Origin of the sequence: Streptomyces sp. NBC_00466 (assembly GCF_041433995.1) — a bacterium.
Classification (GTDB): Bacteria; Actinomycetota; Actinomycetes; order Streptomycetales; family Streptomycetaceae; genus Streptomyces.
Map to the genome: position 1 here is coordinate 5,527,469 of NZ_CP107896.1, position 57,671 is coordinate 5,585,139.

The 57,671-nt window shown below is 70.9% G+C and carries 45 protein-coding genes, 1 tRNA gene and 1 pseudogene (2 of these 47 running past the window's edge); 30 read left to right on the forward strand and 17 right to left on the reverse strand.

Annotation, left to right across the window (positions count from 1 at the left end; genetic code table 11):
* Both OG210_RS24850 and OG210_RS24855 read left to right on the forward strand, forming a co-directional pair.
* Positions 1-16, forward strand: partial view of a cold-shock protein gene (locus tag OG210_RS24850; protein WP_015607926.1) — the 3' end only. Its footprint begins 188 nt before the window's first position; only the last 16 of its 204 coding nucleotides appear in the window; its start codon lies off the left edge, out of view; the stop codon is at positions 14-16.
* 95 nt (positions 17-111) lie between these two features.
* A complete protein-coding gene (locus tag OG210_RS24855; RefSeq protein WP_328325542.1) occupies positions 112-1,686 on the forward strand; it encodes a DEAD/DEAH box helicase in 1,575 nt (524 codons plus the stop codon).
* A gap of 68 nt (positions 1,687-1,754) precedes the next feature.
* Here the strand turns inward: OG210_RS24855 and OG210_RS24860 are convergent, their stop codons facing one another.
* The gene (locus tag OG210_RS24860) at positions 1,755-2,198 is read right to left on the reverse strand and encodes a nitroreductase/quinone reductase family protein (protein WP_371538745.1); all 444 of its coding nucleotides are present in this window, start codon (positions 2,196-2,198) and stop codon (positions 1,755-1,757) included.
* A gap of 77 nt (positions 2,199-2,275) precedes the next feature.
* Positions 2,276-3,166, reverse strand: a complete 891-nt coding sequence (locus OG210_RS24865) for a hypothetical protein (RefSeq protein WP_328325540.1) — start codon at positions 3,164-3,166, stop codon at positions 2,276-2,278.
* A 142-nt stretch (positions 3,167-3,308) separates the two neighbouring features.
* On the opposite strand from OG210_RS24865, the gene OG210_RS24870 reads away from it, so the two are divergent.
* Together OG210_RS24870 and OG210_RS24875 are read left to right on the forward strand one after the other, a co-directional pair.
* Positions 3,309-4,091, forward strand: coding sequence for a serine protease (locus tag OG210_RS24870; protein WP_328325539.1), 783 nt, complete (start codon positions 3,309-3,311; stop codon positions 4,089-4,091).
* A 194-nt stretch (positions 4,092-4,285) separates the two neighbouring features.
* The gene (locus OG210_RS24875; protein ID WP_371538749.1) at positions 4,286-7,393 is read left to right on the forward strand and encodes an endo-alpha-N-acetylgalactosaminidase family protein; all 3,108 of its coding nucleotides are present in this window, start codon (positions 4,286-4,288) and stop codon (positions 7,391-7,393) included.
* A gap of 81 nt (positions 7,394-7,474) precedes the next feature.
* Here the strand turns inward: OG210_RS24875 and OG210_RS24880 are convergent, their stop codons facing one another.
* Entirely contained in the window at positions 7,475-9,223 is a 1,749-nt protein-coding gene (locus OG210_RS24880; protein WP_371538752.1) for a beta-galactosidase family protein, read from the reverse strand.
* A 148-nt stretch (positions 9,224-9,371) separates the two neighbouring features.
* Here OG210_RS24880 and OG210_RS24885 point away from each other — a divergent pair, with 148 nt between their 5' ends.
* From OG210_RS24885 to OG210_RS24910, 6 genes are all read left to right on the forward strand, one after another.
* The gene (locus OG210_RS24885; protein ID WP_328325536.1) at positions 9,372-10,250 is read left to right on the forward strand and encodes an AraC family transcriptional regulator; all 879 of its coding nucleotides are present in this window, start codon (positions 9,372-9,374) and stop codon (positions 10,248-10,250) included.
* An 11-nt stretch (positions 10,251-10,261) separates the two neighbouring features.
* On the forward strand, positions 10,262-10,576 hold the full coding sequence (locus OG210_RS24890) for a chorismate mutase (protein WP_328325535.1): 315 nt from the start codon (positions 10,262-10,264) through the stop codon (positions 10,574-10,576).
* Between the two features lie 58 nt (positions 10,577-10,634).
* Positions 10,635-11,486 carry a phosphotransferase gene (locus OG210_RS24895; RefSeq protein WP_328325534.1) on the forward strand — a complete coding sequence of 284 codons (852 nt, stop codon included), beginning with the start codon at positions 10,635-10,637 and terminating at the stop codon, positions 11,484-11,486.
* Between the two features lie 188 nt (positions 11,487-11,674).
* On the forward strand, positions 11,675-14,176 hold the full coding sequence (pepN, locus tag OG210_RS24900) for an aminopeptidase N (RefSeq protein ID WP_328325533.1): 2,502 nt from the start codon (positions 11,675-11,677) through the stop codon (positions 14,174-14,176).
* 166 nt (positions 14,177-14,342) lie between these two features.
* Positions 14,343-15,707: an aminotransferase class V-fold PLP-dependent enzyme gene (locus OG210_RS24905; protein WP_328325532.1), complete on the forward strand. Its 1,365-nt coding sequence runs from the start codon at positions 14,343-14,345 to the stop codon at positions 15,705-15,707.
* Positions 15,704-17,107 (forward strand): SidA/IucD/PvdA family monooxygenase, encoded by a 1,404-nt coding sequence (locus tag OG210_RS24910; protein WP_328325531.1) that lies wholly within the window; start codon positions 15,704-15,706, stop codon positions 17,105-17,107. Before OG210_RS24905 ends, OG210_RS24910 begins: the two co-directional genes overlap by 4 nt.
* Before the next feature lie 91 nt (positions 17,108-17,198).
* On the opposite strand, the gene OG210_RS24915 is transcribed toward OG210_RS24910, so the two are convergent.
* Entirely contained in the window at positions 17,199-19,004 is a 1,806-nt protein-coding gene (locus OG210_RS24915) for a 5'-nucleotidase C-terminal domain-containing protein (RefSeq protein ID WP_328325530.1), read from the reverse strand.
* A gap of 161 nt (positions 19,005-19,165) precedes the next feature.
* Between OG210_RS24915 and OG210_RS24920 the strand changes: the two genes are divergently transcribed.
* Both OG210_RS24920 and pyk read left to right on the forward strand, forming a co-directional pair.
* Positions 19,166-19,945, forward strand: coding sequence for an SIMPL domain-containing protein (locus OG210_RS24920; RefSeq protein ID WP_371538758.1), 780 nt, complete (start codon positions 19,166-19,168; stop codon positions 19,943-19,945).
* Positions 19,946-20,125: 180 nt separating this feature from the next.
* Positions 20,126-21,562, forward strand: a complete 1,437-nt coding sequence (gene pyk / locus OG210_RS24925; protein WP_328325528.1) for a pyruvate kinase — start codon at positions 20,126-20,128, stop codon at positions 21,560-21,562.
* A gap of 121 nt (positions 21,563-21,683) precedes the next feature.
* On the opposite strand, the gene OG210_RS24930 is transcribed toward pyk, so the two are convergent.
* Positions 21,684-21,758: transfer RNA gene (locus tag OG210_RS24930), tRNA-Leu, on the reverse strand.
* 100 nt (positions 21,759-21,858) lie between these two features.
* On the opposite strand from OG210_RS24930, the gene OG210_RS24935 reads away from it, so the two are divergent.
* On the forward strand, positions 21,859-22,512 hold the full coding sequence (locus tag OG210_RS24935) for an ANTAR domain-containing response regulator (RefSeq protein ID WP_266858039.1): 654 nt from the start codon (positions 21,859-21,861) through the stop codon (positions 22,510-22,512).
* Positions 22,513-22,618: 106 nt separating this feature from the next.
* On the opposite strand, the gene OG210_RS24940 is transcribed toward OG210_RS24935, so the two are convergent.
* The 7 genes from OG210_RS24940 to OG210_RS24970 all read right to left on the reverse strand — a co-directional run bounded on the left by OG210_RS24940 (position 22,619) and on the right by OG210_RS24970 (position 31,781).
* Positions 22,619-23,335: an ABC transporter ATP-binding protein gene (locus OG210_RS24940; protein ID WP_328325527.1), complete on the reverse strand. Its 717-nt coding sequence runs from the start codon at positions 23,333-23,335 to the stop codon at positions 22,619-22,621.
* Positions 23,332-24,252 carry an ABC transporter ATP-binding protein gene (locus OG210_RS24945; protein WP_328325526.1) on the reverse strand — a complete coding sequence of 307 codons (921 nt, stop codon included), beginning with the start codon at positions 24,250-24,252 and terminating at the stop codon, positions 23,332-23,334. The genes OG210_RS24940 and OG210_RS24945 overlap by 4 nt, the downstream gene beginning before the upstream one ends.
* 8 nt (positions 24,253-24,260) lie before the next feature.
* A complete protein-coding gene (locus OG210_RS24950; RefSeq protein WP_328325525.1) occupies positions 24,261-26,102 on the reverse strand; it encodes a branched-chain amino acid ABC transporter permease in 1,842 nt (613 codons plus the stop codon).
* A 5-nt stretch (positions 26,103-26,107) separates the two neighbouring features.
* Positions 26,108-27,040: a branched-chain amino acid ABC transporter permease gene (locus tag OG210_RS24955; RefSeq protein WP_266858047.1), complete on the reverse strand. Its 933-nt coding sequence runs from the start codon at positions 27,038-27,040 to the stop codon at positions 26,108-26,110.
* 103 nt (positions 27,041-27,143) lie between these two features.
* Entirely contained in the window at positions 27,144-28,373 is a 1,230-nt protein-coding gene (locus OG210_RS24960; RefSeq protein ID WP_328325524.1) for a branched-chain amino acid ABC transporter substrate-binding protein, read from the reverse strand.
* A 561-nt stretch (positions 28,374-28,934) separates the two neighbouring features.
* On the reverse strand, positions 28,935-29,408 hold the full coding sequence (locus tag OG210_RS24965; protein WP_328325523.1) for a hotdog fold thioesterase: 474 nt from the start codon (positions 29,406-29,408) through the stop codon (positions 28,935-28,937).
* A gap of 93 nt (positions 29,409-29,501) precedes the next feature.
* A complete protein-coding gene (locus OG210_RS24970) occupies positions 29,502-31,781 on the reverse strand; it encodes an FdhF/YdeP family oxidoreductase (RefSeq protein ID WP_328325522.1) in 2,280 nt (759 codons plus the stop codon).
* A gap of 123 nt (positions 31,782-31,904) precedes the next feature.
* Here OG210_RS24970 and polA point away from each other — a divergent pair, with 123 nt between their 5' ends.
* Complete coding sequence (polA, locus tag OG210_RS24975) at positions 31,905-34,616, forward strand: DNA polymerase I (protein ID WP_328325521.1); 2,712 nt, start codon at positions 31,905-31,907, stop codon at positions 34,614-34,616.
* 202 nt (positions 34,617-34,818) lie between these two features.
* Here polA and OG210_RS24980 read toward each other — a convergent pair whose 3' ends face one another.
* Positions 34,819-35,529, reverse strand: a complete 711-nt coding sequence (locus OG210_RS24980; RefSeq protein ID WP_328325520.1) for a TetR/AcrR family transcriptional regulator — start codon at positions 35,527-35,529, stop codon at positions 34,819-34,821.
* Positions 35,530-35,675: 146 nt separating this feature from the next.
* Between OG210_RS24980 and OG210_RS24985 the strand changes: the two genes are divergently transcribed.
* From OG210_RS24985 to OG210_RS25025, 9 genes and pseudogenes are all read left to right on the forward strand, one after another.
* A complete protein-coding gene (locus OG210_RS24985) occupies positions 35,676-37,343 on the forward strand; it encodes an amidohydrolase family protein (RefSeq protein ID WP_328325519.1) in 1,668 nt (555 codons plus the stop codon).
* An 86-nt stretch (positions 37,344-37,429) separates the two neighbouring features.
* Positions 37,430-39,109, forward strand: coding sequence for an ABC transporter substrate-binding protein (locus OG210_RS24990; RefSeq protein WP_328325518.1), 1,680 nt, complete (start codon positions 37,430-37,432; stop codon positions 39,107-39,109).
* The gene (locus OG210_RS24995) at positions 39,109-40,056 is read left to right on the forward strand and encodes an ABC transporter permease (RefSeq protein WP_328325517.1); all 948 of its coding nucleotides are present in this window, start codon (positions 39,109-39,111) and stop codon (positions 40,054-40,056) included. The genes OG210_RS24990 and OG210_RS24995 overlap by 1 nt, the downstream gene beginning before the upstream one ends.
* Positions 40,053-41,012 carry an ABC transporter permease gene (locus OG210_RS25000; RefSeq protein WP_328325516.1) on the forward strand — a complete coding sequence of 320 codons (960 nt, stop codon included), beginning with the start codon at positions 40,053-40,055 and terminating at the stop codon, positions 41,010-41,012. The genes OG210_RS24995 and OG210_RS25000 overlap by 4 nt, the downstream gene beginning before the upstream one ends.
* Entirely contained in the window at positions 41,009-42,010 is a 1,002-nt protein-coding gene (locus OG210_RS25005) for an ABC transporter ATP-binding protein (protein WP_371538768.1), read from the forward strand. The genes OG210_RS25000 and OG210_RS25005 overlap by 4 nt, the downstream gene beginning before the upstream one ends.
* Positions 42,007-42,876, forward strand: a complete 870-nt coding sequence (locus OG210_RS25010) for an ATP-binding cassette domain-containing protein (RefSeq protein ID WP_328325514.1) — start codon at positions 42,007-42,009, stop codon at positions 42,874-42,876. The genes OG210_RS25005 and OG210_RS25010 overlap by 4 nt, the downstream gene beginning before the upstream one ends.
* A gap of 230 nt (positions 42,877-43,106) precedes the next feature.
* A pseudogene (locus OG210_RS25015) lies at positions 43,107-44,270 on the forward strand (lytic transglycosylase domain-containing protein); the annotation flags it as partial.
* A 311-nt stretch (positions 44,271-44,581) separates the two neighbouring features.
* On the forward strand, positions 44,582-44,722 hold the full coding sequence (locus tag OG210_RS25020; RefSeq protein WP_328325513.1) for an SPW_0924 family protein: 141 nt from the start codon (positions 44,582-44,584) through the stop codon (positions 44,720-44,722).
* Between the two features lie 10 nt (positions 44,723-44,732).
* The gene (locus OG210_RS25025; protein ID WP_328325512.1) at positions 44,733-45,731 is read left to right on the forward strand and encodes a DUF3068 domain-containing protein; all 999 of its coding nucleotides are present in this window, start codon (positions 44,733-44,735) and stop codon (positions 45,729-45,731) included.
* Between the two features lie 71 nt (positions 45,732-45,802).
* On the opposite strand, the gene hrpB is transcribed toward OG210_RS25025, so the two are convergent.
* Both hrpB and OG210_RS25035 read right to left on the reverse strand, forming a co-directional pair.
* The gene (hrpB, locus tag OG210_RS25030; protein WP_328325511.1) at positions 45,803-48,385 is read right to left on the reverse strand and encodes an ATP-dependent helicase HrpB; all 2,583 of its coding nucleotides are present in this window, start codon (positions 48,383-48,385) and stop codon (positions 45,803-45,805) included.
* Between the two features lie 4 nt (positions 48,386-48,389).
* Positions 48,390-49,229: a class I SAM-dependent methyltransferase gene (locus OG210_RS25035; protein ID WP_328325510.1), complete on the reverse strand. Its 840-nt coding sequence runs from the start codon at positions 49,227-49,229 to the stop codon at positions 48,390-48,392.
* 408 nt (positions 49,230-49,637) lie between these two features.
* Here OG210_RS25035 and rpsA point away from each other — a divergent pair, with 408 nt between their 5' ends.
* The 5 genes from rpsA to OG210_RS25060 all read left to right on the forward strand — a co-directional run bounded on the left by rpsA (position 49,638) and on the right by OG210_RS25060 (position 54,308).
* The gene (rpsA, locus tag OG210_RS25040; protein ID WP_266858061.1) at positions 49,638-51,152 is read left to right on the forward strand and encodes a 30S ribosomal protein S1; all 1,515 of its coding nucleotides are present in this window, start codon (positions 49,638-49,640) and stop codon (positions 51,150-51,152) included.
* A gap of 286 nt (positions 51,153-51,438) precedes the next feature.
* Entirely contained in the window at positions 51,439-52,377 is a 939-nt protein-coding gene (locus tag OG210_RS25045) for a PAC2 family protein (RefSeq protein ID WP_328325509.1), read from the forward strand.
* A 58-nt stretch (positions 52,378-52,435) separates the two neighbouring features.
* Positions 52,436-53,035, forward strand: a complete 600-nt coding sequence (gene coaE / locus OG210_RS25050) for a dephospho-CoA kinase (protein ID WP_328325508.1) — start codon at positions 52,436-52,438, stop codon at positions 53,033-53,035.
* A 144-nt stretch (positions 53,036-53,179) separates the two neighbouring features.
* Entirely contained in the window at positions 53,180-53,548 is a 369-nt protein-coding gene (locus OG210_RS25055; protein ID WP_328325507.1) for a tetratricopeptide repeat protein, read from the forward strand.
* Between the two features lie 58 nt (positions 53,549-53,606).
* The gene (locus tag OG210_RS25060) at positions 53,607-54,308 is read left to right on the forward strand and encodes a class I SAM-dependent methyltransferase (protein ID WP_328325506.1); all 702 of its coding nucleotides are present in this window, start codon (positions 53,607-53,609) and stop codon (positions 54,306-54,308) included.
* Between the two features lie 62 nt (positions 54,309-54,370).
* On the opposite strand, the gene OG210_RS25065 is transcribed toward OG210_RS25060, so the two are convergent.
* Both OG210_RS25065 and OG210_RS25070 read right to left on the reverse strand, forming a co-directional pair.
* Positions 54,371-54,706, reverse strand: a complete 336-nt coding sequence (locus tag OG210_RS25065) for a hypothetical protein (protein WP_328325505.1) — start codon at positions 54,704-54,706, stop codon at positions 54,371-54,373.
* A 187-nt stretch (positions 54,707-54,893) separates the two neighbouring features.
* A complete protein-coding gene (locus OG210_RS25070; RefSeq protein ID WP_328325504.1) occupies positions 54,894-55,292 on the reverse strand; it encodes a RidA family protein in 399 nt (132 codons plus the stop codon).
* A 306-nt stretch (positions 55,293-55,598) separates the two neighbouring features.
* Between OG210_RS25070 and OG210_RS25075 the strand changes: the two genes are divergently transcribed.
* Together OG210_RS25075 and OG210_RS25080 are read left to right on the forward strand one after the other, a co-directional pair.
* Positions 55,599-57,011: a carboxylesterase/lipase family protein gene (locus OG210_RS25075; protein WP_371538779.1), complete on the forward strand. Its 1,413-nt coding sequence runs from the start codon at positions 55,599-55,601 to the stop codon at positions 57,009-57,011.
* A 180-nt stretch (positions 57,012-57,191) separates the two neighbouring features.
* Positions 57,192-57,671 carry the 5' end (the start) of a DEAD/DEAH box helicase gene (locus OG210_RS25080; protein WP_328325502.1) on the forward strand. Its footprint extends 2,454 nt past the window's final position, so the window shows 480 of its 2,934 coding nt (coding positions 1-480); it begins with the start codon at positions 57,192-57,194; its stop codon lies off the right edge, out of view.

Genomic DNA, 57,671 nt, shown 5'->3' on the forward strand with positions numbered 1-57,671 from the left:
CATCGTCCCGGCCTAATTGTCGGACGCGTACCTCGCTGACCGGGGCCCGCACCTCCAAGGTGCGGGTCCCGGTTTGTGCTGTCCTACATCCGGCAGGAAGGCTTGAACCGCATGACCCGCTCCGCTGAACGCCCGGCACGCCCCGCACGCACCAGTCCGCCGAGGGGCCGAGGCAAGGCCCCCGCAAAGTCTCCGGCCCGCAAGGCAGCTCCCAGGCCTGCCGAGTTCACGCTGCCGGACACCATCACCCCCGCGCTGCCCGCCGTCGAGGCCTTCGCCGAGCTGGACATGCCCGCCGCACTCCTGAAGACCCTCGCGGCCCAGGGTGTGACCGACCCCTTCCCGATCCAGGCAGCCACCCTGCCGAACTCCCTCGCGGGCCGCGACCTGCTGGGCCGCGGACGGACCGGCTCCGGCAAGACCCTCGCGTTCGGGCTCGCGATGCTGGCCCGGGTCGCGGGCCGCCGCGCCGAGCCGAAGGCGCCGCTGGCCCTCGTGCTGGTGCCCACCCGCGAGCTCGCGCAGCAGGTCACCGACGCGCTGACGCCGTACGCCACCTCGGTCCAGCTGCGGCTGACCACCGTCGTCGGCGGCATGTCGATCTCCAAGCAGTCCGGCGCGCTGCGGCGCGGCGCCGAGATCCTGGTCGCCACCCCGGGGCGGCTCAAGGACCTCATCGAGCGCGGCGACTGCCGCCTCGACCAGGTCGGCATCACCGTGCTCGACGAGGCCGACCAGATGGCCGACATGGGCTTCATGCCGCAGGTCACCGCACTGCTCAAGCAGGTCGAGCCGGGCGGTCAGCGGATGCTGTTCTCGGCGACCCTGGACAAGAACATCGACCGGCTGGTCAAGATGTTCCTGACCGACCCGGTCGTGCACTCGGTCGACCCGTCGGCGGGCGCGGTGACCACGATGGACCACCACGTGCTCTACGTCGCCGACGAGACCGACAAGAAGGCCGTCACCACGCGCATCGCGGCCCGTGACGGCCGGGTGATCCTCTTCCTGGACACCAAGCGGTCCGTCGACCGCCTGGTGAAGCGGCTGCTGGCCAGCGGTGTACGGGCGGGCGGGCTGCACGGCGGCCGCTCCCAGCCGCAGCGCAATCGCACCCTTGACCAGTTCAAGAACGGCCAGGTCACCGCGTTGGTCGCGACCAACGTCGCGGCGCGCGGCATCCACATCGACGACCTCGACCTGGTCGTGAACGTGGACCCGCCCACCGACCACAAGGACTACGTCCACCGCGGCGGGCGCACCGCCAGGGCGGGCGAGTCGGGCAGTGTCGTCACGCTCGTACTCCCGGAGCAGAAGCGCGAGATGACCCGGCTGATGTCGGACGCGGGCATCACGCCCAGGACCGCCCGGGTCAGGTCCAGCGACGAGGAGCTCACCCGGATCACCGGGGCGCAGGAGCCCTCGGGTGTGGCGATCGTCATCGACGTACCGCAGCAGGCCACCGCGCCGCAGCGGCGCTCCCGGCCCAGCAGGCCCGCGTCCGGGGCTGCCGCTCCGGCCGGTCAGGGCCGTGGTGGCCGCGGCCGTCGTGGCGGTCAGGGCCGTGGCGGCCAGGGCCAGAGCGGTGGCCAGGGCGCCGGTCAGGGCGGTCAGAGCCGTGGCGGCGCCGGCCGTGGCAGCGGTCAGGGCCGTGGTGGCCAGGGCGGCCGCAGGGCCGCCGCCTGACGGCCGCAGCACTGGAGACCCGGGCCCCTTCCGCTCCGCGGAGCGGGCCCGGCGTCAGTTCGGGGGCGTCAGTGCGGGGGGTGCAGGTCGATACGGACCGTCAGCAGTTCCGTCCCCATCGCCCGGACGACCGCCGCGTTCAGCGCGCGCAGCGGATGCCCCCTGGCGAGGGTGCGCTGCCGTGCGTACGGGTCGTCGTCGGGGAGCAGCTGGGCTGTCCCCGGCACCCAGACGGAGCGCCTCCCCGTGCGGAGAAGGACCCGCACGTCCGGGCAGTTCCGGATGTTGCGGACGTAACCGGCGTGCGTGCCGTGTTCCGCGACGATCCAGAACACCGCCCCGTCCCTGCCCTCGCCGACCGGGGTGGTGCGGATCTGCCCGGTGACCCGCCCGCGCGTTTCCAGCAGCGCGTAGCCGGGCGCGGCCCCGAACCGCAGCAGCAGCCGGACCGGCGGGTTGATCAGATACCGCTGGAGCGGCCTGACCAGTGCGTGCTTGGTCTCTGCGCGCATGAAGATGGCTCCTCTGGTGTCACGAACCGGATGCCGGGCCCCGCGAGCCCGGCCTGACCCATCCGCACGGCCCATAGCTAGGTGTCGCAGTTCAGGACCGTGCGGCAGAGCCCGCAGCGGGCCCGCACCCGGCCCCGGACCGGCACCCGGATCCGCTGATGGCAGGTCGGGCAGGCGAAACTGACGCGCAGTCCGTCCGCCGCCTCCTCGAAGGCGTACGGCAGGCCAGGGGCGGAGCGGCCGCCGTGCTCCTGCGCGTACCTGCGGTGCTTGGCATAGGCGCGGCGCCCGGCCCACCCCGCGGCGGTCAGCGGCGGGCGGCTGCTGTCCTGGCCGGCCCGGGCCCGCCCCTTCGTGTACGCCGTGTACGCCTGCGGGCTGGTGAACCAGACCGACGGGTCCTCGTCGAAGAGCACCGCCCGCTTGGCCAGGACGTACCCGAACTCCTCAGGGGTGAGATAGCCGAGCTTCTGGCTGGACAGCTCGTCCTCGCGGAACGCGTCGAGCAGCAGCCAGCCCGCCCCGAGGTAGGTCGTCGCGGTGTCGGTGAGGATCTCGTTGTCCCGGGTCCCCGCGAAGCCGAGGCCGAGCCGGTGCAGCAGCACATGCGTGACCTCATGGGCGAGAGCCGCCCCGATGTCGCCCCGGTGGGTACGGAAACGGTTGTTGAGCTCGATGAAGTACTCCGGTCCCGCGGCCAGTTCGACCGCGGCCGCGTGCTGCATCTCGCGGAAGCTCACTATCATCCGGGCGTCCGGCAGCCGCAGCTGGTGGACCAGCGCACGGGCCACCCGCTGCGCGCCCAGATGCAGATCGTCCAGGTCGGAGAAGGCGACATCGGCGGGGGCGACGCTCGGCGCGTAGCTCAGGACGCCGTCGTACGAGAGGCGCCTGTGCAGTGCCGTGATCGCCGCCTGCACGGTCTCCAGATGCGGAAATCCGTGTACGACCTCGCTGTCGTCCGTCACGCATCCACTCTACGGCCGGGCGGAAACCCCGGACAGCGTCCATTGTCGTGGGAACAGCCCATTCCGGACGAGGGGACCAGATCCTGCTGATCCTGTCCGGACCGGGCTTGAGGATCCCTCAGCTCCCACGAGAGGAAGCCCGTTGAACCAGCCAGTGCGCACCTTCGGACGATGCGCGGCCATCGGCGCCGCCGCACTCGCCGTCCTCAGCCTCCAGCCCGCCCCGGCCTCGGCCACCGCCCCCGAACCCGTCGTCGGAGGCACCCGGGTGGCGGAGGGCCAGTACCCCTTTATGGTGCATCTCTCCCAGGGATGCGGCGGCGCCCTCTACGCCAAGGACATCGTCCTCACCGCGGCCCACTGCGTATCGGGCTCCGGGCCCAACACCTCGATCACCGCCACCGCGGGCTCGGTCGACCTCAAGGGCCCGAAAGCCGTCCACATCAAGTCCACCCAGGTCGTCCGGGCCCCCGGCTACGCGGGCAAGGGCAAGGACTGGGCGCTGGTCAAACTGGCCGCGCCCTTCGACCTGCCGACCCTGCCCACCGTCACCAGTACGGAGTACGACGAGGGAACATTCACCATCGCGGGCTGGGGCTCCATGAGTGAGAACGGTGGCCAGCAGCGCTATCTGCGGCAGGCGACCGTCCCGTACGTCTCCGACGAGAAGTGCGGAGAGGCGTACGGCGCGCAGTTCAACCCCGGCGACGAGATCTGCGCCGGAGACGTCGAGAAGGGCGGAGTCGACACCTGCCAGGGCGACTCCGGCGGCCCGATGTTCCGCAAGGACGACAACGGCGACTGGATCCAGGTCGGGATCGTGAGCTTCGGCCAGGGCTGCGCCGAGCGGGGCTACCCGGGGGTGTACGCCCAGGTGTCCGCCCTCTCGGCGGACATCAAGTCGGCCGCGGACGCGCTGCACTGAGGCCGCGGCGGGCGCCCGGCGCACCAGCCGGGTAAAAGAACGGCCAAACCGGCCGGAGGAATGGACGGGAGGCCCGGGGCAAAGCGCCGGATAACGCTTTAGTCCAAGACCTGTCCCTCCTTTGTCCATAGGCTCACACGCCCCGCCCCTCCATCGTGACGTGCACGGATGATCGTCGCGATGGAGGAGCGAGCGTGCACGAAGAAGACCGAGGGCCCAGCCGCAGGACCGTGGTGGCCGCCACCGCGCTGGCCGGTGTCGGTGCGGCATTCGCCACCCCGTCCGCCTTCGCGGCCGACGCGGCGGCCACGGGCTCCGGGACCGCGGGCGGAGCCGAGGCCGTCCTGCGTTCCGAAGCCCTCGATGTACGCGTCGACCGCGGCTTCCCGCGCATCGTGTCGTACACCGACCGCGGGACGGGCGCGTTGCTGCACGGGCAGGAGGACCCCGTCACCTCGGTGCTCATCGACGGGGCCCCGCACACCCCGAAGGTGACGTCCGGGCCCGGCCGGGACCGGATCGCGTACACCCTCGCCTTCGACGGCGGGACCGAGATCGGTGTCGAGATCCGGGTCGACGGATGGCGGACCGACTGGCGGGTCACCCGTATCGCGGACACCGCCGCGCTGCGCGTCGGGACGCTGGAGATCCCCGCCCTCGCCTTCCTCTCCGTACGCAGCGACCAGCCCGGCGCCACCCTGCTGGCCGCCAAGCTCGACCTGGACAAGGCCAAGAGCGGCGACACCCTGGTGAAGGTCGCACCGGACAGCGCCGCGGACGCGGCGCCCGTCGGCTGCGCGTACGCCGTGGTGGCGCACGACGGGCTCGGCGGGGCCGTCGAGACCAACACGGTCTACGACAAGCCCGCCGACACCCCGGGCGCCACCTGGGAGAACGGCCGGATGTGGCGGCAGACCGTCAAGCGGGACGGCTATGTCAAGGCGCAGCTGGCGTGCGGCCAGTGGACCCACCGCGCGGACACCTCGCCGGTGGACGCCACCGAGCCGCTGCCGTACGCGACCGTCATCCTCACCCGGGACCGCAACGGCGACGGCGTGGTCGACTGGCAGGACGCGGCCATCGCCTTCCGCGACATCATGGTGACCCCGCTCGGCGCGGACGACACCCATCTGCGGGTCGTCCCGCACATCCCGTTCAACTTCGCCTCGCAGGCCACCAACCCGTTCCTCGCGACGCTCGACAACGTCAAGCGGATCTCGCTCGCCACGGACGGGCTGCGCCAGTACACGCTGCTCAAGGGGTACCAGTCGGAGGGCCACGACTCCGCCCACCCCGACTACGCGGGCAACTACAACGAGCGGGCCGGCGGCCTCGCCGACATGAACACCCTCGTCAAGGAGGGCAGCAAGTGGAACAGCGACTTCAGTGTGCACGTCAACGCCACCGAGTCGTACCCCGTCGCCCACGCCTTCTCCGAGAAGCTCGTCGACAAGACCAACAAGCAGTGGGACTGGCTCGATCAGTCCTACCGCATCGACTCCCGGCGTGACCTGGTCTCGGGCGACATCATCAAGCGGCTGCAGGACCTGCGCGACGACGCACACCCGGCGCTCAACGCCATCTACTTCGACGTCTTCCGGGAGTCCGGCTGGAACGGCGACCGGCTCCAGCGCGCCCTGCGCGAGCAGGGCTGGACGGTCAGCAGCGAGTGGGGCCACGGCCTGGAGCGCTCCTCGGTCTGGTCGCACTGGGCGAACGAGACCGACTACGGCGGCGACACCTCGCGCGGCATCAACTCCCAGCTGATCCGCTTCATCCGCAACCACCAGAAGGACGTCTTCTCCAACAAGTGGCCCACGCTGCTGGGCGCCGGGCGGATGGGCAACTTCGAGGGCTGGGTCAACAAGACCGACTGGAACGCCTTCTACGACATCATCTGGACCGAGGCGCTGCCCGCGAAGTACCTCCAGGCCTACCCGGTCAAGCGGTGGACCGAGCACGAGATCACCTTCTTCGGCCCCACCGGGACCGTCGTCGGAGACACGGACGGCAACCGCCGCATCACCACCGACGGGCGCGTCGTCTACACCGGCGGCAGCTATCTGCTGCCCTGGGAGCCCCGCAGGGCGACCGACCCGGAGAAGCTCTACCACTACAACCCGAAGGGCGGCAGCACCACCTGGCAGCTGCCGCGCGGCTGGTCGGGCTCCTCGCGCGTCGCGCTGTACCGGCTCACCGACCAGGGCCGGGTGCACGCCGGTGACCTGGCGGTCCGCTCGGGCAAGGTCACCGTGGAAGCCACCGCGGGACAGCCCTATGTGCTGTACCGCTCCCGCGCGAAGGCAGTCGCCGAACCGCAGTGGGGACAGGGCACCCCGGTCTACGACCCCGGCTTCAACTCCGGATCCCTGAAGGGCTGGCAGGTCGCGCCGGCCGAGGGGACGGCCTCCGTCGTACGCAACTCCATCGGCGACTACGAGCTGGTGATCGGCGCCGGAGCGGCCACCACCGTGGGCCAGCGCCTGGGACGGCTGCCCGCCGGCACCTACGTCGCATCGGTGCAGGTCGAGGTCGGCAAGAAGGCGGGGGAGCGGCGCAGGGCCGCCCTGGAGATCCGTACCGCCGACGGCGTGACCGCCGCCAACTGGACCGACACGTCGTGCGCGGGCAACTACGTGGCGGCCGACCGCAAGCACGACTCCCGCTTCCAGCGGATGTTCACGTACTTCACCGTGCCGGAGAGCGGCGGCCGGGTCGACCTCACGCTGCGGGCCGCTGCGGGCGACGCGCAGGTGCGGTTCGACAACCTGCGGATCGCCGGGGCGAAGCCCGCCCGGAAGGCGGGCGCCCTGGCCTTCGAGGACTTCGAGAACGTCCCGCAGGGCTGGGGTGTCTTCGTCAAGGGCGACGCGGGCGGCTCGACCGACCCGCGGACCCACATCGGGCAGCGGCACGCGCCGTTCACCCAGCGGGGCTGGAACGGCAAGGCCATCGACGACGTCATCGACGGCGGCCAGTCGCTCAAGTCACGCGGCGAGAACGACGGCCTGGTCTACCGGACCGTCCAGCACACCGTCCGCTTCGAGCCGTCCAAGCGGTACCGGGTCTCCTTCCGGTACGAGAACGACACGGCCGGCCAGTACGCCTGGATCACCGGCGTCGACGAGCCCGCGGCGCGTGAGCTGGACCGCAAGGCGCTGCCCGTCGCGACCGAACCGACGGAGCTCAGCTACGAGTTCACCGCGCCGGCCGGGGGCGACGCCTGGGTCGGGCTGCGCAAGGTCGGCGACGACGGGGTGGCCGAGTTCGCGCTCGACGCCTTCGAGGTCCGCGAGGTGTAGCGGAGCGGTGTGCCCACGGCGGGAAGGCCCGGTCCTCGGAGGACCGGGCCTTTCCGGGGCGAGGCGTGGGGGCAGGCCGGCTCAGCGGAGCGCCAGCCCCGGCTCACCCGCGTCCGCCGCTGCGCCCGCGAGCTCCAGCACCCACACCTCGTTCTCGCCCTCGCGCAGCACCGGGCCCGGTACGAACAGCGAACTCTGCGGCCCCGCCGACCAGTAGCGGCCCAGGCCGAAGCCGTTCACCCAGACGAACCCCCGTACCCAGCCGGTCAGTTCCAGCGTCGCGTCCCCGGCCCCGCTCACCTCGAACGTCCCCCGGTGCAGCCCCCGGGCCCCGGCATCCGGCCCACCAGGCGGCACCGCACGGAACGGCAGCTTCGCGACCGCCGACGCGTCGTCGAACGCGTCGAGCCGCAGCCCCCGCGCCCGCACCCCGTGCAGATACTGCCGCTCGTGCAGCACCCCGCCCGTCAGGCCCTTCGGTTCACCGAGCCGGGGGCCGTAGTTGACCCGGCCCAGCGACTCCACCCACAGCTCCACCGACGCGGGCCCCGCCACCTGGGCGCCCAGCTCCGTACGGACTCCGTCGACATACAGCTGCGCCACATCGCGCAGTCCGGGCGCGGTCAGCGGATACGGCTGGCGCGGGCCCGGCACCGTCAGACGGTAGCGGACCAGACCCCGGTCGACATCCAGCTCCTCGAACGACGGCGGAGCCCCCGTGACCTGCTCGGGCCCGCCCAGCGCGTCCACCACCCCGCCGAGCGGCACCCACTCCGGGAGCGTGGCCCGTACGGGCGCCGCCAGCACGGCGGGAGCCGGCGGCAGTTCCGGCAGCGGACCGTCGGCGTACTCCGCCAGCACCTCGCGGAACAGCCAGAACTTCGGGGTCGGCCGCCCGTACTCGTCGATGGGCGCGCCGTAGTCGTACGAGGTCACGGTCGGCTGCAGCTCGCCGTCGTGCAGCTCACCCGCGCGGTTGGCGCCCGCCCAGCCGGCGAAGTTCGTCCCGCCGTGCGCCATGTACAGATTCACCGAGGCCCCGCACTCCAGGATCTCCCGCAGCGCCCGCGCGGCGTCCGCCGGATCCCGTACGACGGGCTCGGCGCCCCAGTGGTCGAACCAGCCGCACCAGAACTCCATGCACATCAGCGGCCCCTTCGGCCGGTGCCTGCGCAGCACGTCGAAGCCCTCGCGCGCGCCCGCGCCGAAGTTGGCCGTGGCCAGCACCCCGGGGACCGAACCGCCGGTCAGCATGTGGTCCTCGGGCCCGTCCGACGTGAACAGCGGCACGCTCACCCCGAGCGTGCGGAGCAGCCCCGCCATATGGCGCAGATAGGCCTGGTCGGATCCGTAACTGCCGTACTCGTTCTCGACCTGCACCATGATCACCGGGCCGCCCCTGTCGATCTGCCGGGGGACGACCTCACGCAGCAGCCGGTGGAACCAGCGGTCCACCTGGCGCAGGTACTCAGCGTCACGCGTACGCACCCGTGACCCCAGCGCTCCGGTCAGCCAGTGCGGCAGCCCGCCGTTCTCCCACTCGGCGCAGATATACGGTCCCGGGCGGACGACCGCCCACAGGCCGGCCTCGTGCGCCGCGTCCAGGAACCGGCCGAGCGCCCGCACATCATGGAAGCGTCCCTGCTGGGGCTCGTGCAGATTCCACGGGACGTATGTCTCCACGGAGTTGAGCCCCATGGCCCGGAGCATGGCCAGCCGGTGGCCCCACTGGTCCTCGTGCACCCGGAAGTAGTGCAGTGCCCCCGACAGCAGCCGGACCGGCCGCCCGTCGATCAGGAAATCCTCGTCACCCACAGTGAAATCAGCCACGTCGACACTCTCACCCCTGGCGGCGGCCCGGTCCATGGACAAAGATCAACGCTCATTGGACGCAACGGAGCACATCCGCCGGGACGCAGGCGCAGCGTCACGGAACGCGACAGAGGGCGACAGGCCGCACAGGGAGGACGGAAAAGGGATGTACCACACCTGGATGCGCTATTTCACTCCGAGCTCCGTCCACCACAAGCTCGGCCTGGTCTGCCTCGGGGTGGGCCTCCAGCACGGCACCCTGCCCGCGGTCGGCCCGCGGACGCTCGACCACCATGTCGCCGTCGTCGTCGGCGCGGGCAGCGGCTGGTACCGCGGCGCCGACGGACGCCGTACGACCGTCACCGCACCCGCACTCATCTGGATCACCCCCGGCGTCACCCACCACTACGGAGCAGATCCGGCCACCGGCTGGGACGAGTCCTTCGTCGACTTCACCGGGCCCGCCACCGCCACCTACACCGAACTCGGCTACATCGAACCCGACCGGCCCGTCGTCCCGCTCACCGACGTCGCGGGCGCACGCGCCGCCGTGGGGCGCATCGTCCGCGCCGCGCGCCGCGGAAACCCGCTGCTCGAAGTGGAGAGCGGGGCCGCGGTCCACGAACTGCTCGTCGCGCTGCGCCGGGCCCGCGCCGACACCGACGCCGAAGGCGCCCCCGTCCTCCAGGCGCTCGCCCGCGACGCCTTCCAGCCGCTGACCGTCGCCGAACACGCGGCCCGGCACGGCATGACCCCGGCCGAACTGCGCAACGCGGTACGGCAGGGCGCGGGCTGCAGCCCCAAGGACTACCTCCTGGGCATCCGCCTCGGCCGCGCCAAGGAACTGCTCGCCGCCACCGATCTGCCGGTCGCCGCCGTCGCCCGCAGAGTGGGCTACGACGACCCCGCGTACTTCTCCCGGCTCTTCACCCGCCGGGTCGGAAAGGCCCCCGTCGTCTTCCGCCAGCAGCAGGGACACACCGTGCCCGGCGGCTGGAGTGACCAGATACCGGACCCCGACAACCCGCCGACGATCACGACGTAAGCTCGACGACCATGACCGAGACACCCCCGTCCGTACAGGCCGAACTGGAGCGCCTGCGCGGGTCCATCGACAACATCGACGCCGCCGTCGTCCACATGCTCGCCGAGCGCTTCAAAGCCACCCAGCAGGTCGGCCTCCTCAAGGCGCAGAACCAGCTCCCGCCCGCCGACCCGGCCCGCGAGGCCCGCCAGATCGCCCGGCTGCGCAGCCTCGCCGAGAGCGCCAGGCTCGACCCGGCCTTCGCCGAGAAGCTGCTCAACTTCATCGTCGCCGAAGTGATCAGACACCACGAGCGCATCGCGGACGGCTCCGCCCCCGAGAGCTGACCGCCGCCTGCCGCGACTGGCCGCCTGCCGCGACTGAGGGGAGCGGGGAGCCCACCGGATGACCGACCTGACGACGACCCACACGGTCGGCATCGGCCCCACCACGGTCGTCAAGCGGTTCCGCTCCTGGGACCGCGGCGAGCCGGAACGTGAGTGGCGGACCCTCACGCTCCTCGCTCGGTACGCGCCCCGGCTCGCCCCCGTGCCTCTGGAGCGGACGGCGGCCCCGCCCACCGTGACGATGACGCGCATCCCCGGCGCACCACTGCGCGGCACGACGGTCGGCTCCGCGCGGCTCACCTCGCTGGCCGGCGCCCTCACCCGCTTCCAGGAGGCGGTGCCGCGCGCCGAAATCGCCGCCCTGCCACCGAGGCTCTGGGTACCGGGCGAGATCCTCAGGGCGATACGCGCCCAGTGCGCCGCGGGCCCGCCCGGCCCCGGCCGGGGCGCCACCGGTCCGCTCGGCCCCGGCCCGTCCGACAGCCTGGCCGCCGCCCTGGCCGCCGGTGCGCGCTGGGTCCGTGCGGCCGCCCTGGACAGCCTGGCGGCAGCAGAACCGGCCGCACCGGTACTCGGGTACGCCGACGGCAATCTCGCCAACTGCCTCTGGGACGGCAGCCGTGTCCGGCTCGTCGACTTCGAGAGCGCCGGCCGCGCCGACCGCCTCCAGGAACTCGCCGAGACCGTCGAGCACGTATCGGTCTGGGCCGACAGCAGGCTCGACGCCGATGCGCTCCTGGATCACTTCCCCCTCACCCGCCCCGAGCGCGCCCGGCTCCGCGACCTCCGCCGCCTCACCTCCCTGATGTGGCTCCTCATGCTCGACGCCGACAGCCGCACCGCCCACCCACGCAACCCACAGGGGACCCCGGACCGCCAGGCGCATCGCCTCCTCGGGCTGCTGGGCTGACCGGGATACGGAGCACCGGTGCGGGCAACGCCTTTGGTCGTCAGCTCCTTTGGCTGTCTGCGAACGACGAGTTCGATCCTGTCCAAAGCGCGCGCGCCGACCGCCCCCCGCCGCATCCCCTTGCCGATCGGCCACCGGTCCCCATTACCCCGTGCGCAGGGCCGGTGGCGTACGGCACGATGGGGTTCATGTCCGTACTGACGCGCGATGAAGCGCAGCTCCGAGCCCAGCTCCTCGATGTCCAGCGGTACACGATCGACCTCGATCTGACGCAGGGCGATGACACCTTCGACTCCCGCACCGCCATCCGCTTCACCGCGCGCGCGGGCGGAGACACCTTCGTCGAGGTCAAGCCCGCCGAGCTGCGCTCCGTGACCCTCGACGGACAGCCCATCGACCCCGGGACGCTCTCCGGGAACCGGCTCCCGCTCACCGGGATCGCGCCCGGCGAGCACGAGCTGCTGATCGACGCCGTGATGCGCTACTCGCACACCGGCGAGGGCATGCACCGGTTCACCGACCCCACCGACGGCGAGACATACGTCTACACCCAGCTGTTCATGGAGGACGTCCAGCGGGTGTTCGCCGCGTTCGACCAGCCCGACCTCAAAGCCGTCTTCCAGCTCGGTATCACCGCACCCGAGGACTGGACCGTCCTCGCCAACGCCGTCACCCGGCGCACCGACGGCGGCCGCTGGCAGGCCGCCCCGACCCCGCTGATCTCCACCTACCTCGTCGCCGTCGCCGTCGGCCCCTGGCACTCCGTGACCACCGAGCACGCCGGGCTCCCCTTCGGCCTGCACTGCCGCCGCTCGCTCGCGCCCCACCTCGACGCGGACGCCGACGAGATCTTCGAGATCACCCGCGCCTGCTACGACCGGTACCACGAGAAGTTCGACGAGCCGTACCCCTTCGACTCGTACGACCAGGCCTTCGTCCCGGAGTTCAACGCCGGCGCCATGGAGAACCCGGGCCTGGTCACCTTCCGCGACGAGTTCATCTACCGCTCCGCCGTGACCGACACCGAGCGGCAGACCCGCGGCATGGTCATCGCCCACGAAATGGCCCACATGTGGTTCGGCGACCTCGTCACCCTCCAGTGGTGGGACGACATCTGGCTGAATGAGTCCTTCGCCGAGTACATGGGCTACCAGACCCTCGCCGAAGCCACCCGCTTCACCGGCACCTGGGTCGACTTCGCCATCGCCCGCAAGAGCTGGGGGTACGACGCGGACCAGCGCCCCTCCACCCACCCGGTCGCCCCCGACCCGGCCCTCGTTCCCGACACCGCGTCCGCGATGCTCAACTTCGATGGGATCTCGTACGCCAAGGGCGCATCCGCCCTGCGCCAACTCGTCGCCTGGCTCGGCGAGAAGGACTTCCTCGCCGGGATCAACGCCCACTTCGCCCGGCACCGCTTCGGCAACGCCACCCTCGCCGACTTCATCGACAACCTGGCGTCCGCCACCGACCGCGACGTCCACGGCTGGGCCGCGCAGTGGCTGGGCACCACCGGAGTCGACACCCTCACCCCCACCGTCACCGAGACCGACAACAACTGGTCGTTCAGCATCGCCCGCAATGGCAGCCGCCCCCACCGCATCGCCGTCGGCGCCTACGACCACGACCCGGTCGACCCCGCCCACCTCGTACTGCGCGAACGCTTCGAACCCGACGTCCCCGCCGAGCACGGCGCCGGCACCGCGACGCCCCTCCAGGGCCGCCGCCCCGACCTGCTCCTCCTCAACGACGGCGACCTCACCTACGCCAAGGTCCGCCTCGACGCCACCTCCTGGCAGACCGCCGTACGCGCGCTCTCCGGCCTCCCCGACCCGCTGACCCGCGCCGTCGTCTGGAACGCCGCACGCGACATGGTCCGCGACGGCGAACTGCCGCCCGCCGCCTACCTGGACGCCGCGCTCGCCCACCTCCCGCACGAGTCGGACCTCGCCGTCGTCCAGGGCGTCCTCGCCTTCGCCGCCACCCAGATCGCCGACCGCTACCTGCCGCCCGCCGAACGGCCCGCCGCACTCGCCACCCTCAGCACGATCTGCCGCGCACTCATCCGCCGCACCGAGGACGGGAACCACGCCGGACTCCGCCTCATCGCCGTCCGCCACTTCATCGACGCGGCCACCCAGCCCGACGGCATCCAGGCCTGGCTCGACGACGGCGGAGTCCCCGGCGGCCCCGAACTCGACCCGGAACTGCGCTGGCGCATCCTCCAGCGCCTCGCCGCCCTCGGCGCCGTCGACGAGAGCGCCATCGACGCCGAACTCGACCGGGACATCAGCGCCACCGGACAGGAGGGCGCCGCCCGCTGCCGGGCCGCGCTGCCCGCACCGGAGGCCAAGGCCGCGGCCTGGCAGCGGATGTTCAGCTCCGACGACCTCTCCAACTACCTGTTCATCGCCACCGCCCGCGGCTTCTGGCAGCCCGAACAGAGCGCACTCGTCGCCGAGTACGCCGAGCGCTACTACGCGGACGCGGTCGCACTCGCCGACCGCCGCGGCCCGGCCATCGCCGACGCCGCCGGACGGTACGCGTTCCCCGCGTACGAGATCACCGCCGAAGCCCTCGCACGCGGCGAAGCCTGCCTGCGCGACACCGACATGATCCCCGCCCTGCGCCGCAAACTCACCGACCAGCTCGACGACCTGCGGCGCGCCCTGGAGGTCCGCGGGGCCTGACCGCAGGTGCGGGTCGGCAGCCCCTTGTACACCACAGGAGGCTCCAACTTCCCCCCGCACCAGGGCAATACCACTTTCGGGTTGAGCTCGTTGTGCTCTTCGGGCGCGCCGCCTGTCCCCCGTACAGGCTGGGGTGACAGCCCCCAGCGCACCGAAGGACACCCGTATGAGTACGCCGCCACTCGCCGGAGGGGCCGCAGGGCCGAACGCCCTGCGGCCCCTCGTCGGTACCGTCCTCGACGCGCTGCACGACGGAGCCGCCGACCGGATCGGCCCGCTGCCGCCCGGGGGCCCGGAAGCCGTCGCCGCACGGGTACGGGCCACCGCCCACCCCGTACTGCCCGACACCGGAACCGGCGCCGAAGAAGCCCTGCGCACCCTGGTCCACGCCCTCACCGAAGGCGCGGCCGACCCCGCAGATCCCCGCTGCGCGGCCCATCTGCACTGCCCGCCGCTCGCCGTCGCAGCAGCCGCCGACCTCGCCGCCTCCGCCCTCAACCCCTCGATGGACTCCTGGGACCAGGCCCCCGCGGCCTCCGAACTCGAATCCCTCGTCACCCGCGCCATCGCCGCCGAGATCTACCCGGCGGGCGACGCACTCATCACCACCGGCGGCAGCGAGTCCAACCAGCTCGCACTGCTCCTCGCCCGCGAACGCCACGGCGCCGTCCGGATCGTCTGCGGCGCCAACGCCCACCACTCCCTGCACCGCGCCGCCTGGCTGCTCGGCCTCCCCGAACCCCTCACCGTCCCGTCGCCCTCCGGGGTCATCGACCTCGCCGCGCTCGACGAAGCACTCACCGCGACCCACGGCCCGGTCCTGGTCGCGGCCACCGCGGGCACCACCGACGCCGGACTCATCGACCCGCTCCCCGAGATCGCCGACCTCTGCGACCGGCACGGCGCGGAACTCCACATCGACGCCGCATACGGCGGCCCGCTCCTCTTCAGCGAACTCCACCGGCCGCTGCTCGCCGGCCTCGAACGCGCCCACTCGGTAACCCTCGACCTGCACAAACTCGGCTGGCAGCCGGTCGCGGCAGGCCTGCTCGCCGTCCCCGGCCCCGCCACCCTGGACGCCCTCACTCACCAGGCCGACTACCTCAACGCCGACGACGACACCGAAGCCGGCCTCCCCGACCTCCTCGGCCGCTCCCTGCGGACCACCCGGCGCCCCGACGTGTTCAAGATCGCCGTCACACTCCGCGCCCTCGGCAGGACAGGCCTCGCCGCCCTCGTCGACCGCACCTGCGCCGTCGCCGCGGAACTCGCCGACCTCATCGAGAGCCGGCCCGGCCTGGACCTCTACGACCGGCCCACCATCTCCACCGTGCTCTTCCGCCCCACCGGAGCGGACGACGCGACCGTCGCCGCCATCCGCCGCACCCTCCTCACCGAGGGCCACGCCGTACTCGGCCGGGCCCGCGCGGACAGCCGCCTCTGGCTGAAAGCCACCCTGCTCAACCCCCACGCCACCACCGGTGACCTGGAAGCTCTCCTCAAACTCCTGGAAGGCAGTACGCCCCGATGACGGACCAGCAGTCTCCCCTGGACCAGCCCCACGACCTGGTGGGGGTCGGCATCGGACCGTTCAACCTCTCCCTCGCGGCACTCGCCCACCCCCTCACCGAACTCTCCACCGCCTTCTACGAACAGCGCCCCGCCTTCCACTGGCACCCCGGCCTGCTCATCGAGGACGCCACCCTCCAAGTGCCCTTCCTCGCCGACCTGGTGACCCTGGCCGAACCAGCCAGCCCCTGGTCGTTCCTCAGCTACCTCAAGGAACGCGAGCGGCTCTACCCCTTCTACTTCGCCGAGCACTTCCACATCAGGCGCACCGAGTACGACGCCTACTGCCGCTGGGTCAGCGAGAGCCTGCCCGGACTCCACTTCGGCCACCAGGTCGACGCCATCCGCTGGAACACCGAACACGCCCTCTTCGAAGTCGACTTCACCCAACTCGACGCCGACGGAGAGGCAGAGGCACTCGGCCGCACCCACACCCGCAACCTGGCACTCGGCGTCGGCACCGAGCCGTCCATCCCGGAGACCCTCAAGCCGCTCGCCGAAGCACCGTCCGTACCCGTCGTGCACTCGTCCGACTACCTCGCCAGCCGCGAACGGCTCCTCACCGCCGGACACATCACCGTCATCGGCGCGGGCCAGTCCGGCGCCGAGATCTTCCTCGACCTGCTCCGGGCCCGCCCCGCAGGCCACGAGAAGATCACCTGGCTCGCCCGGACCGAGGCCTTCGCCCCCATGGAGTACTCCAAGCTGGGCCTGGAGCACTTCACCCCCGACTACACCCGCTACTTCCACCAGCTGCCCGAGTCCGCCCGCGACTCCCTCGCCCCGCAGCAGTGGCAGCTCCACAAGGGCATCGACGCCGAAACCATCGCGGCCATCCACAACGAGCTCTACCGCCGCACCCAGCACGGCGGCTGGCCCGACGCCGTCCTCACCCCCGGCGTCACCGTCCGCACCGCGGGACGCGTCGGCAGCAGCAAGGTCGAACTCCACCTCGAACACGCCCGGCAGGGCTCCCGCTCCCGGCTCATCACCGACGCCGTGGTCCTCGCCACCGGCTACCGGGAGCGCCCGCTCGACGGAATGCTCGCCGGCCTCGACCCCTACATGCGACGGGACGCGTCCGAGCGCCCCCGCATCGACGACCAGTACCGGCTGCTCCTCGACCCCGCCGTCACCGGCTCCGTATACGTACAGAACGCCGAACGCCACACCCACGGCGTCGGCGCCCCCGACCTCGGCCTCGCCGCCTGGCGCAGCGCGACGATCCTCAACTCCCTGACCGGGAACGACCCCTACCCGCTGCCCCGGCGCACCGCGTTCACCAGCTTCGGCCTCGACCGCGAGCACGCCCTGCCCCCGAAGAGCGGCAGCGACCTCGTCCCGCTGGCCGAACGCGGCTGAGCGCACGGGCACCGGCCGGGCCTGCGGGCAGACCCGGCCCGGTCCGGCCGGACGCGTACACCCGGCCGGACCCCCGCATCACGTCCCCGCGCTAGAAAACCGGCGTACCGTCCCGCGTCAGCTTCCAGTCCACCGAGGCGAACTCCGAAGCGTCCACGGTCCCCTTCGCCTGCACCCACGCGATGATCGTGTTCCGGATCTCGTCCGAATTGGCCCACAGCTGCTTGGCGGCCGGCACATGCGGGAAGTTCCCGCCGCCGCTCGCCCGGTAGTTGTTCACCGCCAGCACGAACTGCGCCGTCGGATCGATCGCCTTGCCACCGAACGACAACTTCGCGATCCGCGAACCGGCCGCCTTGGCGATGTCGATCTCGTACGTCAGACCCGACACCGCGTCGTAGTTGTAGTCCGGAGTGTCGTCCGCGTTCGTCAGCTTCGAGGTGTCGACCGGACCGCCCGCCGGAGTCTGCACGTAATAGCGCGCCGAGAACTCCAGATAGTCCTTGATCTGCGCACCCGTCACCAGCCGCGCCTCCAGCGTGTTCTCGAACGGGTAGAGACCCGCGGCGTCCTTGATCGTCACGTTCCCGGCGGGAATCTGCGCCGTACGCGAGAAACACGACGCCTGCGAGAGCACCGGCAGCGCCGCGTACGCACCACCGGCCAGCGCCGCCTTCACTGTGTCGGTCTGGACGGCGTTGATCAGATCGATGATCGGCTCGTCCTTCCACGGCGCGTCCGCGGTGGTCATCGCGGCGGACGACGTCCCGATCACCTCGTTGACGTACGCCACGACCTTCTTGTGCTCGTCCGTCAGCAGCTTCACGAGCTCCGGGTCCTCGGCCGCGGTGTTGGAGTTCAGCACCCGCGAACCGGCCTTCTCGACCGTCCAGCGCCCCTTCTCCCACACCAGGTCGAAGTCGAAGACCGTGAGCCGCTCGCCCCACATCAGCGGCTCGGAGAGCACGACCTGCTTCCCGGTCTTCTTGTTCTCCACGAACTTCTCGGGGATCTCCACATGCGCGTGGCCCACCAGGATCGCGTCGATCCCCGGCACCTGCTCGGCCACCAGAGCGGCCGCGTTCTCCACGTACGGGATCTGGTCACCGTACGAGGACGTGCCGCTGGCCCCCGAGTGCGCCGCCACGATCACCACGTCGGCACCCATGGAACGCAGCCGCGGCACATACTTCGCCGCCTGCTCCTCAAGCCCCGGAAACACCATCTTGCCCTGGACGTTCGCCTTGTCCCAGATGGCGATGCCCGGGTTCGTCAGCCCGAGAATCGCGACCTTCACATCCCGGCCGTGCGGCGTGCGGAGCGTCCTGAAGACGTACGGGGCGAACGCGGGCCTGAGCGTCTTCGCGTCCAGGGCGTTGGCTCCCAGCAGCGGGAAACGGCACTGCTCCTCGAACTTCCGCAGCACCGGAATTCCGTAGTTGAACTCGTGGTTGCCCAGCGCGGCCGCGTCGTAGCCGATGTGGTTCATCGCCTGCGCCATCGGGTGCACCGGACCGTGCTTGGCCGTGATCGGGTCGATCTTCGCGTAGTAGTACGACAGTTGGGTGCCCTGGATGGTGTCGCCCGCGTCGATCATCAGCGTGTTGTGGCGGCCTCTCTCCTTGCGGATCCCGCTGACCAGCGTCGAGATCTTCGCCAGGCCGACATCGTTGTGCGCGGCGTCGTCGAACTCCTTGTCCGTGAAGTAGTCCCAGTTGAAGACATGGCCATGCAGATCGGTCGTCCCCATCACGGTGAAGGAGTACCGCTTCTGCGGACGCCCGTGGTCATGGCCGTGCCCCTGCGCGGCGGCGGGCGCCGCCGTGCCTCCGGCGATGGCCACACCCGCGCCCGCGGCGGCCGAAGTACCCAGGAACGTCCTACGGTTGAGCGGCATTTCTTCGTCTCCCTAGTCACGTGCACAACGCGCGTAGATGCGGACAGCAACCATGCACAACGCGCGTAGATTCTGACCCAGGAGCCACGCGGTGCAACACCCCCCGCAGGTTTCGATCTGGTGACCGCCCACTGTCGTACCGGGGTGCGACAGTGGTACCCATGACCGACGAAGTCCCGTACCCGGCAGAGACCGCAGCCCCTCAGCACGCAGCTGCTCAGCACCCAGACCCTCGGGCCGCGGCCCCGCGATCCGCGGTTCCCTACGGCACGCCCGACACCCCCCGCGTCGCCGTGCGCGGCGAGGCCAGCCTCGAAGTCGAGCCGGAGACCGCCACCCTCACCGTCACCGCCGGCGCACGCGGCAAGGACCGGCGCGCGGCATTGCACGACCTCACCCGGCGCAACACCGCCATCCTCGAACTCGCCAGGGGCTACGGCGAAGCCGTCGAGAAGCTGGAGAGCGGCGCGCTCTCCATCAGCCCCGAACCGGACCGGCACGGCCGGGGCGAAAAGATCCGCGCCTACTCCGGCCACGTCCGGATCACCGTCGTGCTCAACGACTTCACCGCACTCGGCGAACTCACCTCCCGCCTCGCCCGCCAGGAACTGACCCGCGTGGACGGACCCTGGTGGGCGCTGCGTCCCGGATCGCCCGCACACCGCGAAGCCCGCCGGCAGGCCGTACGGGACGCCGTCACCCGCGCCCGCGAGTACGCCGAGGCACTCGGCGCCGAGCTGACCGCCCTCGTCGAGCTCTCCGACCCGGGCGCGGACGACGGCGCACGCCCGCCCGCCCCCGGATTCGCCGGTGCCCGCGGCTTCAGAGCGGCGGCACCCGGCGCGGCGGACGACGCACCGTCCATCGACCTCGAACCCCAGCGCCAGACCGTGTACGCACAGGTGAACGCCCGGTTCACCATGTCACCACCGGCGCTCTGAGGCCCGCACCGGGAAACCCGCCCGGGAAGCCGCCGTGATTCCGCATCAGGGCCATCGGAATTGCTCATCAGAGCGCACCCGCGCACAATTCAACAGTTGTCAATAGCCTTTCACGTAAAGGTGGTTGAGACGTCATGTGTGACCCATCACTTACCCATCGGTAAGGCATACGCTCGAACCATGCGCCGAGCAAAGATCGTTTGTACCCTGGGCCCCGCGACCGACTCGTACGACCAGATCAAGGCACTGGTCGAAGCCGGTATGGACATGGCCCGATTCAATCTCAGCCACGGCAGCTACGCCGAGCACGAGGAGCGTTTCCGCCGCGTACGCAAGGCTGCCGAGGAGACCGGCCGCAGCGTCGGCATCCTCGCGGATCTTCAAGGTCCGAAGATCCGCCTCGGCCGCTTCGCCGAAGGGCCCGTACTCCTTGAACGCGGAGACGAGTTCACCATCAGCGTCGCTCCCGGCGCCCGGGGCGACCGGAGCAGCTGCGGCACCACCTACGACGGCCTCGCCGGTGACGTGACCACCGGCGAGCGCATCCTCGTCGACGACGGCAAGGTCGCCCTCGAAGTCACCTCGGTCGACGGCCCCCGGGTCCACACCACGGTTGTCGAGGGCGGCATGGTCTCCGACCACAAGGGGCTCAACCTCCCCGGTGTCGCGGTGTCGGTCCCCGCGATGTCGGAGAAGGACACCGATGACCTCCGCTGGGCACTGCGGGCCGGGGCCGACATCATCGCGCTCTCCTTCGTGCGCAGCGGCCAGGACGTCGACGAGGTCCACCAGATCATGGAGGAGGAGGGCCGCAGGCTCCCCGTCATCGCCAAGATCGAGAAGCCGCAGGCCGTCGAGAACATCGACGGGATCGTCGCGGCCTTCGACGGCATCATGGTCGCCCGGGGTGACCTCGGCGTCGAGATGCCCCTCGAACAGGTGCCGATCGTCCAGAAGCGCGCCGTGAAGCTGGCCAAGCGCAACGCCAAGCCCGTCATCGTCGCGACCCAGATGCTCGACTCGATGATCGACAACTCCCGGCCCACCCGCGCCGAGGCCTCCGACGTCGCCAACGCGGTCATCGACGGGACGGACGCCGTGATGCTCTCCGGCGAGACCAGCGTCGGCAAGTACCCGGTGGAGACGGTCCGGACGATGGGCCGCATCGTCGAGGCCGCCGAGGAGGACATCCTCGCCCGGGGCCTGCCGCCGCTGAACGACCGCAACAAGCCGCGCACCCAGGGCGGCGCCGTCGCCCGCGCTGCAGCCGAGATGGGCGACTTCCTCGGCGCGAAGCTGCTCGTGGCCTTCACCCAGTCCGGCGACACGGCGAAGCGCCTCTCGCGCTACCGCTCACCGATCCCGCTGCTGGCCTTCACCCCGGACCCGGCAACACGCGCTCAGCTCACCCTGACTTGGGGCGTGGAGACCTATCTCGGCCCGCACGTGGAATCCACGGACGAAATGGTCGCGCAGGTCGACGAGCAACTCCTGAAGGCGGGCCGCTGCCAGAAGGGCGACATCGTCGTGATCACCGCAGGCTCCCCGCCCGGCATCGCGGGCTCCACCAACCTGGTCCGCGTCCACCATGTCGGGGAGGACGACTCCCCGAAGTAGACGGCTTTCGGCCGACGGCTTTCCGGCGTATCGCCCGGATCAGAATGCGGGGCGCGGGAAAGGGAGCGGAGGCGAACAGTGAACGCCTGCCAAGGCTGAACCTTGGAATCGAAGGGAAAAGTGCCCCGAGTCGGACTCGAACCGACACTGTATGGGTTTTGAATCCATTGCCTGCTGCCAATTGGGCTACCGGGGCTCGCAGGATCGAAGGTTAACCTTGACCCGCTGCGCGTCCACCATACCGTAGCTAGGTACGCTCATGGGGAGCTGTACCAGCCTTGGAATGAGGAGCCCCCGTGACCGCCCCCGAGTCGCCCCAGCCCGTCGCCGACGACGACAAGTCGCACGTCCCGCCGCTGACGACCCGTGTCGTCATCGCCGAGGACGAGGCCCTCATCCGCCTCGACCTCAAAGAGATGCTCGAAGAAGAGGGTTACGCGGTCGTCGGCGAAGCCGGTGACGGTCAGCGGGCCGTCGAGCTGGCCCGGGAGCACCGGCCCGACCTGGTGATCCTCGATGTGAAGATGCCCGTTCTGGACGGGATCTCCGCCGCCGAGAAGATCACCGAGGAGTCCATCGCCCCGGTCCTGATGCTGACCGCGTTCTCGCAGCGCGACCTGGTGGAGCGGGCCCGGGACGCCGGTGCGATGGCGTATCTCGTGAAGCCGTTCTCCAAGAGCGACGTCGTGCCCGCCATCGAGATGGCCGTCTCCCGCTTCACCGAGCTGAAGGCCCTGGAACAGGAGGTCGCCGACCTCTCGCAGCGGCTGGAGACGCGGAAGCTGGTGGACCGGGCGAAGTCGGTGCTGCAGACGCAGTACGGGCTGACCGAGCCCGCCGCCTTCCGGTGGATCCAGAAGACGTCGATGGACCGCCGGATGTCGATGCAGCAGGTCGCCGAGGCGGTCATCGAGGACGCCGAGGAGAAGAAGGCGGCCAAGGAGCAGTAGCTCCGGCGGGGCTCCAGGTCCGCACGCAGTACGAAGGCGACAGCCGGACGGCCCGCCCCGGGAGACTGGGGGTGGGCCGTCCGGCTGTGTGCTGCGCGGACCGTGTTCAGTCTTCGCCGAGGTACGCCTTGCGGACCGACTCGTCGTGCAGCAGGTCGTCACCGGTGCCGGAGAGCGAGATCTTGCCGATCTCCATGACGTACCCGTGGTCGGCCAGCGAGAGCGCGGCCTGCGCGTTCTGCTCGACGAGCAGGATCGTCATGCCCTGGGACTTGAGCTCGACGATGGTCTCCATGATCTTCTGCATCATGATCGGCGAGAGGCCCATGGAGGGCTCGTCCAGCATCAGCAGCTTGGGCTGCGACATCAGTGCCCGGCCCATGGCGAGCATCTGCTGCTCACCGCCGGACAGGGTGCCCGCTGCCTGCTTCCGTCGTTCGCCCAGGATCGGGAAGAGGTCGTAGGCGCGCTGGATGTCCTTCTCGATGCCTTCCTTGTCGTCCCTGAGGAACGCTCCGAGCTGGAGGTTCTCGAAGATCGACAGGCGCGGGAAGATGTGCCGGCCCTCGGGGGAGTGGGCCAGGCCGAGGGCGACGACCTTGTGGGCCGGGATGCCCGCGAGCGGTTTCCCGTCGAAGGCGATGGTGCCGCCGGCCGGTTTGATCAGCCCGGAGAGGGTGCGCAGGGTGGTGGTCTTGCCGGCGCCGTTGGTGCCGATCAGGGTGACGACCTGGCCGGCTTCGACGGTGAAGGAGATGCCCTTGACGGCCTCGATCTTGCCGTAGGCGACCCTGAGGTCCTGGACCTCCAGGAGAGCGGTCACTGGGTGTCTCCTTCGGTACCGGTGGCGCTGGTGGTACTGGTGGTGCTGGTGGGACCTGCCGCGCTCTGGGCCTCGGCCGCTTCGACCTCGGCCACCTCCTCGTCGCCCGGCGCGCCTTCGAAGGGCGTTCCGAGGTAGGCCGCGATGACGCGTTCGTCGCCCTGGACCACCTCCGATGTGCCTTCGACGAGCTTCTCGCCCTGGACGAGGACGGCGACCCGGTCGCAGAGGTTGAAGATGAACCGCATGTCGTGCTCGATGACGAGTACGGCGATGCCCTGGTCCCGGATGGCGAAGACGAGCTCTTCGGTGGCGCGGGTCTCCTGAGGGTTCATCCCGGCGGTGGGTTCGTCGAGCAGCAGCAGGCCGGGTTCGCTGGCGAGGGCGCGGGCGATTTCGAGCTTGCGCTGTTCGCCGTAAGGGAGGTTGCGCGCGAGGTGGCCGGCCTTGTGGGCGAGGCCGATGAACTCCAGGAGTTCCATGGCCCGTTCGCGGGACTTGGCCTCGGCCCGGTGGAAGCCGGGGCCGCGCAGGATGGCGGACCAGAGGCCCTCCTTGGTCCTGGTGTGGCGTCCGACGAGGACGTTCTCCAGGACCGTCATATTGGCGAAGAGCCGGATGTTCTGGAAGGTGCGGGCGATGCCTGCCTTGGTGACGAGGTGCGGTTTGGGCGGCAGGACGGTGCCCTTGTAGCTGACCTTGCCCTCGGTGGGGACGTAGAGGCCGGTGAGGCAGTTGAAGAAGGTGGTCTTGCCGGCGCCGTTGGGGCCGATGAGGCCGACGATCTCTCCGGCGTTGACGGTGAGGTCGACGTCGCGGACGGCGGTGAGGCCGCCGAAGCGCATGATGACGCCTTCGGCCCGGAGCACGGGGGCGCCGGTGGATTCCGGGGCCGGTGCGGTCGTTTGCGTGGTCATGTCGTTCCTCACGCCCCTGCCTTGCCTGCGGGGACGGTTTCGTCGCCGGTTGTGCGTTGTTCCGGCAGGTCGGGTGCGCTGTCCTCGTGGAATTCGAGCTGGCGCCGCCGGTTGGCGATGACGCCCTCGGGGCGGAAGCGCATCAGCAGGACGAGTGCGATGCCGAAGGCGAGCAGTTCGTACTGCTTGAGGAAGCCGAGCTTCTCCGGGATGAGGTAGAGGAAGGTGGCACCGAGGATCGGGCCGCCGACCGTACCCATACCGCCGAGCACCACCGCGGCGAGCAGGAAGGCCGAGTTGGGCGGGGCGGCTCCGGCGAACTGGTACGGGGCGGGGGTGACGCTGTAGGTCACGTGTGCGCTGACCGTACCGGCGAGGCCCGCGAGGGTGGCGCCGAGTGCGAAGGCGATGAGCTTGACCCGGAAGCCGTTGATGCCCATGGCGGTGGCTGCTGTCTCGTCCTCACGGATGGCGATCCAGGAGCGTCCGATCCGGGAGTCGGCTGCGCGGTTGAAGACGAGGACGACGAGTCCGGTGATCACCAGCATGAGCAGGAAGTAGTTGGCGAACCGGCCGAGGGTGAAGCCCGCGATGTCGTGGGACGCGCCGAGGTTGAACCCGAAGAGTTCCAGGTCCGGGATGGAGGGGATGCCGTTGGGGCCGTTGGTGACGTCGGGTCCCGACGAGCCGTCCAGGCTGTTCACGGCGATGCGGAAGATCTCTCCGAAGCCCAGGGTGACGATCGCGAGGTAGTCGCCGCGCAGTCGCAGGGTGGGTGCGCCGATGAGGACGCCGAAGATCAGGGAGGCTGCCATTCCGGTCAGGGCGGCTGCCCAGAACGGGAACTGGACGCCGGAGAAGGTGGAGAACTCGGAGCCGGAGACCAGTGCTGCGGCGTAGGCGCCGACGCCGAGGAAGGCGACGTATCCGAGGTCGAGGAGCCCGGTGAGGCCGACGACGATGTTGAGGCCGAGGGCGACGGTTCCGAAGATGAGGATGTTCACGCCGAGGTTGGCGTTGTGGTCCTGGCTCTGGGTGAACGGGAAGATCGCTGCGGCGAGGAACGCCATGGAGGTGGCGAATCCTTTGTGCCGGGCGTTGAGTTCGGAGAAGCGGTCGGTGAGTCCGGCGCCGAAGAGTGCCCAGGCGTTGAAGACGACGAGCAGGACGAACGAGACGAAGACTTCCGGCTGTTCGTCGGGGACGCCGATGCCGTACGTGAAGACGATCAGGCCGAGCACGGTGGCGGCGGTGATGACCACGCGCTGTCCCCAGGCGGGGAGCGCCTGGGCTGCCGGGATCGGGTCGGCCTTGGCGAAGTAGGACTTCGCTGTGGCGCCGGGCCGGGGGAGTGCGAGTGTGCCGATGAGGGCGACTGCGGCGCCGACGGCGGCGATCCAGCCGCCGGGGTCGAGGTTGATGAGCCCGCCGAGTTCGAAGGCGATGGCGAGGACGACGTACCAGACGACGGCGAACGCGGCGAGCGCCGCGAGGAAGACCGGGGCGGTCGCGCCGCTGGGGTTGAGCCAGCGCAGTCCGCGTACGCGGGCGTGGCTGAGGACGAAGAGGAGGGTGACGACTCCGCCGATGACCGCGAGGAACTGGAGTCCTGAGGGGTTTCCTGAGTAGGTCAGGTCGTCGGCGAAGCCGGGTTCCCAGGTCCAGGAGAGGAAGGCGCTCACGATGGTGATGACGGCGCCGGCGATGGTGAGTGCGCGGGCGGCGGCCTGCGGGAGCGGGATCAGCGGCGGGGCGCCGGCGGGCTGTGCGGGCTGGTTCGTCCCGTCGGCGGCATCGGCGGTGTCGGCCGGGTCAAGCCCGTTGTTCTCGCTGTTCTCGTTGGGTTCCATGTCCGTCACGCCCTGTCCGCGACGCGTTCGCCCAGTAGACCTTGTGGTCGTAGGAGCAGTACGAGAATCAGCAGGACGAAGGCCCAGACCGCGGACCACGCCTGGCCGCCGAGCTGGTGCATACCGGGGACCTGGTCGATGTACGCGGTGGCCATGACTTCGGCGACACCGAGGACGAGACCGCCGAGCATGGCGCCGTAGATGTTGCCGATGCCGCCGAGTACGGCCGCGGTGAAGGCCTTGAGGCCGGCCTGGAAGCCCATGCTGTAGTCGACGTTGCCGATCTTGAAGCCGTACGCGATGCCGGCGACGGCGGCGAAGAGGCCGCCGATGGCGAACGCGATGACGATGATGCGGTTGGTGTCGATGCCCATGAGCTGGGCGGTGTCGGGGTCCTGGGCGGTGGCCTGCATGGCGCGGCCGGTGCGGGAGGTCCGGGTGAAGACGGCGAGCGCGGCCATGCAGAGGGGGGCCGCGATGATCAGGAAGAGGTCGCCGCTCTGGATGTCGATGGAGCCGAGGTGGTACGGGCCGCCGGGCAGTGGCGGGAAGACGCGGGCGTTCTCCGCACCGGGGTACCAGTTGAAGACTGCCTGCTGCAGTGCGAGGGAGAGGCCGATCGCGGTGATGAGCGGTGCGAGCCGTGGTGCGCCGCGCAGGGGCCGGTAGGCGAAGCGTTCGGCTCCGACGGCGACGAGTACGGCGACGATAGCGCCGCCCACCAGCATGGCCGGCAGGGCTATCCACATCGAAGTGCCGTCGGGCAGCACGTACATGTAGACCGTCAGGGCGCCGAAGCCGCCGGTCATGAATATCTCGCCGTGGGCGAAGTTGATGAGCTGGACGATGCCGTACACCATCGTGTATCCGATGGCGATCAGCCCGTACATCGAGCCGAGGAACAGCCCGTTGGCCAGCTGTTGCGGCAGGGAGTTCACCGCATGGCCTCCATGTGGGTGGGAAGGGAGCAAGGGGAGACTGCGGGCCGCGCGGTGACTCGTGGTCGTGGCCGCGCGGCCCTGTGCACTGCGGTGTTCCGGGTCAGCCGGCCGGCGTGTAGACGCCGCTCTTCACGGCCTTCCAGGCGCCGTTCTTGACCTGGTAGACGGTGAGCTGCTTGTTGGTGGTGTCGCCGTACTGGTCGAACGAGACGTGACCTGCGATGCCGTCGAAGTCCGTCTTCTGGACCGCGGCGACGATCTGCTGGCGGGCGTCGGACGGGACCTTGCCGTCCTTCACCACAGAGCCCACTGCCTTGATGATGGCGGTGGCGGCGTCGTAGGAGTATCCGCCGTAAGTCCCGTAGTCACCGGTGTACTTGGCGGCCTTGTACTTCGCGATGAAGTCCTTGGCGGCGGGCAGGGACTCGACGGGGACACCGACGGAGGTGGCGAGGTCGCCCTCGGCCGCCTTGCCCGCGGTCTTGATGTAGGTGGGCGAGAACATGCCGTCGCCGCCCATGAGCGGGATGTGGGCGCCGGCGTCCTTGAGCTGCTTGGTGATGATCTGGGACTCGTCGTACTGGCCGCCGTAGTACAGGATGTCGGCGCCGGAGTTCTTGATCTTGGTGACGAGGGTGGAGAAGTCCTTGTCCCCGGTGTTGACGTGGTCCTGGCCGGCTAGCTTGCCGCCCGCCTTCAGGAAGTTGGCCTTGAAGAGCTTGGCGAGGCCGGCGCCGTAGGTCTGCTTGTCGTCGACGACGAAGACCTTCTTCTTCTTGAGCGTCTGCCCGGCGTACTGCGCGGCGAAGCCGCCCTGGAGGGCGTCCGTGGTCGCGGTGCGGAAGTACGTCTTGTACGGGCGGGTCTTCGAGGTCTGCCAGTTCTTGCCCTGGGTGAGCTCGGGGGCGGTGTTCGCCGGCGAGATCTCGACCAGGTTGGCGGTGGCGAAGACCTGCTGCATGGTCTGTGCGACACCGGAGTTGAGCGGTCCGACGACGCCCAGGACGTTGTTGTCCGCGACGAGCGCGGAGGCGTTCTGCTGGCCGGTCGGCGGCAGGGCCTTGTCGTCCAGCGCCTTGATGGTGAACTTCACGCCGGGCACGGTGTTGTTCTTGTTCGCGTCATCGATGGCGACCTTGACGCCGCCCTGGATGCCGAGGCCGGTGGCGGAGTTCGCTCCGGTGAGCGGCGCGTCGACGCCGATGACGACCTCGGTCTTGCCGCCGCTGCTGCCCTTGCTGTCCTTGTTGTCGCGCGATCCACAAGCGGTGAGTGTCAGTGCGCCTGTGGTCAGCACGGTGGTGAGTATGAGCAACGAACGCTGTCGCACGATGAATCCTCTCCCTGGCGCCGCCGCCTCTGCTGAGGCGCCGTAGGTCTCGCCGGGCCGTACTGGACTGGTGCTGGGCCGTGCTGCAGACGCGCCCGGCGGCGCGGTGACTGGGCGTGACTCTAAGCGCAGGTGGCGGAAGTGCGGACCGTTGAAGGTCAGGATGTGACTGTCTTGTTATGCCCGGAGAGGCGAACAGCAGGCGCACTGCGGACAGTTGGGAGAAATGCGGTCACCATGTATCTGCCCGGGATGTGAGAACGCGCAGTTCCGCTAAGGGGCTTGAGGCAATCTTGGTGCTGTCGGCGGGTGCGCGGTACGGGTGGCGCGAAGCCGCCGTCGGGCGGGCCGGCGGCGGGGCGCGGGGGCGCTGCGGAATCCCTCATTCATCGCGTTCTTGTCACGCAGCGTTACGTGAAGTGCGACGGCCGGTGTTCTGGGTGACGGGCCGCCCGGCCGCTGGGGCGTGTCCGTGGAGCCGCCTCGCCGCCCGGAGGGCGCGTGGGCCGGCCAGGAGGGTGGGCCGGGGTCAGCCAGTGGGGTCGTCGGAGGCGGGCCGGGTCAGCCAGTGGGGCCGTCGGGGGTGGCGTCGCGCAGCAAGCAGGTGAGCCGGGCGGTGCAGACCCGCTTGTCCTGTTCGTCGGTGATGACGATCTCGTACGTCGCGGTGGAGCGGCCGCGGTGGACCGGGGTGGCCACGCCGGTGACCAGCCCGCTGCGGGCGCCGCGGTGGTGGGTGCAGTTGAGGTCGACGCCGACGGCGAGCTTGGAGGGGCCGCCGTGCAGCATCGAGCCGACGGACCCGAGGGTCTCGGCGAGCACGGCGGACGCGCCGCCGTGCAGCAGGCCGTACGGCTGGGTGTTGCCCTCGACCGGCATGGTGCCGACGACCCGGTCGGCGGCGGCCTCGATGATCCGTACGCCCATCCGCTCGCCGAGATGACCGGCGGAGAACAGCGCGGGCAGGTCGACACCGAGCACGGCGTACTCGTCGATGACCTCTTGAGGGAACTTCACGGTGGTCTGCTCGCCCATGGTGGTCCGGCTCCGATCGTCGTGGCGGCTGCTGCGCCGGCTGCGGGCAGCGGACCGCTGGCGTGTCCGCTGCCCGGCGGCCTGAGCGAACGCTCAGGCCGTGCCGGATTGTTCCAGACGGACCACCACGGACTTGCTCGTGGGGGTGTTGCTGATGTCTGCGGTCGCGTCCAGCGGGACCAGGACGTTCGTCTCCGGGTAGTACGCGGCGGCGCAGCCGCGGGTGGTCGGGTAGTGCACCACCCGGAAGCCGGGCGCGCGCCGCTCGACGCCGTCCTTCCACTCGCTGACCAGATCGGTGTACGAGCCGTCGGCGAAGCCGAGCTCGTGGGCGTCGTCCGGGTTGACCAGGACGACGCGGCGGCCGCCCGTGATGCCGCGGTAGCGGTCGTCGAGGCCGTAGATCGTGGTGTTGTACTGGTCGTGCGAGCGCATGGTCTGCAGCAGCAGCCGCCCCTCGGGGAGCTTCGGGTACTCGACGGGCGCGGCGGTGAAGTTCGCCTTGCCGGTGGCTGTGGGGAAGCGGCGCTCGTCACGCGGGGCGTGCGGGAGGGCGAAGCCTCCGGGCACGGCGACGCGGGTGTTGAAGTCCTCGAAGCCCGGCACGACCCGCGAGATCCGGTCGCGGATCGTGGCGTAGTCCTTCTCGAACTCCTCCCAGCCGATGGCGGATTCGGCGCCGAGGACCGCGCGCGCCATCCGGGCGACGATGGCCGGCTCGGAGAGGAGCCGAGGGCCCGCGGGGGCGAGGTTGCCCCGGGAGGCATGGACGAGCCCCATGGAGTCCTCGACGGTGACGAACTGCTTTCCGCTCGCCTGGACGTCCTTGTCGGTGCGCCCCAGGGTGGGGAGGATCAGGGCGCGGGTGCCGGTGACAGCGTGCGAGCGGTTCAGCTTGGTCGACACGTGCACGGTGAGCGAGGCACGGCGCATCGCTGCCTCGGTCACATCGGTGTCGGGTGTCGCGCCCACGAAGTTCCCGCCCATGGCGAAGAAGACCTTGGCCTGGCCGTCGCGCAGCGCCTCGATGGCGCGGACGACGTCGAAGCCGTGGTGGCGGGGCGAGGTGATCCCGAATTCCTTGTCCAGCGCGTCGAGGAATGCCGGATCGGGCCGCTCGAAGATGCCCATGGTGCGGTCGCCCTGGACGTTGGAGTGCCCGCGGACGGGACAGACGCCGGCGCCGGTGCGGCCGATGTTCCCGCGCAGCAGCAGGAAGTTGACGACTTCGCGGATGGTCGGCACCGAGTGCTTGTGCTGGGTCAGACCCATGGCCCAGCAGACTATGGTCCGCTTGGAGGCCAGGACCATCGCGAGGGCCTGCTCGATGTCCGTGCGGGAGAGACCGGTGGCGGTGAGCGTCGCGTCCCAGTCGGCGGCGCGCGCGGCTGCCGCGAACTCCTCGTATCCGTGGGTGTGTTCGCGTACGAACAGCTCGTCGGTCGCGCCCTCGGTCTCGATGATCAGTTTGTTCAGGAGGCGGAAGAGCGCCTGGTCGCCGCCGATGCGGATCTGCAGGAAGAGGTCGGTGAGAGCCGCTCCCCTGATCATGCCCTGCGGGGTCTGCGGGTTCTTGAAGCGCTCAAGGCCCGCCTCGGGCAGCGGGTTCACGGAGATGATCTTCGCGCCCGCGGCCTTGGCCTTCTCCAGTGCGGAGAGCATCCGCGGGTGGTTGGTGCCCGGGTTCTGCCCGGCGACGATGATCAGGTCCGCCTGGTGCATGTCGTCGAGGGAGACGCTGCCCTTGCCGATGCCGATGGTCTCCGCGAGAGCCGAGCCGGACGACTCGTGACACATGTTGGAGCAGTCGGGCAGGTTGTTGGTGCCGTAGGCGCGGGCGAAGAGCTGGAGCAGGAACGCGGCTTCGTTGCTGGTGCGGCCCGAGGTGTAGAAGAGCGCCTCGTCGGGGGAGTCCAGCGCCCGCAGGTCCTCGGCGATGATCTCGAAGGCGCGCTCCCAGCTGACCGGCTCGTACCGGTCGCCGCCCTCGGGCAGGAGCATCGGCTCGGTGATCCGGCCCTGCTGTCCCAGCCAGTAGCCACTGCGCGAGGCGAGATCGGCGACCGGGTGCTCGGCGAAGAAGGCGGGAGTGACCCGGCGCAGCGTCGCCTCCTCGGCGACGGCCTTGGCGCCGTTCTCGCAGAATTCCGCGGTGTGCCGCTTGTCGCCCTCGGGCCAGGCGCAGCCGGGGCAGTCGAAACCGCCCTTCTGATTGACCTTGAGCAGCGTCCTCGCGGTCCGCACCACGCCCATCTGCTGCTGTGCGATCTGCAGGGTGTGGCCGATGGCGGGCAGACCGGCGGCGGCATGATGCGGGGCCGTGACCTGCGGTGCGTCCTGGACCGGGTCACCTGTGGGCGGCTTGGCAGCCATGGCGCTCCCCTTCGAGCGGGCGGATCGACGTACAGCCCCGATCCTGTCACGTGCCACTGACAGCGGTTCCGGTGAGGTGTCCGGAGGTCTGGATTGTCAGTGCTCCGTGGCAGGATCGGACCCGTGGCAAAGACAGCATCGAAGCAGACCGCAGACACCCGCCCCCGCCTGCTCCTCATGGACGGGCACTCTCTGGCGTACCGGGCGTTCTTCGCGCTGCCCGCGGAGAACTTCACGACCGCGAGCGGTCAGACGACGAACGCCGTCTACGGCTTCGCGTCGATGCTGGCGAACACGTTGCGTGATGAGGCGCCCACCCACTTCGCGGTGGCTTTCGACGTCTCCCGCAAGACCTGGCGCGCGGACGAGTTCCCCGAGTACAAGGCGAACCGTTCCAAGACGCCCGACGAGTTCAAGGGCCAGGTCGAGCTGATCGGCGAGGTACTGGACACGATGCGGGTGGACCGCTTCGCGATCGAGGGCTTCGAGGCGGACGACGTCATCGCGACGCTCGCCACCCAGGCGGAGGCGGCCGGTTTCGAGGTACTGATCGTCACCGGCGACCGGGACTCGTTCCAGCTGATCACCGACCACGTCACCGTGCTGTACCCGACCAAGGGCGTCTCCGAGCTCACCCGCTTCACACCGGAGAAGGTCGAAGAGAAGTACGGGCTGACCCCGCAGCAGTACCCGGACTTCGCGGCGCTGCGCGGCGACCCCTCGGACAACCTTCCGGGCATCCCCGGTGTCGGCGAGAAGACGGCCGCGAAGTGGATCAACCAGTTCGGTTCGTTCGCCGAGCTGGTGGAGCGCGCCGAGGAGGTCAAGGGCAAGGCCGGGCAGAATTTCCGCGACCACCTGGACTCGGTGCGGCTCAACCGCCGGCTCACCGAGATGGTCCGCGATGTCGAGCTGCCGAAGGGCCCGGCGGACCTGGAGCGCGCCGCGTACGACCGGGAGGCGTTCGCGCACGTACTGGATGTGCTGGAGATCCGGAACCCGAGCCTGCGCGAGCGGCTGCTGGCCGTCGACCCGGGTGCGGCGGACGAAGCGGACCAGGCCCCGGCCGCCGGAGTGGAGCTGGACGGCTCCGTGCTGGCCTCCGGGGAGCTGGCGCCCTGGCTGGCCGAGCACGGCGGGCAGCCGCTGGGCATGGCCACCGTGGAGAGCTGGGCGCTGGGCACCGGAAGCGTCCGCGAGATCGCGCTCGCCGCGGCGGACGGTCCCGCCGCCTGGTTCGACACGACTCAGCTGGACGAGGCCGACGAGCAGGCCTTCGCCGCCTGGATCGCGGATCCGGAACGCCCCAAGGTCATGCACAACGCGAAGAACGCGATGCGGGTCTTCCCCGAGCACGGGTGGAGCGTCGGGGGCGTCGCGATGGACACCGCGCTCGCCGCCTATCTGGTGAAGCCGGGCCGGCGCTCCTTCGCGCTGGAGCCGCTGGCCGTGGAGTACCTGGGCCGGGAGCTCGCCCCGGCGGCCTCCGCCGACGGCCAGCTCGCCTTCGGTACGGATGAGCAGGCCGAGGCCGAGTCCCTGATGACCCAGGCGCGCGCGGTCCTCGACCTCGGCGACGCGTTCGACGAGCGGCTCAAGGAGGTCGGCGCCGCCGGACTGCTGCACGATGTGGAGCTGCCGACATCGATCCTGCTGGCCCGGCTGGAACGGCACGGCATCGCCGCCGACCGGGCCCATCTGGAGGGGATGGAGCAGCAGTTCGCCGGTGCGGTGCAGCAGGCGGTGAAGGAGGCGCACGCGGCGGTCGGGCACGAGTTCAACCTCGGCTCGCCCAAGCAGCTGCAGGAGGTCTTCTTCACCGAGCTCGGTCTGCCCAAGACGAAGAAGACCAAGACCGGGTACACGACGGACGCGGACGCGCTGGCCTGGCTGGCCGCGCAGACCGAGCACGACCTGCCGGTGATCATGCTGCGCCACCGGGAGCAGGCCAAGCTGCGGGTGACCGTCGAGGGCCTGATCAAGATGGTGGCCGCGGACGGCCGGATCCACACCACCTTCAACCAGACGGTGGCGGCGACGGGCCGGCTGTCGTCCACCGACCCCAACCTGCAGAACATCCCGGTGCGTACGGACGAGGGCCGGGCCATCCGCCGCGGTTTCGTCGTCGGCGAGGGGTACGAATCGCTGATGACCGCCGACTACAGCCAGATCGAACTGCGGGTGATGGCACACCTCTCGGAGGACGCCGGGCTGATCGAGGCGTTCACCTCCGGCGAGGATCTGCACACCACGGTCGCCTCACAGGTGTTCGGGGTGGAGAAGTCCGCCGTCGACCCGGAGATGCGGCGCAAGATCAAGGCGATGTCGTACGGACTGGCCTACGGGCTCTCGGCGTTCGGCCTCTCCCAGCAGCTGAACATCGAGGCCGGCGAGGCGCGCGGGCTGATGGACACCTTCTTCGAGCGGTTCGGCGGGGTGCGGGACTATCTGCAGCGCGTCGTCGAGGAGGCTCGCGCCACCGGGTACACCGAGACGATGCTGGGCCGCCGCCGCTATCTGCCCGACCTCAACAGCGACAACCGCCAGCGCCGTGAGATGGCCGAGCGGATGGCCCTCAACGCCCCCATCCAGGGCACCGCTGCGGACATCGTCAAGGTCGCGATGCTGAAGGTGGACCGAGCCCTGACCGGGGCCGGGCTGGCCTCGCGGATGCTGCTCCAGGTGCACGACGAAATCGTGCTGGAGATCGCCTCCGGCGAGCGCAAGCAGGTGGAGGAGATCCTCCGCAGGGAGATGGCGGCCGCGGCAGAACTGCGGGCCCCGCTCGATGTGTCGGTGGGCGTCGGCGCGGACTGGGAGTCCGCCGCACACTGACCCGCAGCCGCGGCACCGGCATCAGTCCGGCGATCGGGTGGACGGGCCCCTCCGCGGGGCGTCCACTCCATGGCGGTACTGCTGCCCGGCCGGGGTATGTCGTACAGGGCGCCGACTGCGGCGATCAGGGCTACGGAGCGGGTGGTGGACCGGCGGGCGGCGCCCCGGTCACGCCCCGGGGGGTGGCTGGGTGGCGCCCCGGTCACCCCCGCGCGCGTTCGATGCGCAGTGCCACGCCGTCGAGGAAGGTCGACAGGACCATCTCGAAGACTTCCTCGTCCTTGCGGAAGAGTTCGGTGAGGCGGGCCGCGCTCTGCTGGAGCAGCGGGAAGCGGTCGGCGGGCAGCAGGCCGTACTTGACGGACCAGGCGGTGTCGTCCTTGGCCTGGGTGTCGGCGTCGAGGACGAGGAACGAGGCGTTGGTGTGGATGAACGCCAGCGTCAGGTCCACGGCCATCCGGTAGCACTCGGCCGCCTCGATCGCGGGCAGTCCGGCCTGGTGGAGTACTCCGATGATCTCCTCGACGCTCTCGGTCTCCGCCGGTCCGGCAGTGGTGCGTCCGGCGGCGAGTACGGCGAGGGCCGGGCGGCGCAGATAGACGGTGCGCAGTGCGCGGGCGTTGGCGGTGAGCCAGCCGCGCCAGTCCTCGCGGCCCGGCGCGGTGGCAGCGGTGAGTTCCTCCGACTCCCGGACCAGCATTTCGCCGAGCGCGAGGACGAGTTCGTCCTTGTCGCGGAAGTGCCGGTAGACGGCGGTGGGGTCGGCGCCGAGCTCTTTGCCGAGCCGGTTGAAGGTCAGGACCGCACCGCCCTCGGGTGAGCACACGTGCAGTGCCGCCTCCAGGATCGACTCCCTGGTGAGTGCCGCCCTGCGTGTGCGACCTGCCACTGCGGTCGGTTCGGCCTGCCCCATGTGCGCTCCCTCTGTCGGCCGGCTCCGTGGCGACCGGGTTGATCCGATCGTAACCGTGCACCGTTGTCAACGCCATTGACAGTGGGATTGTCATCGGCTTTGCTGCTCGATCATCCAGCACTGCCCATTCCCACTACGGAGGCCATGTGCCCCGCGATCACCACTTCGCCGACCTGGTCTTCACCGGCGGCCCCGTCCACACCGTCGATCCCGCCCGCTCCTGGGCCGGCTCCGTCGCCGTCCGTGACGGCCGGATCGTCGTCGTCGGCGACGACCGGGACGTCCGGCACCTCATCGGCGCGCACACGGAAGTCGTCGACCTGGCAGGGAAGTTGCTTGTCCCGGGCTTCCAGGACGCGCATGTCCATCCGGTCCTCGCCGGGGCCGGTCTGCGCAGTTGCGCCCTGTACGACCTGGAGCAGGCGGATGCCTATGTTGATGCCGTAGCCGTCTACGCCGCCGCGAATCCGCAGCGCGAGTGGATCACCGGCGGTGGCTGGAGCATGGAGGCGTTCCCGGGCGGCACTCCGCACCGCGCGATGCTGGACGCCGTCGTCCCGGACCGCCCGGTCGCCCTGCCCAACCGGGACGGCCACGGCCTGTGGGCCAACTCCCGCGCTCTGGAGATCGCCGGCATCGACCGCGACACCCCTGACCCGGCGGACGGCCGCATCGAGCGGGACAGCGACGGCGTCCCCACCGGCATGCTCCAGGAGGGCGCAGCCGACCTGGTGACCCGCCACATCCCGGCCACCACGGACGAGGAGTTCTACGAAGGCCTGCTCGAAGGGCAGCGCTATCTGCACGGCTTCGGCATCACCGGCTGGCAGGACGCCGCCGTCGGCAGCGCCTTCGGCCCCGGCGATGTGTACGGCGCCTACCTCGCCGCCGCCGGCCGGGGAACGCTCACCGCCCGCGTCCGCGGCGCCCAGTGGTGGGACCGGGACGGCGGACTCGAACAGCTCGCGGGCTTCGCCGACCGCCGGGAGCAGGCGGCCGGCGCGGGGGACGGGCGCGGACGGTTCCGGGCGGGGAGCGTGAAGATCATGCTCGACGGTGTCGCGGAGAATCACACCGCCGCGATGCTGGAGCCCTACTTGGACGGCTGCGGCTGTTCCAGCGGCGAGTCGGGGATCGACTTCATCGACCCGGGCAAACTCGGCGATTACGTCGGCGAGTTGGACGCGGCCGGATTCCAGGTGCACTTCCACGCGCTGGGCGACCGCGCCGTGCGCAGCGCCCTGGACGCCGTCGAGGAAGCGCAGCGGCGCAACGGCCGGCGTGGGAACCGGCACCATCTCGCGCACCTGCAGGTGGTCCACCCCGACGACATCCCGCGCTTCCGGGCGCTGGGCGCGACCGCCAACATCCAGCCACTGTGGGCGATGCACGAACCGCAGATGGACGAGCTCACCATCCCCTTCCTGGGCGAGCGCCGGTCCGGCTGGCAGTACCCGTTCGGCTCGCTGCTGCGCGCTGGGGCGATGCTCGCGGCGGGCAGCGACTGGTCGGTGAGCACCCCCGACGTGATGCTCGGAGCCCATGTCGCCGTCAACCGATGCGGCACCGAGGACGACCAGCGGGTCTTCGGCCCCGAGGAGCGGATCGACCTGGGCGCCGCCATCGCCGCGTACACCGCGGGCAGTGCGCGGGTGAACCACCTGGACGCGGAGACCGGTTCGGTCCGGACAGGCAAGTACGCCGATCTGGTCGTGCTGGACCGCGACCCCTTCGCGGGGCCCGCCCGGGACATCGGCCTCACCCGGGTGGAGCGCACCTACGTCGAAGGCGTTCTCGTGCACACCGCGTCCTGACCTCACAGTTCCGACCTCACCGTCCTGACCTCACCGTCCTGCAGGACCCCTCCCTCCCCTTCGCCGCCCTACGGAGAGGCACCACCATGCAGATCAAGGCACCCATGAAGGCGCGCCCGACCAGACGCATCCAGCTGCGCGCCGCCGTCCCGGTCGCGGCCCTCGCGCTGCTCGCAACCGCCTGCGGCGGATCCGGCGCGCACACCGGCACCTCCCCCAGCAACTTCAGCAGCACTCAGGTCACCACCGCTCCCGGCAAGGGCACGATCGGCAACCTCACCTGGTCCGGCGACTACCACGCCCCGTACTCCGAGGACCCGCTGAAGACCGCCGACTACCCCGAGGAGACCATCCTGGGCAATGTCTGCGAGCCGGTGCTGAGGACCGCGCCCGACTACAGCCTGAGGCCGGGCATCGCCAAGTCCTGGAAGCAGCCCGACGCCACCCACCTGGTGCTCGACCTGGACCCGCGCGCCGTCTTCAGCGACGGCCGTCCGGTCACCGCCGAGGACGTCGCCTTCAGCCTGGCGCGCAACCAGGACCCCAAGGTGGCCAGCAACTTCTCCGACAGTTACGACGACGTCAGCGCGATCAGGACCACCGGCCCGGCCCAGGTCACGATCACCTTCAGCCGACCCGACCACCTCTTCGTCCACGACCTGGGTGTACTGGCCGCCGCCGTCGTGGAGAAGAAGTTCGCGGTCAAGGCCGGGCAGCACTTCGGCAGCCCCGGAACCGGCGTGGTCTGCGCAGGTCCGTACACCGTAGGGTCCTTCGACGGCACCAACACCATGGTCCTCAAACGCAATCCCCGGTACTGGGACCCGAGCCGGGCAGGCAAGGCCGACAGCATCACCTTCAAGTTCCTCACCGACCCGTCCGCGCTGGCCAACGCGCTCGCATCGGGCAGTCTGCAGGGCGGCTTCGACCTGCCCGCTTCCGCCATCGGCAAGCTGAGCAGGACAGCCGGCGGAAAGCTCTACATCGGCGCCAAGGGATCCACGACCCAGAACATCGATCTGATCGTCAGCCGGTTCACCGGCGGCCTGGCCGACCGGCGGGTACGGCAGGCGCTGTCCATGGCCATCGACCGCAAGGCCATTGCCACCACCCTGTTCAGCGGCGCGGCCGACCCGCTGTACGCGGTGGCGGGCCCCGGATTCTGGCAGGGCAGCCCCGCGAAGGCCGCCTACTCCGCCGGGTACGACAGCCTGGCCAAGGCTCCCGATGTGGCCGCCGCCACCGCGCTGGTCAAGCAGGCACACGCCACCGGCAAGAAGATCACCATCGGCTACGCCGCCGGGACCCCCAGCCAGGCCCAGCTCGCCCAGGTACTGCAGCAGACCGGCAACGCCATCGGCCTGAACGTGAGGATCACCGGGCTGCCGGACCAGCAGTACGGACAGCTGTTCACCGACCGCAAGGCCCGCTCCGCCTATGACTCGTTCCTGACGGTCAACTACCTGGAGTTCCCCGAGGCCGCCACGATGTACGCCAGTTACGCCACCAGGACCGGCGCGCAGAACTTCAACGGCTACTCCGACCCCACCGTGCAGCGGGCCCTGCTGCAAGCCCAGGGCGCCGCGGACCCGCAGGCCCGCGCGGCCCACGTGCTCACCGCGCAGAAGGTGCTTGCGCGCGATCTGCCGTGGATCCCGATCGTCGCGCCGCGCGCCGTGCTGTTCCAGAGCAAGGCGGTCACCGGCGCGCCGCTGACCTTCTCCTACATGGCCTCCGCCTGGGCCGCGGCCATCGGTGCGCCCTGATGGGGCGCCTGCTGCTGTACCGCCTGGGCGGGATGGTCACCACACTGCTGCTCTCCAGCATGCTGGTCTTCGGCAGCCTCTACCTCGCGCCCGGAAGTCCGGAGAACGTCCTGTTCGGCAGCCGCGCGCCCTCTGCCGAGGCGCGGGCCGCGGTCCGCCACCAACTCCACCTGGACCAGCCGCTTCCGGTGCGCTACTGGGACTGGCTCACCGGCCTGCTGCACGGCGACCTCGGCCGCTCCATGGTCACCGGACAGCCCGTCAGCGACCGGGTGGGCGCCGGACTCGGCACCACCGTGCTGCTGGTGGGTCTGAGCATCGTGCTGGTGGTGCTGCTCGGGCTGACGCTCGGAACGGCCGCCGCACTGTGGCCCGGACGGGTGGACGCCGCCGTCAACGCCGTCACCTCGGTGTCGGTGACCGTACCGCCGTTTGTCGCCTCCACCCTGCTGATCTCGGTGTTCGCGGTACGCCTGGGCTGGTTCCCGGCGGCAGGCACCGGTACCGGGCCGGGCGGGACCGTGCACGGCCTGGTGCTGCCGTCCTGTGCGCTCGCGCTGATCTCGGCCGGCTTCCTGGCCCGGGTCACCCGCAACGCCCTGCGCGAACAGCTGGACCGCGAGCACGTACAGACCGCGCTGGTACGGGGCCTGCCGCGGCGGGTGGTGCTGCGCGACCATGTGTTCCGCAATGCCCTGCCGCCGGTGATCACCGCCGTCGGGCTGCTCACCTCCGGGCTGTTCGCCTCCACGCTCGTGGTGGAGTCCGCCTTCGCGGTGCCCGGCATCGGACAGCTCACCATCCAGTCGGTGGCGCAGAAGGACTTCCCCGTGGTGCAGGCCGTCGCGCTGCTGCTGGTCGGCGCGTTCGTCGTGTGCAACGCCGTCAGCGACCTGGTCCAAGCCCTGATCGACCCACGTCTGCGCACCGCGGGGAGGACCGCATGACCGCGCTCACCGATACCACCGGCTCCGTCGAAGAGGCCGCCGGCAGCGCCGCCGATGGCGTCCGGTCAGCCCCCTGGGCCGGCCGGCCCCGCAGGATCCGCGCGGCCCTCGGCGTCTCCGGGATCGCGGCCGCCGCCTTCCTGCTGCTCGTCCTGGTACTCGCGGTCGCGGCGCCGCTGCTGGCGCCCGCCGACCCCAACACCCAGAGTCTCCTGGACTCCTACGCCGCTCCGTCCGGCGCCCATCTGCTGGGCGCCGACGGCCTCGGCCGCGACATCGCATCCCGGCTCGTCTTCGGCTCGCGCACCAGCCTGCTCGGGCCCGCACTCGTCGTGGCGGTCTCGCTGCTGATCGGCATCCCGCTCGCGCTCGCCGGATCCTGGTACGGCGGAGCGGTGGACGCCGTCATCGCCCGTGTCTTCGACCTGGTGTACGCCCTGCCGGGGCTGCTGCTCGCGGTGCTCGCCGTGGCACTGTTCGGACCCGGGCTCACGCCGGCGGTCGCCGCGCTCTCCATCGCCTACATCCCCTTCCTCGGCCGGATCGTGCGCGCCGCCGCCCGCCAGCAGCGTGTCAGCCCGTACGTGGACGCGCTGGCCGTCCAGGGCTTCGGGGCGCTGCGCATCACGGCCCGGCACATCCTGCGCAACATCGCACCCGTGGTGCTCGGCCAGGCCGCCATCGCCTTCGGCTACGCCTTGCTGGACCTGGCCTCGCTGTCGTATCTGGGCCTTGCCGTGCAGGCACCGGGCTCCGACTGGGGCGTCATGGTCAGCGACAGCGACGCCCTGGCCAAGGGCTACTGGCTCACCGTCATCGCGCCCGGGGTGCTGATCGTGCTGTGCGTACTGGCGCTCACCGTGCTCGGCAGCCGGATCAGCGGCGAGCGCCCGCAACCGTATCTGCGTCGCCGCGCACCCCGCCGCGCTGTCCGAACCACCGGAGCCCCGTCATGACCGACACGACACCGCCCCCGCCGCTGCTGGAAATCGCCGGCCTCACTGTCCATCTCGCCGCGCAGGACACCCCGCGGCCGGTCCTCGACGGCATCGACCTCACCCTCGCCCCGGGCGAAGCACTGGGTCTGGTCGGCGAATCCGGCTCGGGCAAGTCGATGACGGTGCGCGCCGTCACCCGTCTGCTGCCGACCGGGGCCCGCTCCGAAGGCGTACTGCGCTTCGAGGGCCAGGACGTCGGCGCCATGGACGCCGCGGCGCTGCGCCGTTACCGGGACAACCGCGTCGGCATGGTGTTCCAGGACCCGCGAGCCCACATCAACCCGGTCCGGCGCATCGGCTCCTTCCTCACCGAAGCCCTGGTCCGCAACCGCGGCGTCAGCCGCAAGCAGGCCCAGGCGCGCGCCGAGGCCGTGCTCGCCGATGTCGGTATCGACGACCCGGCCCGGCGGCTGCGGCAGTACCCGCACGAGCTGTCCGGCGGCATGCTGCAACGCGTCATGATCGCCTCGGTGCTGCTGGCCGAGCCCCGGCTGATCCTCGCCGACGAACCCACCACGGCCCTGGACGTCACCATCCAGGCGGAAGTCGTGGGCATCCTGGACCGGCTGCGCCGTGAACGCGGCATCGGCATGGTCTTCATCACCCACGACCTGGACCTGGCACTCGCGGTCTGCGGACGCGTCGCGGTGATGTACGCGGGCCGGATCGTGGAGATCCGCGCCGCCGACGAACTGCACCACCGCGCCTCGCACCCGTACACGCTGGGACTGCTGGGCTCGCGGCCGTCCATCGATGCCCGGATGGAGCGGCTGGACGCCATTCCGGGACGCCCGGTCTCGGCGTTCGAAACGGGCCCCGGCTGCGCGTTCGCCGACCGTTGCGCGCACGTCCAGGACATCTGCCGGCGCAGCCGTCCGGAGCTGCTGCCCTTCCAGGACGGTCTGGTGCGCTGCCACCGGATCGCCGACATCTGTGCCCAGGAGGCGAGCGCGTGACCAGCGCCGTACAGCACCAGCCCGACCCCTCCGCGGCCGACGCGGTCTCCGTACACGGCCTGTGCAAGGTCTTCAGGGTGCCGGACGGCAGCGGCGGCCGGACACGCCACACCGCTGTCGCGGATGTCGGCTTCACCGTGCCGGCCGGCGGTTCGCTCGGCATCGTGGGGGAGTCCGGATCCGGCAAGACCACCATCGCGCGGATGCTGGTGGGCCTGGAAAGCCCCACCAGCGGCACCATCACCGTCCTGGGGCGCGACCGTTCCCGGCCGGGCCGCGGCGCCGCCGAACGCCGCCGCAGGGCGCGAGAGGCGCAGATCGTCTTCCAGGACCCCTACACCTCGCTGGACCCCATGCAGAGCGTACGGTCCGCGGTCGATGAGGTGCTGCGCCACCAGACCGACCTGACGGAACCCCAGCGTGCGGCCCGTGTGGACGAGCTGGTGGACCAAGTCGGACTGAGCACCCGCCAATCCAACGCCAGACCACGGGAGTTGTCGGGCGGTCAGCGCCAGCGGACAGCCATCGCCCGCGCTCTCGCCGCCGGGCCGCGGGTACTGATCCTGGACGAGGCGGTCTCCGCGCTCGATGTCTCCATCCAGGCGCAGATCCTCAATCTGCTCGCCGACATCCGGGCCGAGACCGGCATCGTCTACCTGCTGATCTCCCACGACCTCGCGGTGGTACGGCAGTTGTGCGACACCGCGCTGGTGCTGCGGCGCGGCCGGGTCGTGGAGCAGGGCAGCTGTGCGCAGGTGCTGGACGCCCCCGTGGACGACTACACCCGCGCGCTGCGCGCTGCCGTCCCGACACCCGGCTGGCGGCCCGGCGGGCAGGGGCCGTCCGCCGGGCGCCCCGGAGGGTGACTCCGGGCGGTCTCGCGACGCGGTGCCTGATGTGCGGGCCCGGCCCGGATTACTGGAGTTCCGGACGGGCTCCGGTCCGCACGCAGCCGCAGAAGGACGGCGGGCGGACCGGAGCTGAAGAATCGGTGAAAAGCGATCAGTGACCGGTGCCACGAGGGCGGTAGTTGTCGTAGTGTCACCGGAGTCCCGCGCTGGGGAGCGCGATCAGTCGACGCGGAGGGACCACACCTATGGCACCGCATTTCAGCAGCCGACTGCGCAAGGGGGCGACGGCGACCACGATGGCCGCGCTCGCGGTGGCGGCGATGACCGCTTCGCAGGCGCCGAACGCCATGGGCAGCCAGTCCCCGGACAACAGCAGGCAGGCCGCTGACGCGACGCCACCGTCAGGTACCCCGGTGAGCGGCGACTCCCCGTACTTCACCGACCTTCCCCCGCTGAACACCCCCGCCAAGCCGGCAACTCCCGTCACCACCCCGGCCGGAGCGGCCGCGGCCGGTATTCCGGCATCGGTGCTCGCCGCGTACCGGAAGGCGGAGCAGACCGTCGCGGGCACCGACCCCGGCTGCCATCTGCCGTGGGAGCTGCTCGCGGCGATCGGCAAGGTCGAGTCGGGCCAGGCGCGCGGCGGGCGGGTGGACGCCGAGGGCACCACGCTCAGCCCGATCCTCGGCCCCGTGCTCAACGGCGCGGGCTTCGCCAACATCTCCGACACCGACAACGGGCAGTACGACGGTGACGCGACGCACGACCGCGCGGTCGGCCCGATGCAGTTCATCCCGTCCACCTGGGCCACCTGGGGACAGGACGGGAACGGCGACGGCAAGAAGGACCCCAACAACATCTTCGACGCGTCGCTCGCCACCGGCCGCTACCTCTGCGCCGACGGCCGCGACGTAGCCGTCAAGCATGATCTGGACCAGGCGATCCTGGGCTACAACCACTCGCAGGAGTATCTGAGTACGGTCCTGTCCTGGTTCGAGTTCTACAAGAAGGGCACCCACGGCGTTCCGGACGGCACGGGCGTGCTGCCCGCCGGCACCGGGCCCGACGGCCAGGGGTACGGCGAAGGCGACAGTGGCAGGACGCCCGGTACCGGAACCGGTCCGTCCCGGCACACCCCCGCCCCGGCCCCCTCGCCGAACCGGTCGTCCAAGCCCAGCCCCAAGCCGACGAAGACCGACATCGGGACGATCTCCCCCGTGCCGGGCCCCAGCAGGAGCGGCAAGCCCTCGCCCTCCCCGCGCCCTTCGGGCAGCCCGAGCGGTTCGCCGTCGCCCTCGCCGAGCGGCTCCGGCTGCCCGACCCCCTCGCCGTCACCGTCGGACAGCGCGAGCCCTTCGCCGTCCCCTTCGGGTTCGCCCACCCCGTCGCCGTCGCCCACCCCGTCGGGCAGCGCGAGCGGTTCGCCCTCTCCTTCGCCGTCACCGAGCGGGAGCGGCAGCCCGTCCCCCTGCGCCACCGGCTGACCTGGCGGCGCCCGCGTCCACCGGCCAGCACGGCCAGCACGGCCGTTGTGGCCGACCGCAGACGACCGAGCCACTGAGCCCGGCCGCACACCCGAAAGCGGTGTGCGGCCGGGCTCTGTCGTGCCCGCCCGGATCCGGCCCGGGCAACAGGTCCGCACAACGTGTTCTCATCTCGCCGCCGCGTTGCTACGGTGCCCCATCCCTGACGATGCATCAGATCTCGTAGGAGGCCGTGCATGCGCGCCCTCGTCGCCGCCGCCATCGGGCTGGCCGTGGCCTTCGCCCTCGTCCTCACCATCTCGGCGGTCGGTTCACCCACCGGCAAGACCTCGCCCAAACCGCTGCTCACCACCGTCCCCGGCCCCAAGACCCAGTAGGAGGACGGCCATGCGCCGTAAAGCCAGTCTGGTGCTGCTAGCCTTCGCGGTCTTCTGCGCCGCCATGTCCCCGCTGCTGCGCTGGTACGCCTTCCCCCGGCTGGCGAAGATCCCGGCCAACCAGTACCAGGAGGAAGTCCTGCAGGCGAAGCCCGCGACCCTCCTCGACTACGGCACCATGCAGGCCAAGAAGGTCCCACAGGTGACCATCGTGCAGACGCTCCGGGGCAACGTCGCGGAATCCAACCGCATCGAGCAGAGCGCCGGACGTGACGTCGTCGTCTGGGACTCGCTGTCCTACGTCGCCGGACCCGACGGAAAGATGGTCTCCGAGATCCCCGAGCGGTACATCTTCGACGCGCACACCCAGGCACCGGTCCACGCGACCGGCGAGATGGTCGACGGCATCCCGGTCAACCGGGAGGGCATCGAGTTCAAGTGGCCCTTCCTCACCCAGAAGCGCGACTACGAGTACTTCGACGCGCAGACCCGTACCTCGTCCCCCATCCACTACCGGGGCACGGTGAAGTTCCACGGCCTCGACGTCTACTACTTCGAGCAGACCATCCCCTGGACCAAGGTGTCGATGCCCAAGAAGATGCCGGTCAAGGGCATCACCCCGGAGTCCGTCGCGAAGACCGGCACCACCCGCTGGTACTCCACCAAGCGGATGTTCTGGGTCGACCCCGTCACCGGTGCCCCCGTCAACGGCGAGGAGGTCCACAAGGAGGAGCTGCGCGGCGGCACCCTGCTGGGTGGCCGGGCGAAGGTCACCGCGTTCGCCGGGGATGTGAAGATGCGGCCGGACTACGTCAACTACACAGTCAACCTGGTCAAGTCGAACCGGCTGCTCGTGCTGCTGCTCACCTCGTACCTGCCCTGGGGCTTCCTGGGCCTCGGCATCTGCCTGCTCGCGCTGTCGCTCTGGCTGGAGGCGCGCAGCCGCCGGCCGGGGGAGCCCGACCGCCCGGACGCCCGGCTGACCGACCCGGAACCGGTCATCGCCTGATCCGGAAGATCCGTTCCGGTACATCCGATTCAGAAGCAGGGCAAGGCAGGCAAGGCAAGGCAAGAAAGGCCCTACCCCCGGTTCTGGCGTGCCTTCGTGTACCGCGTCGGCGCCGCGTCCGAAGGGTCCTCCGGCCATGGGTGCCGAGGGTAGCGCCCGCGCAGTTCCGCCCGCACCGACCGGTAGCCCTCCCGCCAGAACGACGCCAGATCGGCCGTCACGGCGGCGGGCCGCCCGGCCGGGGAGAGCAGATGCACCAGGACCGGCACACCGGCCACCGCCGGCGTCTCGGCGAGGCCGAACATCTCCTGGAGCTTCACCGCGAGCACCGGCTGCGGGCCGCCGTAGTCCAGCCGGATCCGGGACCCGCTCGGCACCTCGTACCGTTCGGGCGCCAGCTCGTCCAGCCGCGCCGCCTCGCCGGTCGCCCAGGGCAGCAGCCTGCCGAGCGCCTGTCCGGCCTCGGTCCGTGCCAGGTCGCTCCGCCGCCGCGCCCTGGACAGCTCGGGCTCCAGCCACTCGTCGGTCCGCGCCAGCAGCGCCTCGTCCGACACGTCCGGCCAGCCGCCGCCCACCTCCCGGTGCAGAAAGGCCAGCCGCTGCCGCAATTCCCGTGCGTGCGGCGTCCAGCGCAGCAGCCCGAGCCCCTCGCGCCGCAGCCCGTCGATGAGCGCCTCCCGTACGAGGCCGGGCGACGGGCTCTTCAGCGGCCGTACCGCCAGCTCGACCGCGCCCAGCCGCTCCACGCGCCGGGCCAGCACCTCACCGTCCGCCCAGCGGACCTCGTCGGCGGTGCCGAGCAGGTGCCCCGCCGCCAGCCGTGCGGTGTCCTCGTCGACGACTGCGGCCAGCCGTACCCGCGCCGACGCGGCGGTCGCCGGACGGTCGGCCACCGCCACCGCGATCCACGGCGCACTGCGCAGCCGCGACCCGGCCGCCGTCTCCGCCCCGGTCCCCGACACCATCAGGAACGTGCCCTCGCCCCTGGCCCGTGCCACCCGCTCGGGGAAGGCGAGGGCGGCCACCAGACCCGCCACAGCGTCGTCGCTGTCATGACCGCTGTCACCGTCATGCCCCCTGGCGCCGGCCCTGCCATCGGCCCCGTCCCGCGCACCCCGTCCCGTCCGTGCGCCGTCCACCCCCGACGCCAGTCGGCGGACCTCCTGGCGCCAGCGGCCCGCATAGCCGTCGCCGCCCGCGCGAGCGGCGCGCCAGGCTGCGGTGAGATCGTCCCCGTACTCCCTGGGCGGCTCCTCGCTGAGCAGCGCCACCACCTCCGCCGCCCGGCGTGCGCCGACCTCGTGTGCGCCGTCGAGGAGCGCCCGCGCGAGCCTGGGGTGCAGCCCGAGCCGTGCCATCCGTACGCCCCGGCGGGTGGCCCGGCCGTCCGGGTCCACCGCGCCGATCGCGGCCAGCACGTCGCGCGCCGCGCCCATCGCCCCGGCGGGCGGCGGGTCGAGCAGGGCGAGGCCCCCGGCCGACGGATCGCCCCAGCACGCCGCCTGGAGGGCGAACGCGGCGAGATCGGCGACCTTGATCTCGGGGGAGGGGAAGCGGGTGAGCCGGGTGTCCTCGGCCTCCGTCCAGCAGCGGTAGACGGTGCCGGGCGCCTCGCGGCCCGCCCGTCCCGCGCGCTGCCGGGACGCTGCCTGCGAGACCCGTACGGTCGTGAGCGCGCTCAGCCCGCGCGCATGGTCGGTACGCGGCTCGCGCGCCAGCCCGGCGTCCACCACCACCCGTACCCCCGGCACGGTCAGAGACGACTCGGCCACCGACGTCGCGAGCACCACCCGGCGGCCGGCCGATCCCGCGAGCACGGCGTCCTGCACGGCGGCGGGCGCGCGCCCGTGCACCTGGAGCACCTCCACGCCCAGGGCCGACAACGGCCCGGTCAACTGCCCGGCCACCCTGGTGATTTCACCGACCCCCGGCAGGAAGCAGAGCACATCCCCGGTCCGCTCGGCCAGCGCCCTCCGGACGACCGAGGCGACATGCGTGAGCAGGGCGGGATCCACCCGCATCCCGTGCGGGGGCCGCACCGGCCGGGCGGGCGGCGCCCACACCGTCTCCACCGGGTGCGAGACACCGTGTGCCTCCACCACCGGGGCGTCCCCGAGCAGCCTCGCCCACCCCTGGGCGTCGGTCGTCGCGGACGCGGCCAGCAGACGCAGCTCCGGGCGGAGCGCGGCCCGCACATCGAGGAGGAAGGCGGCGACGGTGTCCGCGTCGAGGTGGCGTTCATGGCATTCGTCGAGCATGACCACGTCCACCCCGGCCAGCTCCTGGTCACGCTGGAGCCGCTGGAGCAGAACACCGGTGGTGACGACCTCCACCACCGTGTCCGGCCCCACGGTCCGCTCGCCGCGCACGGTGAACCCGACCCGGCCGCCGGCCTGCTCGCCCAGCAGCCACGCCATCCGCCGCGCGGCGGCCCGGGCGGCGATCCGGCGCGGCTCGGCGACGATCACCTTCCGCACCGGGCGGTTCCCGGCCGCACCCCCGACGAGCCCCGCCAGCACCAGCGGCACCAGCGTGGTCTTGCCGGTGCCGGGCGGCGCGCAGAGCACGGCGGCGCCGTGCGCGTCGAGGGCCCGCTCCAGGGCGGGCACGGCGGTACGGACGGGAAGCACGTCGAGCGCGCCGGTACGGATCACCGGGTCAGTCTCGTACGTCGTCCCGTACGCAGACGAAAATCGCCGAGCCGGGAATCAGCTTCCCGCGCAGCGGGGACCAGCCGCCCCACTCCGACGTGTTCCACTCGGGCCACTGCGGCTCGACCAGATCGGCCAGCCGGAAGCCGCCCGCCAGCACGTCCCGCACCCGGTCACCGAGGGTGCGATGGTGCTCGACGTACACCGCGTTCCCCCGCTCGTCCTGCTCGACGTACGGGGTGCGGTCGAAGTAGGAGGACGTGGCCGTGAGGCCCTCGGGACCCGGCTCGTCGGGGAAGGCCCAGCGGATCGGGTGGGTGACGGAGAAGATCCAGCGCCCGCCGGGCCGCAGCACCCGGTGGACCTCCCGGAACAGCTTCACCGGGTCCGCGACGAAGGGCACGGCGCCGTACGCGGAACAGGCCAGGTCGAAGGAGCCGTCGCGGAACGGCAGGACCGACGCGTCGGCCGCCACCAGCGGGACCGAGGCCACACCCGGCCGGTTCTCGCCGATCCGCAGCGCGTGCTGGAGCTGGCGGTGGGAGACGTCGAGGGCCACCGGGTGTGCGCCCTGGGCGGCCAGCCAGCGCGAGCACTGGGCGGCCCCGGCGCCGATCTCCAGGACGTCCAGTCCCTTCAGTCCCTCGGCCGGGCCCAGCAGCTCGGCCTCCACCTCGTCGAGGCCCTCGGGCCCCCAGACGAAGCGGTCGTCGCCCAGGAAGGAGCCGTGCTCGGTCTGGTACTCGTCGGCGTTCCGGTCCCACCAGCCCCGGTTGGCCCGGCTGCTCTCGGTGTCCCCGGCGTCACGGCGTGTCGCCTCGGGCTCGTTCTCGTACTCTTCGCTCATCGTGCCAGTCTGTATCGTCGGTTCCGGCGGCAGTCGTCGCGGTGGTGTCCGGCGGCGCCGGAGAAATCGGCGCAGGGACAGTGCCGGGCCGATGTGGCCTCGTACAACTGAAGTTGTGCCGGGATTGGTGCGATCCGCCCTGGGTGTGCGCCTTCGCGCATTGACCGTGTCCGGCCGTCCCCGTATGCTACAAGTTGCGCTGCGAGCCTGCGCTCCTCAGACCTAGCAGGCTGCGCTTGCATCTGTTGCATGTCCCCTCGGTTATCGAGGCGCCACCGATGTGTTCGGTAACGAACACGGAATACCGGATCGGCGCTTCCTGGGCTGTCCGGCGTCTGCAGAGGCGATACGGGCTCCCGGCGTAGCAGTACCTACGACTTCAATGTCCGTACCGGAGCCCTTTCCCACATGACGAGCAGCACCGAGACCACCGCCACCACGCCGCAGGTTGCGGTCAACGACATCGGCGACGCGGACGCGTTCCTCGCGGCGATCGACGAGACGATCAAGTACTTCAACGATGGCGACATCGTTGACGGCGTCATCGTCAAGGTTGACCGGGACGAGGTTCTCCTCGACATCGGTTACAAGACCGAAGGCGTCATTCCGAGCCGCGAGCTCTCGATCAAGCACGACGTCGACCCGAACGAGGTCGTCAAGGTCGGCGACGAGATCGAGGCCCTGGTTCTCCAGAAGGAGGACAAGGAAGGCCGCCTGATCCTCTCGAAGAAGCGCGCTCAGTACGAGCGTGCCTGGGGCACCATCGAGAAGATCAAGGAAGAAGACGGGATCGTCACCGGCACCGTCATCGAGGTCGTCAAGGGTGGTCTCATCCTCGACATCGGCCTCCGTGGCTTCCTGCCGGCCTCCCTGGTCGAGATGCGTCGTGTCCGCGACCTCCAGCCCTACGTGGGCAAGGAGCTCGAGGCCAAGATCATCGAGCTGGACAAGAACCGCAACAACGTGGTCCTGTCCCGCCGTGCCTGGCTCGAGCAGACCCAGTCCGAGGTGCGTCAGACGTTCCTCACGACCCTGCAGAAGGGCCAGGTCCGCTCGGGCGTCGTCTCCTCGATCGTCAACTTCGGTGCCTTCGTGGACCTGGGTGGCGTCGACGGTCTCGTGCACGTCTCCGAGCTCTCCTGGAAGCACATCGACCACCCCTCCGAGGTTGTCGAGGTCGGCCAGGAAGTCACCGTCGAGGTTCTCGACGTGGACATGGACCGTGAGCGTGTCTCCCTGTCGCTCAAGGCGACGCAGGAAGACCCGTGGCAGCAGTTCGCCCGTACGCACCAGATCGGTCAGGTCGTCCCGGGCAAGGTCACGAAGCTCGTTCCGTTCGGTGCGTTCGTGCGCGTCGACGAGGGCATCGAGGGCCTGGTCCACATCTCCGAGCTGGCCGAGCGCCACGTGGAGATCCCGGAGCAGGTCGTCCAGGTCAACGACGAGATCTTCGTCAAGGTCATCGACATCGACCTTGAGCGCCGCCGCATCAGCCTCTCGCTGAAGCAGGCCAACGAGTCCTTCGGCTCGGACCCGGCCTCGGTCGAGTTCGACCCGACGCTGTACGGCATGGCCGCGTCGTACGACGACCAGGGGAACTACATCTACCCCGAGGGCTTCGACCCCGAGACCAACGACTGGCTCGAGGGCTTCGACACCCAGCGCGAGGCTTGGGAAGGCCAGTACGCCGAGGCGCAGGCGCGCTTCGAGCAGCACCAGGCCCAGGTCATCAAGTCCCGCGAGGCCGACGAGGCCGCTGCTGCCGAGGGTGCTGCCGCTCCGGCCGCGACCAGCGGTGGCAACGCCGGTGCCGGTGCCTCGGGCGGTTCGTACTCCTCGGAGTCGGACGACAACTCCGGCGCCCTGGCGTCGGACGAGGCCCTGGCCGCCCTGCGCGAGAAGCTGGCCGGTGGCCAGAGCTGACGCTCAGGTCCCAGCTGGTGCATAGCTGAAGTCGAGGCCCGTTCCCTCCGGGGGGCGGGCCTCACTCATGTTCTGGTGCGGGTGGTTGCCCGGCCGGCTCCGTCCGTGAACGCTGTGCTGCCCCGTGACGGTGGAGAGGCCGTGTGGGCACGTCAAGGTCTGTACCCATGCGGGTGGGGGAGGGGCCTCTGTCTGTGCCGGTGGTTGTCCGTTGAGGCGGGGCTGCGGGGAATGCGCGGACCGTACGGGGCGTTCTCCCCGGTGAACACGAGGAGGAGCGGTAATCGTGCTTGATCCGCAAGATTTGTACGCATGGGAGCCGAAGGGCCTGGCAGTCGTCGATGTGGCGCTCGCGCAGGAGTCGGCCGGACTTGTCATGCTCTACCACTTCGACGGATACATCGACGCGGGCGAGGCCGGCGACCAGATCGTCGAGGGTCTGCTGGACACGCTGCCTCACCAGGTGGTCGCCAGTTTCGACCACGACCGGCTCGTGGACTACCGCGCACGCCGCCCTCTGCTGACCTTCAAGCGCGACCAGTGGACGGACTACGAGACCCCGACGCTCGATGTCCGCCTGGTCCAGGACGCCACAGGAGCGCCCTTCCTGCTGCTCTCCGGGCCCGAGCCCGATGTCGAGTGGGAGCGGTTCGCGGCCGCGGTCGAGCAGATCGTCGACCGGCTCGGCGTGCGTATCTCGGTGAACTTCCACGGGATCCCGATGGGCGTCCCGCACACCCGCCCGGTCGGGATCACCCCGCACGGCAACCGCACCGACCTGATGCCCGGCCACAAGTCGCCGTTCGACGAGGCGCAGGTGCCCGGCAGCGCGGAGTCGCTGGTGGAGTTCCGGCTCGCGCAGTCGGGGCACGACGTGCTCGGTGTCGCCGCCCATGTGCCGCACTACGTCGCGCGCTCCTCGTATCCGGACGCGGCGCTGACCGCCCTTGAGGCCGTCACCGCGGCGACCGGTCTCGTACTGCCGAGCGTCGCGCACGCCCTGCGCACCGAGGCGCAGCGCACCCAGGACGAGATCGAGCGCCAGATCGGCGAGGGCGACGAGGAACTGACCGCTCTGGTCCAGGGACTTGAGCACCAGTACGACGCGCTGGCCGGATCGGAGACCCGGGGCAATCTGGTCGCCGAGGCGGTCGAACTGCCGTCGGCGGACGAGATCGGCCGCGAATTCGAACGCTTCCTCGCGGAGCGGGAGGGCGACGTCTGAGGCGGCGTTCCGAGGCCCCGACGGAAGGCCACGGCGTACAGGGCCTAGGCTCCTGGCCATGCTGAAAGTGGGATTGACCGGTGGAATCGGCGCGGGCAAGAGCGAAGTGTCCCGGCTGCTCGTCAGTTACGGAGCGGTGCTGATCGACGCCGACCGGATCGCCCGTGAGGTGGTCGAACCGGGAACTCCGGGGCTGGCAGCCGTGGTCGAGGCGTTCGGCGAGTCGGTCCTCGCCGGGGACGGCAGCCTGGACCGGCCCGCGCTCGGCTCGATCGTCTTCGCCGACCCGGACCGCCTGGCGACGCTGAACTCGATCGTCCACCCGCTCGTCGGAGCCCGCTCCGCCGAACTGGAGGGCTTGGCGCAGGCGGATTCGGTCGTGATCCACGACGTACCGCTGCTGACCGAGAACGGTCTCGCTCCGCTCTACGACCTGGTGATCGTGGTGGACGCGGCACCGGAGACGCAGTTGGACCGGCTGGTACGGCTGCGCGGAATGCAGGAGTCCGAGGCCCGCGCCCGGATGGCCGCCCAGGCCACCAGGGAGCAGCGCCGCGAGATCGCCGACATCCTGATCGACAACGACGGCCCGCTGGATGCCCTGGAGCCGCAGGTGCGCTCGGTGTGGGCGCAGCTGACGGAGCGGGCCGGGGGCTGACCGTCCCGCAGTCCCACGGACCGGCGGCGGCACGGGGACCGGCAGTGGTACGGGGCCCGGCCTCGGTCCGGGCGGCCACGCAGTCACTACTACAGCAGTCACAACTACAGCAGCCACAGCTACGACGGAGAAAGGCCAGCACTGATGTCCCACAGCAACCCCGAGACCCACATCATCGACTACCGCGCGGCCGAACAGCTGCTGGACGCCCGTGATCCGCGTGGTGCCGTGAAGCTGCTGGACGAGGTCATCGCGGCTCACCCGGAGAACACCGCGGCTCGCCTGCTGCGCGCCAGGGCGTTCTTCGCCGCCGCGCAACTCCGCCCGGCCGAGCTGGAGTTCCAGCTGGTCCTGGAGCGTGAGCCGGACAACGCCTTCGCGCACTTCGCCCTGGCCCGCACCTTCGAGCGGGCCAGCCGTCCCGAACAGGCCAGGCGCCACTTCAGGCTGGCCGCTGCGCTCGACCCGCAGCCCGAGTATCTGCGGGCCGCGCGGTTCGACTCCGAGGGCTGAACCGGGAGTTCCGGAAAGCGGCGGGAACGACGGCCGGGGCGCGTTCGTTCTGTACGGCATGAGCGTCAGGATGCGCGAGGGGTACGAAGGCACCGGGCCGGGAGCAAGAACGCCCGACGGGTGCTCCGTCGAGCTGTACAAACGGCTGCCGGTCGGGGACGAACCGGATGTCGTCGCCGAAGCGGTCCCGGCCGGAGCGAGCGTTCTCGAACTGGGCAGCGGGGCGGGCCGGGTCACCCGCCCGCTGGCCGAGCGGGGCTTCACGGTCACGGCGGTGGACGAGTCACCCGGAATGCTGGAACAGATCGAGGGCGTCGACCGCGTCCGTACGGTCTGCAGCCCGATCGAGAAGCTGGACACCGGCGAGACCTACGACGTGGTGATGCTGGCGTCCTTTCTGGTGCACGCGGGAGACCCGCGGGTACGCCAGGGGCTGCTGCGCACCTGCCGCCGCCATGTGAAGGACGACGGCTGTGTGCTGGTGCAGCGCGAGGGCCTGGACTGGCACGCGGACGTACCGAGAGAGCGGCGCAACAGCGCGGGCGGGATCGTGCGCATCACGTCCGCGACCCCGGTCGGTGACGGCGTGGACGCGATGGTCTGCGAGTACGTCTATCCCGACGCGACCTGGACGCAGACCTTCCTGTCGCGTCCGCTGAGCCGCGAGGAGTTCGAGCGGCACCTGGGGGAGGCCGGGCTCGTCGTGGACAGATATCTGACGGACGACGGCACCTGGGTCCGGGCACTGCCCGCCCAGTGAGCAGCCGGGGCCCGGGGGCCGGGCCGCCGCCGGTGGACGCGCTGACCCGCGGGGCGTCGCCGTCAGTGGACCAGGGTGTAGCTGCGCCAGGCCACGAGCGGTGGTGTCACCATGTTCGTCAATGTGGTCGCGTTGTACACCGACGGCTTTCCGGTGCAGCCGACGCCCGGGTACAGCCACATGTCGATCAGCGTGTTGTTGGCGACGGTCGCGGCGCCCCCGCGCGGCAGCGGGTGACAGCCGGTCACGGACGGGTTCGAGACGGTGACGACCTTCGAATCCGGTGTGGTGTACGAGATCGTGCCGACCGCCGAGCGGTTGAGACCGGAACAACCGGCTACGGCGAACGGCAGGAGCACTGCGCCGGCGATGAAGCCGAGGCGCCGGTGATCGGACATGCGCGGTCCCGTCTGTACGGAGAGTCACTGGTGGGAGCCAGCCTGCCCGCTTCCGGGCCCCGCGGCATCCGGTGCTGGGCCGCGCGGGGGACGGCGCTCGGCCCACGACGGCGGTCGGGGACGGCGCCCGGTTCACGACGGCGGTCGGGGACGGCCTTCAGTTCACGACGGCGGTCGGGGACGGCCTTCAGTCCACGACGGCGGTCGCGGTGATCTCGACCAGCTGGCCCGGGTACCCGAGGCAGCTGACCCCCAGCAGGGTCGAGGTGTGCGGCCCCGCGCTGAGACCCGAGGCCCGTACGGCCTGCCAGACGGCGGCCAGGGTTTCCGGGGTGTCGCCCACGACGTACACGGTGCTGGCGACGACCTGCGGGAGATCGCTCCCGATCGCCCGCAGCGCCTCGGCCAGATTGGCGAGGACCTGTCCGGTCTGCCGCACCGGATCGCCGGGACCGACCAGCTCTCCCGCCGCGTCGAGCGGTACCGAGCCGGCCATGAAGGCGAGCCGCTGCCCGGCTTCGACCACGGCCGCGTGTGCGTAGCCGGGCGGCGGGAAGAGCGTCGGGACCGTGGTGTGCTGGGCCATCCGGGCCGCCTTTCGCCCGGCACGAGCAGCCGGGGTCTTGAGGGGAAGATCGCGGCACGGTACCAGGGGGGAGGCGCCCGGCACCGCTCCTTTTTCCGGCACCTCTCCGCTGTCCGGTCCGCTCTGTCCGGTCCGCTCTGTCCGGTCCGCTGTCCGGACGGGCTCCGCCGAGCGGGCCGCGCGCCGGTGAACACATGCTTTCGATCGAGCCGTTGCGACCCGAATGTGGGACCCGAATTGAAGAGTGGAGATCTGAAACAGATGGAACCGGTGTGCATGACGCGGCAGGGAGCCGTCCGCGGTCGGATGGACGACGCAGGGGTGGCATCCTTCCTCGGAATCCCTTACGCGGCACCGCCGTTCGGACCGCGCCGGTTCCGTGCGCCGGCGCCGCCTGCACCGTGGCAGGGTGTACGGGAGGCCCATGCACACGGTCCGACCGCGCCCAGAGTGCCGTACGCGCCCCCCTTCGACGCGCTCATCCCCGAAGACCTCGGCAGGGACGGCGAGGACTGCCTCAACCTCAGTGTCTGGACGCCCGAGCCGGGCCCCAACGGCGGCCTTCCGGTGATGGTGTGGCTGCACGGAGGGGCGTTCTCGAACGGTTCGGGGTCGGCGTCCGCCTACGACGGCAGGGCGTTCGCCCGCGACGGTGTGGTCTGCGTGACGGTCAACTACCGGCTGGGCACGGACGGTTTCCTGAGCCTGGAGGGGGCGCCCGACAACCGCGGGCTGCTCGACCAGATCGCGGCCCTGGAATGGGTGCGCGAGAACATCGCGTCCTTCGGCGGCTCCCCCGACCGGGTCACGGTCTTCGGGGAGTCGGCCGGTGCGATGAGTATCGGTGTGCTGCTCGGGACGGAGCCGGCGCGCGGGCTGTTCCGGCGGGCCGTTCTGCAGAGCGGGGGCGCACATCACTTCCTGCGCCCCCGCTCCGCCCGGCTGATCGCCGCACATCTCGCCGAGCGGCTCGGCGTCGCCGCGACGGCCGAGGCATTCGCCGCCCTGCCGCTCGCGACGCTGCTCGGCGCGCAGGCCGAGCTGCGCGCGGAGATCGGGCGCCGTCCCGATCCCGAGCTGTGGGGGGACGCCGCGCTCAATGCGATGCCCTTCGAGCCGGTCGCACCCGGACTCGCCCTGCCGGGCCCGGACTGCGGTGTCGAGCTGCTCGTCGGCAGCAACCGGGAGGAGAACCGCCTCTTCATGGTCCCGACCGGGCGGATGGACACGATCACGGACGAGCGGCTGCGACTGGCGGCGACGGCGTACGGACTCGACCCGGACCGGGCCCTCGCCGTCTACCGCGCGGGCCGTGAGCAGGCGAGCGCGGGCGAGCTGCTGGACGCGGTGGCGACCGACTGGTTCTACCGGATTCCCGCCCTCCGGCTGGCCGAGGCCGTGCCCGGTTCGCACGTCTACGAATTCGCCTGGCGCTCACCGCAGTTCGACGGGGAACTCGGCGCCTGCCACGCGTCGGAGCTGGGCTTCGTCTTCGACAACCTGCACGATCCCACGTATCTCCCGATGCTCGGGAGCCACCCGCCCCAGGCGCTGGCGGACACGGTGCACGGCGCCTGGGTGGCCTTCGCCGAGACCGGGGACCCGGGGTGGCCGGCGTACGGACCGGCCGGCCGCACCACGATGATCTTCGCCGACGAGTCCGGCCCCGTCGACGATCCGCGCCCCGCCGAGCGGGCCCTGTGGGAAGGGGTGCGCTGAGCCGGCCCCGTGTCCGCCGAGGGGCCGCCTCGCGCTGTCGCACTCCGGGGCCCGGCGGCGCCAGCCTGTGGACGTCCCTGCCGGGCCCGCTGGCAGAACCTGCTGCCGGGCTCCGCTGTCAGACCCCGCACCTACACTCGCAGAGAGAGTGGAACCAGGGCGGAAGGGCAGGTGAGCGGGGTGCGGCAGACAGCGGGGACGCAGGGGGCGAGCGGGGCCGGACCCGCCGCGCTCACCCGGCAGGCCGTGGTCTTCCTGCCTGCCGTCCTGCCCCGCGAGGGCCGGTTCGCCTTCTGGGATCCGGAAGCGCGACAGGCACCGGCCGCCGGTCCCGGTGAGCTCGTGATCGTACGGCGACACGGTGCGGCGGTCCGTCGCCGTACCGTGTCCGCCGTCCTGCTGCCCCTCACCGATGCGCTGCCGCTGCTGGCAGCCGCCAGGCACTCCCCGGTCGCCCACCCCGCCGCCCGCTGCTGGGGCGCGGCGGCGCTGCACGCCCTGCAACTGGCCGCGCGCGGGCGGTTCCTGCCCGGGCTGACCGCCGATGACCACGACGCCTGGCGGGCCGGACCGCTCGACGCGGAGGACGTCGCGCATCTCCGTGCGGTGGCCGCCGCCATGCCGCCCGAGGCGTACGCGGTCCCGCTTCCCGGCCGCACG

Excerpts from the sequence above, each read along its gene's own strand:
- OG210_RS24855 (WP_328325542.1), top strand. The coding sequence starts at position 112 with ATGACCCGCTCCGCTGAACGCCCGGCACGCCCCGCACGCACCAGTCCG.
- OG210_RS24860 (WP_371538745.1), bottom strand. The coding sequence starts at position 2,198 with ATGCGCGCAGAGACCAAGCACGCACTGGTCAGGCCGCTCCAGCGGTAT.
- OG210_RS24885 (WP_328325536.1), top strand. The coding sequence starts at position 9,372 with ATGTACCACACCTGGATGCGCTATTTCACTCCGAGCTCCGTCCACCAC.
- OG210_RS24890 (WP_328325535.1), top strand. The coding sequence starts at position 10,262 with ATGACCGAGACACCCCCGTCCGTACAGGCCGAACTGGAGCGCCTGCGC.
- OG210_RS24895 (WP_328325534.1), top strand. The coding sequence starts at position 10,635 with ATGACCGACCTGACGACGACCCACACGGTCGGCATCGGCCCCACCACG.
- pepN (WP_328325533.1), top strand. The coding sequence starts at position 11,675 with ATGTCCGTACTGACGCGCGATGAAGCGCAGCTCCGAGCCCAGCTCCTC.
- OG210_RS24905 (WP_328325532.1), top strand. The coding sequence starts at position 14,343 with ATGAGTACGCCGCCACTCGCCGGAGGGGCCGCAGGGCCGAACGCCCTG.
- OG210_RS24910 (WP_328325531.1), top strand. The coding sequence starts at position 15,704 with ATGACGGACCAGCAGTCTCCCCTGGACCAGCCCCACGACCTGGTGGGG.
- OG210_RS24915 (WP_328325530.1), bottom strand. The coding sequence starts at position 19,004 with ATGCCGCTCAACCGTAGGACGTTCCTGGGTACTTCGGCCGCCGCGGGC.
- OG210_RS24920 (WP_371538758.1), top strand. The coding sequence starts at position 19,166 with ATGACCGACGAAGTCCCGTACCCGGCAGAGACCGCAGCCCCTCAGCAC.
- pyk (WP_328325528.1), top strand. The coding sequence starts at position 20,126 with ATGCGCCGAGCAAAGATCGTTTGTACCCTGGGCCCCGCGACCGACTCG.
- OG210_RS24945 (WP_328325526.1), bottom strand. The coding sequence starts at position 24,252 with ATGACCACGCAAACGACCGCACCGGCCCCGGAATCCACCGGCGCCCCC.
- OG210_RS24950 (WP_328325525.1), bottom strand. The coding sequence starts at position 26,102 with ATGGAACCCAACGAGAACAGCGAGAACAACGGGCTTGACCCGGCCGAC.
- OG210_RS24965 (WP_328325523.1), bottom strand. The coding sequence starts at position 29,408 with ATGGGCGAGCAGACCACCGTGAAGTTCCCTCAAGAGGTCATCGACGAG.
- OG210_RS24970 (WP_328325522.1), bottom strand. The coding sequence starts at position 31,781 with ATGGCTGCCAAGCCGCCCACAGGTGACCCGGTCCAGGACGCACCGCAG.
- OG210_RS24980 (WP_328325520.1), bottom strand. The coding sequence starts at position 35,529 with ATGGGGCAGGCCGAACCGACCGCAGTGGCAGGTCGCACACGCAGGGCG.
- OG210_RS24990 (WP_328325518.1), top strand. The coding sequence starts at position 37,430 with ATGCAGATCAAGGCACCCATGAAGGCGCGCCCGACCAGACGCATCCAG.
- OG210_RS24995 (WP_328325517.1), top strand. The coding sequence starts at position 39,109 with ATGGGGCGCCTGCTGCTGTACCGCCTGGGCGGGATGGTCACCACACTG.
- OG210_RS25000 (WP_328325516.1), top strand. The coding sequence starts at position 40,053 with ATGACCGCGCTCACCGATACCACCGGCTCCGTCGAAGAGGCCGCCGGC.
- OG210_RS25005 (WP_371538768.1), top strand. The coding sequence starts at position 41,009 with ATGACCGACACGACACCGCCCCCGCCGCTGCTGGAAATCGCCGGCCTC.
- OG210_RS25020 (WP_328325513.1), top strand. The coding sequence starts at position 44,582 with ATGCGCGCCCTCGTCGCCGCCGCCATCGGGCTGGCCGTGGCCTTCGCC.
- OG210_RS25025 (WP_328325512.1), top strand. The coding sequence starts at position 44,733 with ATGCGCCGTAAAGCCAGTCTGGTGCTGCTAGCCTTCGCGGTCTTCTGC.
- OG210_RS25035 (WP_328325510.1), bottom strand. The coding sequence starts at position 49,229 with ATGAGCGAAGAGTACGAGAACGAGCCCGAGGCGACACGCCGTGACGCC.
- rpsA (WP_266858061.1), top strand. The coding sequence starts at position 49,638 with ATGACGAGCAGCACCGAGACCACCGCCACCACGCCGCAGGTTGCGGTC.
- coaE (WP_328325508.1), top strand. The coding sequence starts at position 52,436 with ATGCTGAAAGTGGGATTGACCGGTGGAATCGGCGCGGGCAAGAGCGAA.
- OG210_RS25055 (WP_328325507.1), top strand. The coding sequence starts at position 53,180 with ATGTCCCACAGCAACCCCGAGACCCACATCATCGACTACCGCGCGGCC.
- OG210_RS25060 (WP_328325506.1), top strand. The coding sequence starts at position 53,607 with ATGAGCGTCAGGATGCGCGAGGGGTACGAAGGCACCGGGCCGGGAGCA.
- OG210_RS25065 (WP_328325505.1), bottom strand. The coding sequence starts at position 54,706 with ATGTCCGATCACCGGCGCCTCGGCTTCATCGCCGGCGCAGTGCTCCTG.
- OG210_RS25070 (WP_328325504.1), bottom strand. The coding sequence starts at position 55,292 with ATGGCCCAGCACACCACGGTCCCGACGCTCTTCCCGCCGCCCGGCTAC.
- OG210_RS25075 (WP_371538779.1), top strand. The coding sequence starts at position 55,599 with ATGGACGACGCAGGGGTGGCATCCTTCCTCGGAATCCCTTACGCGGCA.